The organism is Methylobrevis albus (assembly GCF_015904235.1).
Taxonomy (GTDB): Bacteria; Pseudomonadota; Alphaproteobacteria; order Rhizobiales; family Pleomorphomonadaceae; genus Methylobrevis_A; species Methylobrevis_A albus.
In genome coordinates, this window is record NZ_JADZLT010000040.1 from 114,724 (window position 1) to 172,394 (window position 57,671).

Below are 57,671 nucleotides of genomic sequence, written 5' to 3' on the forward strand. Positions count from 1 at the left end.
ATTGGTCTGGTCGGTTGATCCGCTACCGGCACCAGAACCCTTCCGACTTGTTTCAATCAGTCGGAAAGCCACCGGTTCCACTGGTTCACCGCAGTGCAGACATAGAGAGCGACGGTCGCGGGCGCCTGGGTGACCCCACCTGCACCACTCACGGTCTCGGAGCTGGTGAAACCGTACACCCGGATCGTGTTCGCCGATGCATTGTTGATCGCGATGCGCCGCCCGACGATGCACCGATCAAGGGATGTGGATGCCAGCGACGTATGGCTATAGGCGATGACGTTGTTATCGGCCGTCAGCTTCCTTGCCGTTGCTCGATTCGTTCCATCGACGACCTGAATTCCGGTTTCAACAGCTGCGTTGATGAAGCCGGAGGACGTGACCCGATATCCCGAGATCGGGGGATTTCCATAGATCGGCGCGACAACATAGGAGCCAGACGGGTTGTTGTCCTCGTTGTACTGGCCGGACGTTGTGAAGCCAGCAATCGTGATGTTTGAGCTGGGGGTCGAGCCGTATGCGATGATGTAGTCAGGGGTCAAATTGCCAGTCGGTGGCTGATTATTCTGCGGGTCATCCTTGCCGACACCGGCCAGGCCGCCCATGATTGTTACGTCTTTTGCGCCGTCCAGAAGAATATGACTTCTCAGGGTAGGGTCCGAATCCTTCGATGCTCCATTCCGATTGAAGGTATTGTTGGCGATAGCAAAGTTACCGGAGTTATAGATCCGGATGCCTGATTTGCCGTTGCGATCGAAGAAGCTGTTTACAAGGCTGTTATGCCAACTCATATTGTAGACATGAATTCCGTAGTCGTTGTTCCACTCGAAGCGTGAATTGGCGATCGTGTTCGCGTTCGAACCGCCGCCCATCCAGATACCTTCGATATTGTTCGCGAAATCGCTGTTGTCGACGAACGAATCGATCATATTCGAGATGCCGCGCCAATTGTCTCCGAACGTGCTGTTGAGGATTCGAGCGCCTCCGGTATACTTATTGCTGTCGATGTAGCCAATCCCTGCTGCGCAGTGGACAATCGTGACACGATCAACTGTCAGGAATTGACTACCTCCAGACAGTCCGCTGATCGACGAGCTTTGTAGATCTCCCCGTGGCACCTCGCAGTCGAGCATCAGGCCGCTGATCAGACCGCCCGAGACGTCCTCGACGTCGATCATCGTGGTGGCGGTCGATAGTCCGCTTTTCAGTACGGGGCGGATCGCGGTGGTCGTTGCGTCGACAACACCGTAGTCGGCGCTGCCTTCGCCGATCAGGCTGTTGCCGGAATTCATCGTGACGTTGCGAACGATATAGATGCCCGTCGGCACACGGCAGACTTTGTAGGTATTGAGGCAATTCTGGAACGCGGCCGAAGAGTCGGTCGTTCCAGTCGGATCGGCGCTGAAAGGCGTCGATGTTACAGAGGCGACCGTTCCCTCAACAACGGCGGACTGAGCTACGGCGTGGCTCGTGAGTGGTAGAGCCAGCAGAACAAGCGGTATCAAGGATCTGCGCAAGGTCATTGTGAAAGCCTTCAGTTCGATGGACTTCGAGAGCCAGATTGCTCCCCCACAGAGTATGATCGAGGATCAACTGAGGGGAATATCTCGGAGAGCACCGGTGAAGGAGTGCATCACGACCATTTATTACCAGAGATTGCGGCTATTCGGCTTTGTATCCGACTATGGTGAGGGCTGTAGGAGCCCCGGTTGAACGTACAGTTCAGCGTCTTCGATGTCCGAACGTAACCGCCCCCTCACAGCGCCGTCACGAAACTATCCACCACCCGCTTCTGCCCCGCGCGGTCAAAATCCACCGTCAGCTTGTTGCCGTCGACGGACGACACCGTGCCGTTGCCGAACTTCTGGTGGAAGACGCGGGCGCCCACTGTGAAGCGGGGGTCGCCGCCGACGACGCTGCGGGCGATCAGTTCGCCTTCGATCTGGCGGATGCGCGGGCGCTCGCCGCCGGGGGTGGCAAAGCCCGTGGTGCCGGCGGCCTTGTTGGCGCGGGCGCGCTGCCAGCCGGGGGTCTCGTAGGTCGAGTTGAAGCTGCCGCGGTTGTCGAAGCGGCTGGCGCCATAGGCGCCGACGGTGTCGAGGCCGTAGCCGCCGTAGCGGTTCTGCTGCTCGACCACCTCGACGTGGGCGTCGGGCAGTTCGTCGAGGAAGCGCGAGGGGATCGACGACTGCCAGCTGCCGTGGATGCGGCGGTTGGAGGCGAACCAGATCTTGGCACGGTGTTTCGCGCGCGTGATCCCGACATAGGCGAGGCGGCGCTCCTCCTCGAGCCCGGCGCGGCCGTTCTCGTCGAGGGCGCGCTGGTGCGGGAAGAGGCCCTCTTCCCAGCCGGGCAGGAACACGGTGTCGAACTCCAGCCCCTTCGCCGAATGCAGCGTCATGATCGAGACGGCGTCGGCGGAGGCATCCTGGTCGCGGTCCATCACCAGCGAGATGTGCTCGAGGAAGCCGGCGAGCGATTCGAAGTCCTGCATGGAGCGGATCAGCTCCTTCAGGTTTTCCAGCCGCCCCGGCGCCTCGGCCGAGCGGTCCTTCTGCCACATCTCGGTGTAGCCGCTCTCCTCGAGGATGATCTCGGCGAGCTCGGTGTGCGGCAGGTGCTCGAGTTGCTCGCGCCAGCGCGCGAAGCTCTGCATCAGGTCGCGCAGCGCGGTGCGGGCCTTGCCCTTCAGCTCCTCGGTCTCGACGAGGTGACCGGCGGCGGCGGTGAGCGGCACGCGGTTGGCGCGGCCATAGGCGTGCAGGATCTGGATCGACGCGTCGCCGAGGCCGCGGCGCGGCGTGTTGACGATGCGCTCGAAGGCGAGGTCGTCGGCCGGCTGGGCGACGATGCGGAAATAGGCGAGGGCGTCGCGGATCTCGAGCCGCTCGTAGAAGCGCGGGCCGCCGACGACGCGGTAGGGCACGCCGAGCGTGACGAAGCGGTCTTCGAACTCGCGCATCTGGAACGAGGCGCGCACCAGGATCGCGATCTGGTTGAGGCTGTGGCCGCCGCGCTGCAGCCGCTCGATCTCGTCGCCGATCGAGCGGGCTTCCTCCTCGGAATCCCAGGCGGCGGCGACGCAGACCTTCTCGGCCTCGGGGTCCTCGTTCTCGGTGAACAGCGTCTTGCCGAGCCGCGCCTCGTTGTGGGCGATGAGGTGGGAGGCGGAAGCGAGGATGTGGGCGGTGGAGCGGTAGTTGCGCTCGAGCCGGATCACCTTGGCGCCGGGAAAATCCTTCTCGAAGCGCAGGATGTTGTCGACTTCCGCGCCGCGCCAGCCGTAGATCGACTGGTCGTCGTCGCCGACGCAGCAGATGTTCTTCGAGCCCTGCGCCAGCAGCCGCAGCCAGAGGTACTGGACGACGTTGGTGTCCTGATACTCGTCGACGAGCACGAAGCGGAAGCGGCGGTGATAGTCGGCGAGCACGTCGGGGTTCTCGCAGAAGAGCCGCAGCGTTTCCATCAAAAGGTCGCCGAAGTCGGTGGCGTTCAGCACCTTCAGCCGGTCCTGATAGTCGGCGTAGAGCTTGCGGCCGAGGCCGTTGCCGAACGAGCGCGCCTCGCCCTCGCCGATGTCCTTCGGGCCGAGGCCGCGGTTCTTCCAGCTGTCGACGAGGCCGGCGAACTGGCGCGCCGGCCAGCGCTTCTCGTCGATACCCTCGGCCTGGATCAACTGCTTCATCAGGCGGATCTGGTCGTCGGTGTCGAGGATCGAGAAATCCGAGCGCAGGCCGACGAGCTCGGCATGGCGGCGCAGGATCTTGACGCCGATCGAGTGGAAGGTGCCGAGCCAAGGCATGCCCTCGACGGCGCCGCCGACGAGGTGGCCGATGCGCTCCTTCATCTCGCGCGCCGCCCGGTTGGTGAAGGTGACGGCGAGGATCTGCGAGGGGAAGGCGCGGCCGGTGGCGAGGATGTGGGCGATGCGGGTCGTCAGCACCCGCGTCTTGCCGGTGCCGGCGCCGGCGAGCACCAGGAGCGGCCCGTCGATCGTGAGGATCGCGTCGCGCTGCTCGGGATTGAGGTTGTCGAGGTAGCTCGCGGGGCGCGCGGCGCCCATGGCGCGCGCGGCGATGCCGCCGGCGCGCGGCGGCGCGGCGCCGTGGTCCTCGAACGGGGCGGCGTCGGCGGTCGCGCGGTCGTCCGCGCGCGGGATCGGATGATTCGACATGGCCGAACAATAGAGCAACATGAGGGCCGAAGGGAGGCGGTCGGCCGCGGTGTACGCTCAAGGGCCGGCGGAGGGATCCGGGGCTGCCGCCGCGGGGGCGTTCACCCGTTCGGTGGCATAGCCGGCGGCGCCGAGCATCGCCTGCACGCTGTCCGGACCGACGAGGTGAGCCGCGCCGACGGCGACGAACACGACCTCGTCCTCCTCGCCCTCGAGAATACGGACGAGGCGGTCGATCCAGACCCGGTTGCGGCGCGGCAGCAGCACCTCGTAGGCTTCCTCGCTTTCGTCTTTCAGTTCGTTGACGACCGTCTGCTCGATGCCCGCCACGTCGCCGGCGAGCCACTGGTCCAGCATCCGGCCCAGCACCGCCTCGGTGTCGCCGATCTGCTCCAGCGTGCCCATCAGCAGGCCGAGCTCGGTCTCCGCATCGAGGTTGCCGAAGATGCCGAACTGGTCCTTCGCGGTCTCGAGCCCGGAGCGCGGCATGAAGCTTTGGGCCGCTTCCCGCAGGAGCTGGATCTCGACGCCGCGGCCGGCGTCGAACCCCGCCTTGGCAAACGCCGCATTGTACAGGGTGAAGGCCGCAAGCCAGGGCCGCAGCGGCTCGAGGGTGGTGAAGTCGACGCCCCAGTCGGCGGCGGCCTTCTGCACGCGGCGCAGGTCGTCCGGGTTGAGGCGGCGGCTCAGCGGCAGGTCCGGGCTGGTGCCGTGGAAGGCCATCGCCGTGACCCCGCTGTCGCGGCCGATGTCGATCTCGAAGATGATGCTCTCGCTTTCGGCGAATGCGGCGTCGATCGCCGGACTGCGCCAGTCCGCCTCCGGCGGCAGCGCGTGCATCGTGCCGAAGAGATAGACCCGCGCATGCTCGCTCTCGACTTTCCAAAGCGCCGGCTCGGCGGCGGCGGGGGCGGCGAGCGCCGCGAAGGCGGAGGCGGCCAGCGCCACGGCCGCCGTGCGGAGCGACCGCCGGGCAGGGCGGCCCGGGGAAGACGAAGACAGGGTGGGCGAAGACTGGGAAGGGTTCGTCACGTCGGACATGCGCTCCGCCCCGCGCAACCGCGACGGCCGGCGGGCGCTGCAACGGCAACGTGCATCGCCGCGGCGATCCTGTCGAGCCCCCGGCGTCATGCCACGTCGCAGCCGGATCGGCCGGCCGCCGCCGCTTGTCACCTCGCAGCGGTTTCCGGCACGCGCTCCACCGCGAAACCGGCGGCCGCCAGCCGCGCCTTGATGCCATCCGCGCCGAAGAGGTGCCGGCTCGGCACGGCAACGAAGACCCGATCGAATGCGCCGTCACCCCGCAGGATCGCGACCAGTCGGCGGGCCCACGTCGCACTCCGCCGGGCGACCATCACGTCCCAGCCGACCGGCCCGAAGAAGCCCCGCTCCGTCGCATTGCTCCTTTCGAGGCCGATCTCGTCGCCTTCGAGCCAGGCGCCTGCAAATTCGCGATGGGACTCGACGGATTTGGTCAGGTTCCTGATCACACGGCTGAGGATCTCGATCTCTCCGGCGCGCGGCATTGCCGCGAAGGCCTCGATGACTTCAATGTAATTCTCGAACCCATCCGTCGGCATTCGGCCTTCGCGATCAGGCGATTGAGGATTCGCAGCCCACTCAAATCCGGCTTTCTCGATCGCAGCGGATTTGACGAGCTCGCCAGCGAACCACGGACGGACGCGATTAAGGGCAGGCATCCGGTATCCGAGATGTTCCGCAATGAACTGGAGTTTCACGAAATCCAACGGATGGAGCATGTCGCTGAGCATCTCGCCGGATAGGTGTGTGTACAGGTAAGACTCGTACTTCGGACTTTCCTTATTGGGATCATCCACCATCAGCAGCATCTGGCTGTCGCTCAACGCAGCGGTCAATTCTGGAAAGCCCCAGTCGGTGCCGGGCGGAAGCAGGTCGATGGTGCCGAACAGGTAGATCGTCCGCTGTCCGCTCTGGACCTTCCAGAGCGGCGGGGCCGCGGCGGCGGCAGTCGCGATCACGGCAAAGGCCATGGTGGCAACTGCGACGGCCAACGCCGCCCATGTCGCGCGCACCCCAACGCCCCCCGGTCGTCCACTTCCGGTCATGCTGCTGCCTCGCCCCTTCCGGCCGCTTGCATCGCAGGATGAAACCGGAACGCGAAGGCGTCCAGCCCCGGGATATCAGCGATCGTCCCGATCTCCTGCGGCCGCCCGGCCGACGACAGGCCGGCGTCCATTTGCTAGGTTCGCCCCGAGAGGCGTCGAGGCAGGGAGCCGGGAATGGAGTCGGGCAGCGTCAGGAGCATAGGGTCCGCCGACCGCCGCGAGGCGGCCCTCGGCGAACTCGCCGGTCGCTTCGGTGCGCGGTTCAGCCGGGCGCAGGCGCTGCGCGAGCAGCACGGGCACACGATGTCGCGGCAGGCGAACCAGCCGCCGGATGCGGTGGTGTTCGCCGAGAGCACCGAGGATGTCGTCGCCGTGGTGCGGACCTCGGCCGCTGCCGGCCTGCCGGTGATTCCCTTCGGCACGGGGACGTCGCTGGAGGGGCACGTCAACGCGCCGTTCGGCGGGGTGTCGCTCGATCTTTCGCGCATGGACCGGCTGGTCGCGGTGCACGCCGACGATCTCGACTGCGTCGTGGGACCGGGGATCACGCGCAAGGCGCTGAACCTGCAGCTGCGCGACACGGGCCTCTTTTTCCCGATCGATCCCGGCGCCGACGCCAGCCTCGGCGGCATGGCCGCGACGCGGGCGTCGGGCACCAATGCCGTGCGCTACGGCACGATGAAGGACAACGTGCTGGCGCTCGAGGTGGTGCTCGCGTCCGGCGAGGTGATCCGCACCGGCAGCCGCGCGCGAAAATCCTCCACCGGCTACGATCTCACCCGGCTCTTCGTCGGCGCGGAAGGCACGCTCGGCGTCATCACCGAGTTGACGCTCAAGCTCTACGGCATCCCGGAAGAAATCGCCGGCGGCGTCTGCCCGTTCGCGTCCGTGGAGGATGCCTGCCGGGCGGTGATCCTGACGATCCAGAGCGGCATTCCGGTGGCGCGGATCGAGCTGCTCGACGCGCTGCAGGTCAAGGCGGTCAACGCCTATTCGAAGCTCGACCTCGCCGAGACGCCGACGCTGTTTGTCGAATTCCACGGCTCCAAGGCCGGCGTCGCCGAGCAGGCGGAGAATTTCGGTGCGATCGCCGCCGAATTCGGCGGCGGACCGTTCGCCTGGGCGACGAAGCCTGAGGAGCGCAGCCGGTTGTGGCAGGCGCGGCACGACGTCTACTGGGCGACGCTGGCGCTCCGGCCCGGCGCACGGGTCTCGGCGACCGACGTCTGCGTGCCGATCTCGGCGCTTGCGGCTTGCGTCGGCGAGACGGTGCGTGACATGGTTTCCGCCAAGATCGTGGCGCCGCTCGTCGGGCACGTCGGCGACGGAAACTTCCACATGCAGGTGCTGACCGATCCGGGCGACCGGGACGAGAACGCCCGCGCCGACGCCTTCATCGAGCGGCTGGCACGACGGGCGATCGCGATGGGCGGCACGGCATCTGGGGAACACGGCGTCGGCCAGGCGAAGCTCAAGTACCTCGAGGCCGAGCATGGCGCGGCGCTCGGGGTGATGCGGCAGATCAAGCGGGCGCTCGATCCGGATGGCATCATGAACCCGGGCAAGTTGCCCGGCTGAGCGGGCCGGTGCAACGGTCGCAAGGTACGGCGGCCGCGGCAGGCCCCGGAACCGGCGACCGCGCCCGGCAACCGCGGATGGAGGCGGGATCCTGAATCAGCTTTACTTCGGTATCGGTGTCGCGATCGTGCTGGCGTTGCTGACGGCGCTGGTCGGGCCGCAGTTCGTCGACTGGAACGCCTTCCGCTCGAGCTTCGAGGAGCAGGCCGAAGCGATTCTCGGCCATCCGGTCGAGGTCGCCGGCAGCGCCGACGCGCAACTGCTGCCCGTGCCCTCGCTCACCTTCACCGACGTGCGCGTCGGCGGCGACGGCGACGAACCGCTGATGACCGTCGGCCGCTTCGCCGTGCGCGTCGAGCTGTTCCCGCTGATGAGCGGCGAGATCCGCGTGCTCGACATGACGCTCGACGAGCCGGTCGTCAACGCGCGCCTCACCGAGGACGGCGACTTCGCCTGGCTCTCCACCGACGTCGGCCGCAGCGTCGATCCGAAGAAGGTCGTGCTCGAAAAGGTCGAGATCCGCGGTGGCCGCGTCGTCGTGTCCGACGAGCGGCGCGGCGACGTCTATGTCGTCTCCGGCATCGACGCCCATGTCGACGCACGCAGCCTCGCCGGCCCCTACAAGGTCGACGGCACCGCGATGTTCGGCGACGTGCCGGCGCGGATCCAGGCGGCGACCGGCGAGCCCGACGCGGAAGGCCGCCTCAGGGTCACCGCCGAGATGCTGCCGGTGAACCGGCCGCTGTCGATCGCCGTCGACGGCATCGTGGCCGGCAAGGACGGCCGGCCGACCTATGCCGGCACGCTGGCGCTGCGCCGCGTCGTCCCGGCGCAGGGGGCGGGCGACGGCGAACCGCCGGCGCCGATGCATGTCTCGGCGAAGTTCGAGCTCGACCCGCTGCGGCTGCTGCTGAAGGAGGGCGAGTTCCGCTACGGCCCGGAGGACCGGCCGATCGTGGTGACGGGGGCGGCCAACGTCACCTTCGCCGACGAGCCGTTCTTCGACGCGGTGCTGTCGTCGCGGCAAGTCGATATCGACCGGGCGCTGGGCGGCGGGGCGCAGGCGCCCGTCGCGGCGCAAGACGCCATCGCGGCGCTGGGGGCAACGCTCGCGGCGCTGCCCAAGCCGCCGCTGCCCGGCCGGCTCGGCTTCGACAGCCCGGGCTTCGTCGTCGGCGGCAACGTGATCCAGGAGGTGCGCTTCGACGTCGAGACCGCCGAGAACGGCTGGTCGATCGAGCAGTTCGACGCGCGGCTGCCGGGCCGCAGCAGCTTCGCCGCGGCCGGCGACATCGACCTTTCCGGCGCCGCCCCCCGCTTCACCGGCACGGTGACGCTGCGCTCTGAGCAGCCCTCGACGCTGATCGGCTGGTGGCAGCCCGACGCCGGCAGCGGCCGCATCGACGCGTTCAGCGCCAGCGCCTGGCTCGACGTCGGCGCGAGCGGCGCGCTGCTCCGCGACATCGACGCGACGGCCGGCGAGACGCGGCTGCGCGGCCAGGTGCGCTGGCGCCCGCCGGCCGCCGCGGGCGAGAAGCGCGAGATCGCCGTCGATCTCGGCGCCGACGTCCTGAACTACGACGCGGTGCGCGCGATCGCAGGCATCGTCGCCGGCCGCGATCCGGCGGCGACGCTGAAGGAAAGCCGCATCGCGCTGAAGCTCGGCGCCGCAAGGCTCGACGTCGGGGCGCTCGCCGTCGGCGGCGTCGACGTCGACGCGGTGCTCGACGGCGGGTCGATGCAGATCGAGCGGCTGCGGCTCGCCGATGTCGGCGGCGCCGCGCTCTCCGCCTCCGGCCGGATCGCCGACCTTGCGACGGCGCCGGACGGCGACATCGAGGCGCGCCTCACCGGCGACCGGCTCGGCGGCGTCGCGACGCTGCTCCGCGCCGTGCTGCCGGACAGCCCGGCCGCAGACTTCTTTGCAACCGCGGCACCCGTGCTCGCCCCGGTCGACGTTTCGGGCAGCATCCGCGCCCGGGCGCGGGGCGGGGCCACCGCGCTCGACATGCGCATCGACGGCACGGCGGGCGCGACCCGCGTCACCGCCGACGTCGGCTTCGACGGCCGCGTCGACGACTGGCGCGCCGCGCGTCTCAATGTCAGCGCCGCGATCGAGGGGCCGAACGGTGCCCGGATGATGCGCCAGCTCGGCTTCGACGTCGCCGACGACGGCAGCGCGGGGGCCGGCTCGGCGCGGCTCACCTTCGAGGGCGAGCCGCAGGACGGGCTTGACCTCGACCTCTCCGCCCGCCTCGGCGCGACGGCGGCCTCGGCGACCGGCCGGCTGGCGCTGCCCGAGGCCGGGCCGTCGGGCCGTCTCGCGCTCAGCTTCGAAAGCGATGACGCCGGGCCGATCCTCGCGCTCGCCGGGCCGCGCTTTGCGAGCCTGACCCGGTCGCTGCCGGCCAATCTCACCGCCACAGTGGAACTCGACGGCAGCCGGCTGGCGGCGACCGGGATCGACGGCCGCGTCGTCGGCACCACAACGGCCGGTGCCCTGACGCTGGACCGCGCGCCGGCGCGGCCGGTGGTGACCGGCGAACTCGACCTCGGCGCGCTGTCGCTCGAGGGCCTGCTCGAACTCAGCCTCGGCAGCGGCGTGCTGGAGCCGCCGGTGGAGGCGGGAGAGAGCTGGTCGGAGATCCCGTTCGGCGCCGGCCTGCTGGAGGGCATCGACGGCGACATCGCGCTGCGCAGCGCAGCGCTGGAGATCGCCGACGGGCTCACCCTCGACGGCGCGACGCTGCGCCTGCGCAATGCGGCGAGCGGCTTTGCCCTCGACGACATCGCGGGGGGCTGGCGCGGTGGCCGGGCCGGCGGCTCGATCGGCATCGCGCGCGGCGCCGACGGCACCGTCCGGCTGAAAGGCACGGGCAGCCTCGCGGGTGCGGCGCTCGACGAGATCGTCTGGCGCCGCGGCGGGCGGGCGGTCGCGACCGGCGCGCTCGACCTGTCGTTCGAGGCGGAAGGTAGCGGCCGGACGCTGGCCGGCGTCGTTTCCGGGCTCGGCGGCGGCGGCACGTTCCGGGTCGGCGACGGCGTGCTGCGCTCGTTCAACCCGGCGGCGTTTTCCCAGGTGATCCGCGCCGCGGACGCCGGCCTCGAACTTACCGACGCGGAGATCGCCGCAGCCTTCGCCGCCCGCGTCGACGCCGGCGACCTCGCCTTCCAGAGCATCGACGGCGCCTTCACGATCGCCGGCGGCACGCTGCGGGCGCCGCGGATCTCGGTTGCGGCGCGCGGGGCGGCGACCGTCGGGGCGGCGAGCATCGACCTTGCTGCCGCGCGGCTCACCAGCGACTGGAGCTTCGCGGTCGACCCCGGCGCCGATGCGGTGTCGGGCGCGCAGGCGCAGGTCGGCATCCTGTTCGACGGGCCGCTCGCCGAGCCGGAGCGCCGGATCGACGTCACCGCCTTCACCGCCTTCCTGACGCTGCGCGCCTTCGAGCGCGAGGTGGCGCGGGTCGAGGAAATGCAGGCCGACATCCTCGAGCGCGAATGGTTCAGCCGCCAGCTGAAGCGGATCTCGCAGGACGCGGAGCTCGCCCGGCTCGACGCCGAGGCGGCGGCACGACGCGCCGAGGAGGAGGCCGCGGCGCGGGCGGCCGCGGAACAGGCGGCGCAGGAACGCGCGGCCGAAGAGGAACGGGCGCGGCGTGAGGCGGAGGCCGCGCGCCAGCGCGATTCCGCCGTGCCCGCCGACCCGGCGCTCGACCGGCAGCAGTTCGCCGACGAGATCCGCCGCCGACTGGGGGCGCCGCGCGTCGGCGATCCGAACCTGCCGGGCGTCAACGTGCCCGCCCCGCCGGCCGGCATCGGCCTCGCGCCGCTGCCGGCGCCGACCAACGTCGGCCCGCCGCCGGGGGGCTGAGGGCGAGAATCCGGTGCGTGACCGGAATCCGGACTTGCCTCATCTTGCCAGCGGCGCGATGAGTCCTCGGACACGCGTCCGCCTTTCGGAGTTCCGCCCATGCGCCAGTATCACGACCTGCTCGAGCGCGTGCTCGCCGAAGGCACCGTGAAGACCGACCGCACCGGGACGGGCACGCGCTCGGTGTTCGGCCACCAGATGCGCTTTGACCTCGCCGAGGGGTTTCCGCTCGTCACGACCAAGAAGCTGCACATCAAGTCGATCGTGCACGAGCTGCTGTGGTTCCTGCGCGGCGAGACCAACATCCGCTATCTCAACGAGAACGGCGTTTCGATCTGGGACGAGTGGGCCGACGAGAACGGCGACCTCGGCCCGGTCTACGGCCACCAGTGGCGCTCCTGGCCGATGGCCGACGGCGGCACCTTCGACCAGATCGCCTGGGTCGAGGCGGAGATCCGCCGCAATCCGGATTCGCGCCGGCTGGTGGTGAGCGCCTGGAACCCGGCCGACGTGCCGAAGATGGCGCTGCCGCCGTGCCACTGCCTGTTCCAGTTTGACGTTTCGGCCGGCCGGCTGTCGTGCCAGCTCTACCAGCGCTCGGGCGACATCTTCCTCGGCGTGCCGTTCAACATCGCCTCCTATGCGCTGCTGACGCTGATGATGGCGCAGGTGACCGGCCTCGAGCCCGGCGACTTCGTGCTCACGCTCGGCGACGCGCACCTCTATTCGAACCATGTCGAGCAGGCCGAACTGCAGCTCTCGCGGGCGCTGAAGCCGCTGCCGACGATGACGCTCGATCCGTCGGTGCGCCGGCTGGAAGATTTCCGCTTCGAGCATTTCCAGCTCACCGGCTACGCGCCGCACCCGCACATCAAGGCGGCGGTCGCCGTCTGAACCGCGGCGCCCCGGAATCCTCGCCATGACCCTCGTCATCCGCCCGGCGGTGTCCGCCGACGCCGCCCTCGTCGCCGATCTGGTGCGCGAACTCGCGGCCTATGAGAGCCTCGACCACGAGGCGGTGGCGACGCCGGCGGATTTCGCCGCGGCGCTGTTCGGCCCGGCGCCGCGGGTCTTCTGCGACATCGCCGAATGGGACGGCGCGCCGGCGGGCCTGGCGCTCTGGTTCTACAATTTCTCCACCTTCGTCGGCCGGCACGGCATCTATCTGGAAGACCTGTTCGTGCGGCCGGAGATGCGCGGCCACGGCATCGGCAAGGCGCTGCTCGCGCGGCTGGCGCGGCGCTGCGTCGAGGAAGGGCTCGGGCGGCTCGACTGGCAGGTGCTCGACTGGAACGAGCCGTCGATCCGCTTCTATGAGGCGCAGGGCGCCGAGATCAAGCGCGCCTGGCTGCCGGCCCGGGTGAGCGGCGATGCGCTCGCGGCGCTGGCGGCGTCGGCATGACAGCCGTCGCGATGATCGTCGCCGTCGCCGAGAACGGCGTCATCGGCCACGACGGCGGCATGCCGTGGCACCTTTCCTCCGACCTGAAACGCTTCCGCCAGATCACCATGGGCAAGCCGGTGCTGATGGGGCGGCGGACGTTCCAGTCGATCGGCCGGCCGCTCGACGGGCGCGCCAACATCGTCGTCACCAGCGATCCGGAGTTTGCGCCGGACGGCGTCACCGTGGTGCGGTCGGCGGAGGCGGCGCTCGCCGCCGGGATTGCGGCGGCAGGAGCTGACGGCGCGGCGGAGGTGATGGTGATCGGCGGCGGCGCGCTCTACCGCGCCCTGATCGGCCGGGCGGGCCGGCTCTATGTCACCCACGTCGCCGCGGCGCCGGACGGCGACACGACGTTTCCGGAGATCGACCCTGCCGTCTGGCATGCCGTCTCAAGCGAGCCGATCCCGCAAGGGCCGCGCGACAGCGCCGCGGCGCGCCTCGTCGTCTATGAGCGCAGCGGCGAGGGCGCCACAACAGACGCCGCAGGAGCAAGGCCATGACCCTCACCGATCTCGATGTCGCGATCGTCGGCGCCGGCGCCGCCGGCCTCTCCGCCGGGCGGCTGCTCGCGGACGCCGGGGTCCGGGTGCGGGTGTTCGAGGCGAAGGATCGGCCGGGTGGGCGGGCGTTCACCGAGAGCACCAGCTTCGGCCTGCCGTTCGACCGCGGTTGCCACTGGCTGCATTCGGCCTCGGTGAACCCCTACCGCTCGATCGCCGACGAGCTCGGCCGCGCCTATGAGCAGCGCACCTCGCGCCGCTCGCGCTGGCTGTTCCTGTCGGGCCAGCGCGCCGATCCTGCCGTGCGGGACGAGGCGATGGACGCGCTCGACGCCGCATTTGCCGCCGCGCACGACGCCGGTATGGAAGGCCGCGACGTCGCGGTGACGGAGATCGTCGACACGGCCGGGCGCTGGTATCCGCTGGTCGACCACTGGATGCGGCTGCTCTCGTCGCTCGATCCGCACGAGATCTCGGTGCTCGACCTCGCCCGCTATGCCGACACCGGCGAGAACTATCCGGTCGTCGACGGCTACGGCGCCCTCGTCGTCTCGCACGGTGCCGGCGTGCCGCTGACGCTGTCGTGTCCGGTGACGGCGATCGACACCGGCGGCATGGCGATCCGGCTCACCACGGCGGCGGGCGAGGTGACGGCGCGGGCGGTGATCGTCACGGTGTCGACCAGCGTGCTCGCCGCCGGCGCGATCCGCTTCACGCCGGCGCTGCCGGCCGCGACCGAGGCGGCGATCGCTGCCTGTCCGCTCGGCGTCGCCGAGAAGGTGGCGTTCCTGTTCGACCGGCCGGTCGCGGACGTGCCGGAGACGACCTACATCGACACCTTCGATCCCGAGACCCCTGGTCGGCGGCCGATCAACTTCACGATCAACCCGTTCGGCCGGCCGATGGCCGTCGGCCAGCTCGGCGGCGGTCATGCGCGCGAGCTGGAGCGGGCCGGGGAGGCGGCGATGGTGGATTTCGCCTTCGGCGGCCTCGTCGACGCCTTCGGCTCGTCGATCCGGGACCGCATCGTCAAGGCGACGACGACCCACTGGTTTTCCGATCCCGACATCCGCGGCGCCTATTCCTGCGCGCTGCCGGGCGCGGCCGACCGGCGGGCGGATCTCGCCACGCCGGTGCACGACCGGCTGTTCCTCGCCGGCGAGGCCGTTTCGGCGACGGCGTTCTCGACCGCGCACGGCGCGCATGAGAGCGGGCGGGCGGCGGCGCGGGCGGCCCTCGCGGTGATCGGGCAGGGGGCGGAGACGGCCGAGGCGGCGGACTGACGTCGCCCGGCAGTGCGCCGGGGTAACGCCTGCGCGTCTTGCCGGTGACGACGCACGGTCCCTGGCGACCTGCGTTAACCAAATCGGCCGAAGGGCGGCGGTGACGCTGCCGATCGGCGGCCGACCGGCACCTTTCCGCACGACCGCCAATTGACGACGGGGCCAAAGGTTCCCATTTCCCTCAGGGACGCAGATGCGCGAACGCCGGTGCGGCGACCGCGCGCCGGCTTCGGCGACCGTGATTCGTTGAACGACCGCAGCGTCTCCCCTATAAGCACGGCAGGTCGAGACCGACCCGGCCCGTTGACGCGGTCCCCGGACCCGACAGGAGAGGAACCTACAGGCATGCCTTGGAGCAACCAGAGCGGTGGCGGTGGACGTCGCGGCGGTAACGGACCGTGGGGTCAGCCGCCGCGCGGCGGTGGTGGTGGACCGACCCCGCCTGACCTCGAAGAACTGCTCCGGCGCAGCCAGGACAAGCTGCGACAGGTGCTGCCCGGTGGCGGCGGCGGTTCGGCGACCTCGTTCCTGCCGCTGGTGCTCGTCGCGATGGTCGGCTTCTGGCTGTATCAGAGCGTCTATGTCGTGCAGCCCGACGAGGTCGGCATCGAACTGCGCTTCGGCGAGGCGAAGTCCGAGATCAACCCGCCCGGCATGCACTTCATCCTGTGGCCGATCGAGTCCGTCGAGAAGCCGAAGGTGCTGCAGGAAAACCAGGAGACGATCACCGGCGCGGCCAACCGTGGCAACGACGGCGGCATCATGCTCTCGGGCGATCAGAACCTAGTCGACGTCAGGTTCACGGTGCTGTGGCGCATCGGCGATCCGGTGAAGTATCTCTTCAACGTCGCCGACCAGGAAGGCATCGTCCGCAAGGTTTCCGAGGCGGCGATGCGTGAATATGTCGGCCGCACCCGCGCCGACGAGTTCCGTACCCGCGGCCGCGAGTTGGCGCAGGGCACGGTGAGCGCGCTGATCCAGTCGACGCTCGACTCCTATGATGCCGGCATCCTGATCACCGCGGTGAACATCGAGCAGGCGGCGCCTCCGGCCGAGGTCGGCGACGCGTTCCAGGAAGTGCAGCGCGCGCAGCAGGACCAGGCGAAGTTCAAGCAGGACGCACAAGCCTACGCCAACAAGCGGCTCGGCGACGCCCGAGGCGAGGCGAGCCAGGTGCGCGAAGCGGCGCTCGGCTACCGCGACCGCGTGATCGCCGAGGCGATCGGTGAATCGCAGCGCTTCACGTCGGTCTACACCGAATACGCCAATGCCCCCGACGTCACGCGCCGGCGCATCTATCTCGAGACCATGGAGAACGTGCTCGCGCGGTCGAACAAGGTCGTGATCGACAGCAACGGCGCCAACGGCGTCGTGCCGTACCTGCCCTTGCCGGCCCTGCAACAGGGTCAGGCCCAGGCCGCCGGCCAGGAGAACCGCTGATGCGCGCGCTCGCCCTTCCCGTCGTCCTCATCGTCACCGTCGTGGCCGCGCTGCTGGTCTATTCGGCGACCTTCGTCGTCAGCGAACGTGACACCGCCATCCAGCTGCGCTTCGGCGAAATCCAGCGCGTGGTCACCGACCCGGGCCTCTACTTCAAGTATCCGACGAACATCGTCGATCAGGTGCAGTACGTCGACAAGCGGCTGCTGTCGCTCGAGATCACCAACACGGTGGTCCAGGTCAACGACAGCCGCCAGTATGTCGTCGACGCGTTCGCCACCTTCCGGATCACCGATCCGCGGGCTTTCCGCGAGTCGGTGTCGGCCAACCCGGTGCTGGCCGCCGAGCGCCTTCGCACCCGCTTCGACGCGTCGCTGCGCCAGGTCTATGGCTCGCGCTCGTTCGACGCGGCGCTGTCGGAAGCCCGCGGCGAAATGATGCGCGAAGTGCGCGACCGGGTGCGGCCCGAGGCGGCCCAGCTCGGTGTCAGCGTCGTCGAGCTGCGTATCCGTCGCACCGAACTGCCGAACGACGTCCGCCAGCAGACCTACGAGCGCATGCGCTCGGAGCGTCTCGCCCAGGCCGCGGAACTGCGCGCCCAGGGCACGCAGGAATCGCTGCGCATCCGTGCCGAAGCCGATCGCCAGGCGACCGTGCTCGTCGCGGAAGCCCAGCGCGATTCGGAGATCCTGCGCGGTGAGGGCGACGCGGAGAAGAACCGCATCTTCGGTGAGGCCTTCACCGTCGATGCCGACTTCTTCGAGTTCTACCGATCGATGCAGGCCTATGAGACCGCGCTGGAATCGGCGGGGACGACGATGGTGATCTCGCCGACGTCGGACTTCTTCCGCTTCTTCAACTCGGCCAACGGCACCGAGGCCTACACGCCGGCACCGGCGCCGGCGCAGCCGCCGGCACCCGGCCAGCCGGTGACCCCCGGTGCCCCGGCGGCGTCTGCGGCGCCGTTTGCCGCCACCCCATGAGCGACTTCATCGTCGCGCTGGGCCTTGCCATCGCGCTCGAGGGCTGCTGCTACGCGGCAGCCCCCGGCGCGATGAAGGATTTTCTGAAGACGGTCGGCGGGGTTGGCGACAACCGGCTGCGGCAGATCGGTCTCGGCGCCATGGCGATCGGGGTCGTGCTGGTCTGGTTCATCCGCGGATAAGCGGGCCGGTCGGCGCTCGCGCCGGTCACGGCAAGTTGAGCACTCCGTTGCGATCGCCACGACGTATTGGGTTTTGGCCGAAAGATGGCCAAGATCGCTTTCTAGGCTCGTCACCGCGTCCGGGTTTTCCGCTGACGCCTGTAGACGGGTCCGGCCGGACGCCCGCGTGGCGAGGGCTCCGGGTTCTGAAGAACGACGAAGGAGTGGCCGATGGCCGGGCTGGCAACTGCCGTTGAAAATTGGCGCCGGACGTGGCGCGTGCGGACGAGCGCCGGTGTCGTCGCTGCCGCGATCGCGATCGCGGTCGGGTCGCTCGCCGCACTGCCGGCGCCCGCCGCTGCGCAGGGGCCGGAATCGGTCGCCGATCTCGCCGAGACGCTGATCGACGCCGTGGTGAACATCTCGACCTCGCAGCGCGTCGCCGAGCAGCGGCAGGTGCCGCCGCCGCGCGTGCCCGAGGGCTCGCCGTTCCAGGAATTCTTCGACGAGTTCTTCGAGAACCAGAACCGCGGCAACGGCCAGCCGCGCCGCGTGCAGTCGCTCGGCTCCGGCTTCGTGCTCGACGCCTCCGGCATCATCATCACGAACAACCACGTGATTGCTGACGCCGACGAGATCATCGCGAACTTCAACGACGGCTCGAAGCTGACCGCCGAACTGATCGGCCGCGACGAGAAGACCGACATCGCCGTGCTGCGGGTGAAGCCGGATCCGAACAAGCCGCTGACCGCGGTCGAGTTCGGCGATTCCGACCGGATCCGCGTCGGTGACTGGGTGATGGCGATCGGCAATCCGTTCGGCCTCGGCGGCTCGGTGACGATCGGCATCGTCTCGGCGCGCAACCGCGACATCAACTCCGGCCCCTACGACAATTACATCCAGACCGACGCGGCCATCAATCGCGGCAATTCCGGCGGGCCGCTGTTCGACATGTTCGGCAAGGTCGTCGGCATCAACACGGCGATCATCTCGCCGTCGGGCGGCTCGATCGGCATCGGCTTCTCGATCCCGGCCGGCACCGCGAAGCTGATCGTTGACCAGTTGGTCGAGTTCGGCGAGACGCGGCGCGGTTGGCTCGGCGTCAACATCCAGCAGGTCACCGACGAACTCGCCGAGAGCCTCGGCATCGGGGCGGCGCGCGGCGCGCTGATCGCCGGCGTCACCGCCGGCGGCCCGGCCGAAACCGCGCAGATCAAGCCGGGCGATGTCGTCGTCTCGTTCGACGGCCGGCCGATCGGCGAGATGCGCGAGCTGCCGCGCATCGTCGCCAACACGCCGATCGGCAAGGAGGTCGACGTCGTCATCCTGCGCCAGGGCCAGGAAGAGACCCTGAAGGTCACGCTTGGCCGGCTCGACGAAGGCACCGCGGCGGCGACGCCCGACACCACGGTCGAAGAGCCCGAGCCGGCGCCGCCGGTGGTGGAGAAGGTGCTCGGCCTGTCGCTGGCGACGCTCGACGATGCGGCGCGCAAGCAGTACTCGATCGGCACCGATGTCGCCGGCGTGGTGATCACCGCGGTCGAGCCGAATTCGGCGGCCGCCGAAAAGCGCATCACGGCGGGTGACACCATCGTCGAGGTCGGCCAGGAGCCGGTGTCGACGCCGGCGGACGTCGCCGAAGCGGTCGAGAAGCTCAAAAGCTCCGGCCGCCGCTCGGCCCTGCTGCTGCTCGCCAACCCGGCCGGCGACCTGCGCTTCGTGCCGGTGCGGACCGACTGATCCGCGCCCGCCCCCGTCCCGACGATCCGCGGGAGCCGCAGCATGACGCTGCGGCTCCCGTTTTCGTCCGCGGCCGGCGCTCGGCCGTCGCTCAGCCGCGCCGGATCCGCCAGAGCTCGTGCCGGCGATAGGCGAACGTTTCCGGCAACGCCGGGTGGTCGAAGTCGGAGGCCGGGTCGCGGCTGAGGCCGATGCGCCGCATGACGGCGAAGGAGCGGCTGTTGCCGGTGGCGGCGATCGCGACGATCTCGGCGAGCCCCACCGTCTCGAAGCCGTAGGCGAGGCAGGCGGCGGCGCCTTCGCTCGCATAGCCCTTGCCCCAGGCGGCGCGGGCGAGGCGCCAGCCGACTTCCACCGCGGGCGTGAACGGCATCTCGTAGGGCACGTATTGCAGGCCGATGATGCCGACGCAGGCGCCGGTCGCCTTCTCCTCGGCGGCGAGCATGCCGACGCCGCCGGCGGCGCGGCGCGCCTCCAGCCGGGCGATGAAGGCTTCGGTGCCGGCGCGGTCGAGCCGCTCGGGGAAGAAGGTCATCACCTCGGGATCGCCGCACATCGCGGCGATCGGATCGAGGTCGCGCGGCTCGAAGACGCGCAGCAGCAGGCGATCGGTCTCGATACGCATCGGCCGCGTCTCCCTGGGTCGGCGTGGGCGGGCTCAGCCGGCCGGGCTGATGAAGTCGGCGGCGCGGTAGCCCTGGATGTAGAGCAGGGCGGTGAGGTCGCCGTGGTCGATGCGGGCGGCCGCGGCGGCGGCGACCGCCGGCTTGGCGCGGAAGGCGACGCCGAGCCCCGCCTCGCCGATCATGGCGAGGTCGTTGGCGCCGTCGCCGACCGCCATGGTGGCATGCGGTTCGAGGCCGAGCCGGGTGCGCAGTTCGACCAGCGCCTCGAGCTTCGCCTCGCGGCCGAGGATCGGCTCGGCGACGCGGCCTGCGAGCCTGCCGTCTTCCTCGATCAGGAAATTCGCGCGGTTCTCGTCGAATCCGATCCGGGCGGCGATCGGGCCGGTGAACACGGTGAAGCCGCCGGAGACGAGCGCGGCATAGGCACCGTTCGCCCGCATGGTGGCGACCAGCTCGCGCCCGCCGGGGGTGAGGGTGATGCGGGTTTCGATCACCTTCGCGACGACGGAGGCAGGCAGACCGGCGAGCAGGGCGACGCGCTCGCGCAGCGCCGGCTCGAAGGCGAGGTCGCCGCGCATCGCCCGTTCGGTGATCGCCGCGACGTGCTCCTTCAGCCCGGCCTCGGCGGCGAGTTCGTCGATGCACTCCTCGCCGATCATCGTCGAGTCCATGTCGGCGAGCAGCAGCCCCTTGCGCCGGGTCGCCGCCGGCTGCACCACGACGTCGACCGCCGCATCGCCGACCACCTCGCGCAGCGCCAGCGTCGCCGGGCCGGCGAGGGTGCCCTCGGGCAGCAGCAGGTCGGCGGCGATGCCGGGCGCCAGCACGGCGACGGCCTCGGCCGCGACGGCGCGGCGCGCGGCGGCGACCAGCGCGTCGCCGACTTGCGGATCGGCCGGCGATGAGACAAGCGTTGCGACCAGCGGCATGAAGTGCCCTTTCGAGGCGGGAGCGACGGTGGCATGGGGGCGAGCGGACCCGCGGTCCTGATAGCGGGGCCGACGGCGAGCGGCAAGACGGCGCTCGCCGTCGGCCTTGCCGCGGCACTCGGCGGCGAAGTGATCAACGCCGATTCGATGCAGGTCTACCGCGAGCTGTCGATCCTCACCGCTCGGCCGACCGCGGCGGAGATGGGCGGGGTGCCGCATCATCTGTTCGGCCATGTCGCCGCCGGCGAGCTCTACACGGTCGCGCGCTGGCTCGCCGACGCGGAGGCGGCGCTCGCGGACGTGCGGGCGCGCGGGCGGCGGCCGATCCTCGTCGGCGGCACGGGCCTGTATTTCTCCGCGCTGGTGCGCGGCTTCTCCACCGTGCCGGCGGTGCCCGACGCAGTCAGGGCGCGCTGGCGCGAACGCGGCGCCGAGATCGGCCCGGCCGGCCTGCACGCGATCCTCGCCGAGCGCGATCCGGCGATGGCCGCGCGGCTGCGGCCGACCGATCCGCAGCGGCTGCTCCGGGCGCTTGAGGTGCTGGAGGCGACCGGGCGCTCGCTGGCGGACTGGCAGCAGGAGACCACCCGGCCGCTGCTCGGCGCCGGCGCGTGGAGCGGCATCGTGCTGACCCCCGACCGCACGGCGCTCCGCGCGCGAATCGCCCGCCGCTTCGCCGCGATGGCCGCCGCCGGCGGGCTGGAGGAAGCCGCGCGGCTCGACGCCCTCGGCCTCGATCCGGTGCTGCCGTCGATGCGGGCGATCGGCGTGCCCGAGATGATCGCGGCCGCCCGGGGCGACCGGTCGGCGGACGATGCCGTCGCGGCGGCGATCACGGCGACCCGGCAATATGCAAAGCGGCAGGAAACCTGGTTTCGCAACCAGTTTTCCGACTGGTTCCGCGTCGATCCGCTGGCAGGGGAGGGCGCGGCGCTGGCGACGGCGCTCGGTCATTTCGGCGCCGGTGCGGGGGGTGCGGCGGGCTGAAGCCGCGGCGGTTCGGCGCCGACCGTGGACCGCCGCATCGCCTCCCGCGTTGCACAAACGTCACAGTGGCGGGTGCGCGTGCGGAGGGAGGGGCTGATCGTTGTTTTGTGACTTTTATCCGCCGCAGATTCGCGGCTTGTGGAGGGAAGGCCGACCGAGGCCGCTCCCATTCCAGGCAGATTGCACCATGCTCTCGACCACCCGTCGATCCTTCCTCCGCAATACGGTTCAACTCGGCGCTCTCGCCGCACTCGGCGGCTGCGCCACCACCGCCAGTCCGCCCGTGGCGCCGACCGCCTTCACGCCGCCGCCGCCGATGTTGCCGACCGACCCGCTGTTCCTGCAGGATCCGTCGCTCGACACCGTGCTCGAAGGCACGCCGGACTACGCGATGCTGTACGGCCCGGTGTTCACCGAGCCGTTCCCCGTCAACGGCATCGACCTCACCCGCATCGAGCCGCAGTTCCTGCGCCAGCGGGTGCGCTATTTCTCCGACATGGAGCCGGGGTCGATCGTGGTCGATCCGGCGGCGCACTTCCTCTACTTCATCCAGCCCGACAACTGGGCCGTGCGCTACGGCGTCGGCACCGGCAAGGCCGGCTTCTCGTGGAGCGGCCTCGCCACGATTAAGTTCAAGCGCGAGTGGCCGGACTGGTATCCGGTGCAGGAATACATCGACCGCAATCCTCGGGTGGTGGCGCAGCTGTCGCAGCTCCAGAGCGGCATGGGCATCCCCGGCGGCTCGCGCAATCCGATCGGCGCGCGCGGCCTCTATCTCTGGCAGGGCGACGTCGACACGCTCTACCGCATCCACGGCACGCTGGAGCCCTATTCGATCGGCCGCAACGTCTCGTCCGGCTGCATCCGCATGATCAACCAGGATGCGATGGATCTGTTCAAGCGCGTGCAGGTCGGCGCCACCGTGAAGGTCACCGGCGACGCGGTCGTCGCCTCGCTCTGATCGGTCCGCCTCGGTCCGGGGCAGCTTTGCCGCCGAACTTTATTCCGCCGGGCCATGCGCCCGGCGGAACCGTTTCAGCCCGCCGCGTGTTGCCGCATCTCATCGGACGTCCCACCGGGACGAGGCCGGACATGGCATGCGGGAGACCAAGATGTTCGACGGGTTGATCGACGGCGACGGGATCGTCCGCCTCAGCGCTGCGGCGGTCGCCGGCATGATCATCGGCGCCAGCCGCGGCTTCCTCGGCAAGCCGGCCGGCATGCGCACCATGGGCCTCGTCTCGCTCGGCGCGGCGCTGATCACCATCGTGACGATCCGCATGCCGGGCATCGCCGACAATCCCGATGCGCTGAGCCGCGTGCTGCAGGGCGTGATCCAGGGGGTGATGGCCGGGATCGGCTTCCTCGGTGCCGGCGTGGTGATCCGCGATTCCAAGGAAATGGAGGTGCGCGGGCTGACCACGGCGGCGGCCGTCTGGATCACCGCCGCGCTCGGCGTCGCCTGTGCGCTCGGCTTCTGGACCACGGTGCTCGCCGGCCTCGGCATCACCCTGATGCTGCTGGTGGTCGCCCGCCCGCTCGACCGCTGGATCGAGCGCCGGGCCGCGAGCCGGAACGACTACGGGTGAGCGGAGGAGGGACCTCGCGGGCGTTTCGCTATGGACCTCGAGCGGCCCGCCAGGTGTCGAGAGACCCCGGCTACGACCGATTACGCCGTGATCGGCCCCTTGCGCGGAATTTTCCGAAAGGCTGCACCCCGATCCACGCAATTTTCGAAATTCGTCTTGACCCCGCCCGGACCTGCGACTAGGTTCGCGCGGAATTGGTCACCGGGAACCCGCAGGTCTCCATGGCACAGCTGTCGATCGTACTTAGCAGGCGCACCGTGACGGAAGCTCGATCCTAGAGCTTCCGACCGACATGGTGCGCGAAACCGAGGCCCCTTCGAGGGCCTTTTTTATTACCCGGATTTCCTCGTTCCAGCGCCCGCAGAGGCGCGGTGAAGCACAAGGGCAAAGGTCATGACACGGCAGATGACGGGCGCGGAGATGGTCCTGCAGGCGCTGCATGATCAGGGCGTCGACACCATCTTCGGCTATCCGGGCGGCGCGGTGCTGCCGATCTACGACGAGATCTTCCAGCAGGACCGGATCCGCCACATCCTCGTTCGCCACGAGCAGGGCGCCGGCCACGCGGCCGAGGGCTATGCCCGCTCGACCGGCAAGTGCGGCGTCGCGCTGGTGACGTCCGGCCCCGGCGCCACCAACATGGTGACGGCGCTGACCGATGCGCTGATGGATTCGATCCCGATGGTCTGCATCACCGGCCAGGTGCCGACGCACCTGATCGGCACCGACGGGTTCCAGGAGTGCGACACGGTCGGCATCACCCGGCCGTGCACCAAGCACAACTGGCTGGTGAAGAACATCGAGGACCTGCCGCGCGTGCTGCACGAGGCGTTCCGCATCGCGACCAGCGGCCGTCCGGGCCCCGTCGTCGTCGACATCCCGAAGAACATCCAGTTCCAGACCGGCACTTATTACGGCCCGAAGTCGTCGACCAAGTCGCCCGGCTACCGCACCTCCGCCTACCAGCCGCAGCTGAAGGGCGACGAGGCGGCGATCCGCGACGCGGTGGCGCTGATCGCGGCGGCGAAGAAGCCGGTGCTCTACACCGGCGGCGGCGTCATCAACGCCGGCCCGGCCGGCTCGCGGCTGCTGCGCGAGCTCGTCAAGCTGACCGGCCTGCCAATCACCTCGACGCTGATGGGCCTCGGCGCCTATCCGGCGTCCGGGCCGAACTGGCTCGGCATGCTCGGCATGCACGGCACCTACGAGGCCAACCTCGCGATGCACGACTGTGACGTCATGGTCTGCATCGGCGCGCGCTTCGACGACCGCATCACCGGGCGGACCGACGCCTTCTCGCCGACGTCGAAGAAGATCCACATCGACATCGACCCCTCGTCGATCAACAAGAACATCCGCGTCGACATCCCGATCGTCGGCGACGTCGCCTATGTGCTGGAAGACATGCTGAAGGTCTGGAAGCAGACGCAGCCGACCCAGGACAAGGCGGCGCTGAACGCTTGGTGGCAGCAGATCGCCGTCTGGCGGGCGAAGAAGAGCCTCGGCTATCGCCGCTCGAAGGACGTGATCATGCCGCAGTACGCGGTCGAGCGTCTGTACCAGATGACCAAGCACCGCGAGACCTACATCACCACCGAGGTCGGCCAGCACCAGATGTGGGCGGCGCAGCACTTCGGCTTCGAGGAGCCGAATCGCTGGATGACCTCCGGCGGCCTCGGGACCATGGGCTACGGCCTGCCGGCGGCGATCGGCGTGCAGGCGGCGCATCTCGACGCGCTGGTCTGCTGCATCGCCGGCGACGCCTCCGTGCTGATGAACATGCAGGAGATGTCGACCGCCGTGCAGCACGAGCTGCCGGTGAAGATCTTCATCCTCAACAACCAGTACATGGGCATGGTGCGCCAGTGGCAGCAGCTGCTGCACGGCAACCGCCTGTCGCACAGCTACACCGAGGCGCTGCCCGACTTCGTCAAGCTCGCCGACGCCTACGGCTGCCACGGCATCCGCTGCGAGAAGCCCGACGCGCTCGACGACGCCATCGCCGAGATGATCGAGGTGAAGAAGCCGGTGCTGTTCGACTGCCGCGTCGCCAACCTCGCCAACTGCTTCCCGATGATCCCGTCGGGCAAGGCGCACAACGAGATGCTGCTCGACGAGGACGCCACCGACGACGCGATCGGCAGCGCGATCAGCGCCGAGGGGAAGATGCTGGTCTGATACGCTAGGGGACACATCCCTCCCCCTCGTGGCACGGGAGAAAATACCTCCCCCTTGTGGGGAGGGTGGCGAGCGCAGCGAGCCGGGAGGGGTAACGGCCCCTCCTCATCATGCGGCGCCGCCGCACCCCTCCCGACCCGGCCTTCCGGCCGGGCCACCCTCCCCACGAGGGGGAGGGATGTGTCCCTCCGCTCCGCCGCGTCTTGCCTTCCGAATCCGAAAGCCGAAACCATGCTGAAAAACGTCGAACGGGGAAACGGTCCGATGATCGTCGCAGGTGAAACACGCTCCGCCTACTTCCTGCAGGAAGAGGAGAAGCGGATCGAGACGCATACGTTGTCGGTGCTGGTCGACAACGAGCCCGGCGTGCTCGCCCGGGTCGTCGGCCTGTTCTCGGGCCGCGGCTACAACATCGAGAGCCTGACGGTCTCCGAGGTGGAGCACGAGAAGCATCTCTCGCGCATCACCATCGTGACGGCGGCGACGCTGCAGGTGCTGGAGCAGATCAAGAACCAGATCGCCCGGCTGGTGCCGGTGCACCGCGTCATCGACCTCACCCATATCGGCGACGCGATCGAGCGCGAGCTCGCCCTCGTCAAGGTCGCCGGCAAGGGCGACCACCGGGTCGAGGCGCTGCGCCTCGCGCAGGCCTTCGAGGCGAAGACCGTGGACGCGACGCTGGAGAGCTTCGTGTTCGAGCTCACCGGCACGCCGAGCGATATCGACCGCTTCGTCAAGCTGATGACGTCGTGCGGCCTCGTCGAGGTGGCCCGCACCGGGCTCGCCGCCCTGTCGCGCGGCAAGGACGGGCTCTGAGCATGACCGACCCGGTGGAAGCCGCCGCGCTGCCCGACAGCGCGCGGCGCGTGGCGGACGAGGCGGCGCGGCGCGGCCTTGTCGTCCGCATCGTCGAGATGCCGGCGTCGACGCGCACCGCCGACGAGGCCGCCGCCGCTTGCGGCTGCACCGCGGCGCAGATCGTGAAGTCGCTGGTGTTCACCGGGCGCGACAGCGGCGCGCCGCTGCTCCTCCTCGTCTCCGGCCCGAACCGGGTCGACCAGGAGGGCATCGCCGCGCGGATCGGCGAGGCGCTGGACCGGCCGAACGGCAAGGCGGTGCGGGACATCACCGGCTTTGCCATCGGCGGCATCCCGCCGCTCGGCCACGCCCGGCCGCTGCGCACGTTCATCGATCCCGACCTGCTTGCCTTCGACACGGTCTGGGCCGCGGCGGGCACGCCGAATTGCGTCTTCGCCGTCGACCCGAAGGCGCTCGCCGCCGCGATCGGCGCCGAAATCGTCGTGATGGGCTGAGGGTGGCGCCGGGCGGAGGGGTGGCTTGGAATGATCCTCGTGTCCGCCTTCGAGCCGTTCGGCGGCGACGACGTCAACGCCTCGGAGGAAGCGCTCGCCGCGCTGGTCCGCGGGGCCGCGGCGACGGATCGTCCGGACGTGTACCGCCTTTCGAGCCCGGGGACCGGCGACGCCGGACCGCTGTTCCGGCCGCTGCGTCTGCCGTGCGTCTACGGCGAGGCGGCGGCCGTGCTCGCCGCCGCCGTCGATGCCGACTGCCGCGGCATCCTGATGCTCGGCGAGGCGCGCTCGCGTAGCCTGATCTCGGTCGAGCGGTGCGGGCTCAACCGCATCGGCGCCGGGCTCGCGGACAACGCCGGGCGGCTGGTCGAGGGCGCGGCGATCGATCCGGACGGGCCCGACGAGCTTCTCGCCAGCCTCGACGTGGACGCCCTCTGCCGCGACCTCGTCGCCGCCGGCATTCCCGCCGCCGTGTCGGACAGCGCCGGCGGCTTCGTCTGCAACGACACGCTGTACCGGACGCTGGCCGCCTTCGCGCCGCGCCTGGCGGTCTCGTTCCTGCATGTGCCGCCGACACCGGCCCAGGCCGCGGCGGCCGGCGGGGCGAACGGCATGGCGACCGACATGGTCGCCACCGCCGCCGCCCACGCGATCCGCTTTCTTGGCGCCGGCGGGGCGCGTCACGCGTAAATCCAGGCCGGGTGGTCCGACCAATTGCCGCGTGGGGCGACATCCGCGGCGTGCCCGATTGCGGCGAACCAAGGCAGCGCCTATCGTCGCGCCGCCTGAACAGGAGAACCGGCGCTGATGGCGGCACTCGAACTCGACCACGTCTTCGTCTTCGTCGAGCCGGATCACGGCCGTCCGGGCGGGCGGATCTATGACGTGCTGGCGGAAGGCGGGCTCGTCGAGAGCTATCGCCGACGGCACGAGGGGCAGGGCACCGCCGACGTCTGTTTCTGCTTCGACAACGCCTATCTCGAACTGCTCTGGGTGGTCGACGTGCAGGAAGCGCGCGCGCCCGAGCTCGACCGCGCCGGCATCAACCGCCGCGCCGACTGGCGCTTCCACGGCGGCTCGCCCTACGGCATCGCCGTGCGCAGCGACGGCGAGCTGCCGTTCGAGACCTGGCCCTACCGCTTCTCCGGCCTGCCCGAGCACCTGCACCTGCCGGTGGCGGTCGCCTCCGACGACCTCGGCCAGCCGTTCGTGTTCCAGGCGCTGCGCAACAAGCGCCCCGACCAGTGGGACAACGGCAGCGCCGGCGCGCGGCAGGCGGCGGCCGGCTTCACCGAGATCATCGGCATCGACCTGACGCTGCCCGAGGAGGTGACGCCCGGCGACGGCGTGCTGGCGCTGCGCGACGCCGGCCTCGTCCGCCTGCACGCCGGCCCGCCCGGCCCGATGGCGCACGAGATCATCCTCACCCTCGACCGCCCCGGCCGCCAGAAGCCGCGCCGGCTGAGCATCGCGCATTTCGAGTGGCTGGACTGAGGTTTTGCCGTGGGGCGCCCCCCTCCCTGTCCCTCCCCCGCTGCGCAGGAGAGGGGACGATGGGCGAGGGGACTTTCGCCAAACGGCGGCTGAGCCGAACCGAAGCGTTGATGGGGTGAACGCCTTATCCTCCTGCGTCCCCTCTCCTGCGCAGCGGGGGAGGGACAGGGAGGGGGCGCCGCACGGCACGACCCCACCCATTCCCCCACAGCAACACACCTGCGTCGCGGCTGCGCATTGCCGGGCGGGCGGTGATCGCCTAAACCGTTGGTCCCGCTTCGTTCGCAGGCCGCAGCCATGTCGCTCACCAGGCTCTCCGTCAACGTCAACGCCATCGCGCAGCTGCGCAACCGGCGCAACCTGCCGTGGCCGAGCGTCACCGGCCTGTCGGCCATCGCGCTGGAGGCGGGTGCCTATGGCATCACCGTGCATCCGCGCCCCGACGAGCGCCACATCCGCCGCACCGACGTGTTCGAGCTTGTCGAGCTTTTGCGCGGCGACTGGCCGGACAAGGAATTCAACATCGAGGGCTATCCGACCGAGGAGTTCCTCGTGCTCTGCGAGCGCGCCCGGCCGGACCAGGTGACGCTGGTGCCGGACGATCCCGGCCAGTCGACCTCCGACCACGGCTGGGACACGGTCGCCCACGCCGCGATGCTGACCGACGTCGTCACCCGCATCCACGGCTTCGGCGCGCGCGTCTCGCTGTTCGTCGACGCCGACCCGGTCGCCGCCGAGGGCGCCGCCAAGGTCGGCGCCGAGCGGGTGGAGTTCTACACCGGCCCCTACGGCCACACCTTCGACGCCGCCGTGCAATCGGCCGAACTCGCCAAGCTCGTCACCGCCGCCAAGGCCGCCACCGCCGCCGGCCTCGCCCTCAACGCCGGCCACGACTTGACCCTCACCAACCTGCCACCGCTGGTCGCCGCGATCCCGGAGATCGCGGAGGTCTCGATCGGGCATGCGCTGACGGCGGACGCGCTGGTGTATGGGATGGCGGAGACGGTGAGAAGGTATCGGGCGGCGTGCGGGGAGGCGTAAGGGAGGATGGGAGGCCGGCCCGGCGTCGGCTTCCCTGATTTCGGGATACCGGCGAGGTGACCCGACAAGAGCGGGCGCCGGCTTGCGCGGCGCCGACCCGTGCTTCGCGTCACGGCCCGCCCCGACGCCTTTCTGGCCGGGACGGGTGAGCTGTGATCGCCGCGTTGTCGCTACCTGCTTCTCAGAGGGCGTAGCAGGTGACGGCTTCGGTCAACTGGCGGCCGGCGTCGAAGCGCTCATATGTGCCGGACCAGATGCCGTAGATCGCAGGATCGGCGACGGGCTGGTTGCCCGGGACGCGCTGGCCGGAGGCCGACAGGCGGGCGATAACGTTCCCGTCTGCGCTTCCGTCATCGAGCTCGACAGCAAGTGCCGATTTGCCAAGCGAATACTGCGATACGAGAAACGATGGCAGCGTTTCGGCATCCGTCGCAGACCGTTGCTCGTTCAGATCGGAAATCAGCCGCCGCGAAGGATTTCGCGCGATCGAGAAACTGACCAGCGCGAGCCCGGCGATCTCGCCGGTCCGATAGCAGGCCACCTCGATGTTCGCCCCGCCAGCGACCGCCTGCGGCTTCAGCAGACCAGCACCCTGCCGGAAGGCGCTGCACGTGACCTCGCGTTCGGCGCCACTGTTCACCGACACCGTGCCGCGATAGGTCGCGACCTCGTCGGTCTGCGGCGCGACGGTCGGGACAAGCTCGGTCGCAAACGTGAACAGTTCGGCGGTCGACAGCGGCCTGAACGCCCTCATGACGATGCCGGCGTCCTCGTTGGCATACGTCGTCATCAGCACGGCCGGGACCACTGTCGTCTGCCCGGCAATCCGCACGCGGACGGCGCTGGTGAGCTGCCGATCCTTCGTCGTCGAGGTCGAGAACGCCACCGTGGTGCCATCCGCGCCGGCGCAGGAGACGGTTTCGGTCGACGTGCGCGGCGGGGTCCAGGTGTTGATGCGCTTGATGATCTGGATCAGCGAGCCGCGAAGATGGTTTCGGTCGACATTGGCGGCCGCGGACGGCGCGACAGACGTCGCAACCAAGGCGGCAGCAAGCAGGCAAGCAAGACTACGCATGAACATCCCCCCGTGATGATGGCGGCAGACAACTGCATCGGCGGGGGTGGCGTCAACGACGTCCTTAACAAATGGTTACCGGCCGTGTGACTTCGCCATGACAGCAATGGCGTCTATGGGGCTGTGTGCCGAGGGGTGCGCGACGCGCTGACGGCCGATGGGCTCGAGTGTGGGATGGCGGAGACGGCCGGGCATTGTCGCACGGCGTGCGGGGAGGGGTTTCAGCCCAACCCTCCGCTGTGGCGCGAGGCGGATCCGTCGGCGTTCCGCATCGGCAGCCAGGTGTGCGACCGCGACATCTCTTGCGGACAGCTTCGGCGACGGGGGCTAGATTGCTCGAAGCCACCGCGCCTGGTCGTGCAGGCCGCGAACGCCGGGAGGAGAGCATGGCCAGGTACGACGATGCTGCCTTGGCGATTCTCGACGTCGGCAATACCGCGGAGGAGGAGGGGAGGCACGGCGAGGCCATCGAGCATTTCGACCATGCCGCCAAACTCGGGGCCGTCGAAGCGCTCGTCAATATGGCGAACATCTATGACGATGATCAGTCAGGGTTTTACGATCCCCTGAAGGCGCGAGCCCTCTACAAGGAGGCACTCAGGAAGGGTGTCCCCGAAGCGGCCTATGGTCTCGCAAATTATTATCGGCTGCGGGGAAACCGACGCTGGCAGGAATACTGGCTGCGGGTCGGGGCGGGGCTCGGTGAGGAATTCGCGATAGACGAACTGGCCGAGTTCTTGAGCAAGACCTGAGTTCCTGTTGCGGTGACGTCGGCATGGGACGTCACTGCTGCCCGGTTCGGGCTCGGCAGGGGCCGGTGCACCCGGCCTCGCCCTTCGAGACAGCCGCTGCGCGGCTTCCTCAGGGTGAGGCCTTCGCGATTTTCCTTTTACTCCAGCAGCTGCCCTTTTTCCTCATCCTGAGGAAGCCGCGCAGCGGCTGTCTCGAAGGGCGAGGGAAAAGCCGAGGCGTCGGCACGCTGGATGCCGTGTCTGTTGTCGTCTGAACTCGCCATGTCGGTGCCCCATCCCCATGGGCTCTGCGCTCGCCGGGCCCTGGTTCCCGATTGCGCTCGTCGATGATGGGCTGCGAGCGATCGGACCTCTTGACCCCGCGTGCGATCCCCGCCATAACCCCTCCGAACCGTAACGTACGGTACGCTGCATTGCAGCACCATTTCCGGACGATGTGTGGAGCGCGATGCTGGTGGCGGTCGGGGAGGTCAGCGAGCTTGGGGCGGGCGATGCTGCCGCCGAGCCGGCCTGGAGCGAGCGGCAGAGTGCCGTGCTCGAGGCGGCGCTGCGGCTGATCGTCGAGAGCGGTGATGCGCTGACCATGAGTGCGGTGGCGCGGCGGGCGAGTTGCTCGAAGGAGACGCTCTACAAGTGGTTCGGCGATCGGGACGGGCTGCTGACGGCGACGGTGCAGTGGCAGGCGTCGAAGGTGCAGGTGGCACCCGTCGACCGGGCGCGGCTCGATCTCGCCTCGCTCGGCGCCAGCCTGACACAGTTCGCGGCCGGCTGGCTGACGGTGATCTCCAGTGATACCTCGGTGGCGCTCAACCGGCTTGCGGTCAGCCACGCCGGCAGCCACAAGACCGATCTCGGCCGCATCGTGCTCGACAACGGCCGCCTCGCCATGGGGCGGCGGCTGAAGCCGGTGCTGGAGGCGGGACGGGCGGCGGGGCTGATCGCCTTCGACGACACGGAGGCGGCGTTCCGCGTCTTCTTCGGGCTGGTGGCGCGCGACATCCAGATCCGGCTGCTGCTCGGCGACCGGATCGACCTCTCCGCCGCCGAGATCGACCGCGACGCCCGCGCGGCGACGCGGCAGTTCCTGGCGCTGCACCCGGGTGCAGGGCAGGGGCGGGACTGACGGGGGCATGACGGGGCGGGGTCACGGCCGGGCCTGATGAGCGGCCGGATGACCACGGGCCGGATGACGACGGGACCCGACTTCGCCGGGACACGGGGTCCGGCGGGATACGGTCCCGGTGGTGCAGGGGCGGGCGGCGCGGGCCGTCCGGGATGCTTCGGGCAAGCAAGAACGACGATACGAACCAACGTCGATACGAACCAACGGCGACACGCCAACGACGACACGAACGAGGAAGGGACCAGAAAAATGCGCGTCTATTACGATCGGGATGCCGATCTCAATCTTATCAAGGGCAAGAAGGTCGTCATCGTCGGCTACGGCAGCCAGGGCCGCGCCCATGCGCTGAACCTGAAGGATTCGGGCATCACCGAGCTCGCCGTCGCGCTGAAGCCGGGTTCGGCCACCGCGAAGAAGGTCGAGGCCGACGGCCTCAAGGTGCTCACCGTCGCGGAAGCGGCGAAGTGGGGCGACCTTCTGATGATGGCGACGCCGGACGAGCTGCAGGCCGACATCTACCGCGACGAGATCGCGCCGAACATCCGCGACGGCGCGGCGATCGCCTTCGCGCACGGCCTCAACGTGCACTTCGGCCTGATCGAGCCGAAGAAGACCGTCGACGTCATCATGATCGCGCCGAAGGGCCCGGGACACACCGTGCGCGGCGAATACCAGAAGGGCGGCGGCGTGCCCTGCCTCGTCGCCATCCATCAGGATGCCTCGGGCAACGCGCTCGACGTCGCGCTCTCCTATGCGTCGGGCGTCGGCGGCGGCCGGTCGGGCGTCATCGAGACGACGTTCAAGGAAGAATGCGAGACGGATCTGTTCGGTGAGCAGGTCGTGCTCTGCGGCGGCCTCGTCGAGCTGATCCGCGCCGGCTTCGAGACGCTGGTCGAGGCGGGCTACGCCCCCGAGATGGCCTATTTCGAGTGCCTGCACGAAGTGAAGCTGATCGTCGACCTCATCTACGAGGGCGGCATCGCCAACATGAACTACTCGATCTCGAACACCGCCGAGTGGGGCGAGTACGTTTCGGGCCCGCGCATCATCACCGCCGAGACCAAGGCCGAGATGAAGCGCGTGCTGAAGGATATCCAGACCGGCAAGTTCACGTCGGAATGGATGCAGGAATATCGCGCCGGCGCCGCCCGCTTCAAGGGCATCCGCCGCAACAACGACGCGCACCAGATCGAGGAAGTCGGCGCCAAGCTGCGCGGCATGATGCCGTGGATCAAGGACAAGGCGCTGGTCGACAAGACCCGCAACTGATCGTCCCGAGATGACCGAACGCCGGCCGCGACCCCTCGCGGCCGGCATTTTCTTGACGATGCGGCCGCCCGGCGCGGCGATTCTCGCGCGCTGACTTGAGACGGTCATATCGCCGGGGCAAGGTCCGGCGGCTTCAACCGGGACCTGCCGCCTTGTACCTCACCGAGTGGACGTCGCCGATCGGCACGCCGGTCTCCTTCACCCCGATCCGCGACGTCGCGATGCGGCTCGTCGCGCGGGGCGGCTGGCCGGTGGACCCGGACCTCGCCGCGCGCATCGAGCGGCACTGGCAGGGGGAACTCGCCCGCAACCCCAGCCTCTGGAACGGCCGTGTGCTCGGCACCGTGGCGCCCGGCCTGCCCGGCGGCGTGCGCATCGAGGACGGCGTGTTCCGCGCCGACGCGGTGGAGTTCAGCTTCGCGACGCACCTCGCCTGGCGCGCCTGGGGCTATCCCGACATCGGCATCCGCAACGTGTTCGGCTCGGCGGTGATCGAAAGCGCCGACGGCGCGCTGCTGTTCGGGCTGATGGGCGATTGGACGTCGAACCCCGGCCGGATCTATCCGCCCGGCGGCTCGCTGGAGCCGCGCGACGTCGCCGCCGACGGCACAGTCGATCTGATCGGCTCGATCGCCCTCGAACTTGCCGAGGAAACCGGGCTTGCCGTCGGCGACGCCGAGGTGGTGGAGACCATCGCCGTCTTCGACGGGCCGCGCATCTCGGTCGCGCAGCGGCTGCGTTTTGCCGAATCGGCCGAGGCGCTCGTCGCGCGCATCCGCGCCGACCTCGTCCGCCAGGCGCACCGCGAACTCGAGGACGTGGTGGTGGTCCGCGGCGTCGCCGACCTCGACCCCGCCCGCGTGCCGGCCTATGCGCTGGCGATCGCCGGACGGGTGCTCGGCGGCTGACCTCGCGCCCGGCGCGGCCCGTATGCGGGATGCCTGCGGCTAAGCGTTTCCCGTCGCGCCGGCAATGCTCTAGGCTGCGCGCTCCCGCCAGTCCGGAGTTTTGTTCATGGATCGCCGCTACATCGTTCTCGACGTCTTCACCGACCAGCCGCTGGCGGGCAATCCGCTCGCGGTGGTGCTCGACAGCGAAGGCCTCTCCGACGAGCGGATGCAGGCGATCGCGCTGGAGTTCAACCTTTCCGAGACCGTGTTCGTGCTGCCGCCGGAGCGGCCGGGGCACTCGGCGCGGGTGCGCATCTTCACGCCGGCGACCGAACTCCCCTTCGCCGGCCACCCCACCGTCGGCGCTGCGATTGCGGTGGCCGAGGTGCAGTTCGGTGCGATCGAGGAGGAGGCCGACGCCGTCGTCGTGCTGGAAGAGAACGTCGGTCCGGTGCGCTGCGCCGTGGTGGTGCGGCCGGGCGGGCGCGGGCGGGCGGTGTTCGACCTGCCGAAGCTGCCCGAGCCGCTCGGCTTCGACGTGCACAAGGACCTCGTCGCCGCCGCCGTCGGGCTGGAGCCGTCCGAGGTCGGCTTCGAGAACCACGTGCCGTGCGCCTTCTCGGCCGGCGTGCCCTACACCTTCGTGCCCGTGCGCGACCTCGCCGCGGCAGCCCGGGTGCGGCTCGACCCGAAGGCGGCCGCCTCGGTGTTCGGCACCACCGGCACCCGCGGCTTCTACGTCTACACCCGCGAGACCGAATACATCGCCAACGACTTCCACGCCCGCATGCTGACCGCGCCCGCCCTCGGCATCCGCGAGGACCCCGCCACGGGCTCCGCCGCCGCGGCCTTCGCCGGCGTGCTGATGCGCTTCGACGGCGCCCGCGACGGCGAGCACCCGCACATCATCGAGCAGGGCTACGAAATGGGCCGCCCGAGCCACATCCTGCTCGAACTGCTCGTCGCCGGCGGCCGCCTGTCGGGTGCCCGCATTGCCGGCGAGGCGGTGGTGATCGCGCGCGGCGTGCTGATGGTGTGAGCTCGATAGTTCATTGCAATCCAACGTTTTTGTAGACCGAATCACAACCTTGTCTCACACTTTGAAGACGGGGCTGGAGGGGTCTATGAAAACCAAAGACGAATTTCGTGCGTCGCTCGTTACCTATGCCGAGCGCGCCTTGAAAATCCGCGACCATCTGAAGAACGAAGAGGCAACCAAGCTTTCCCTGATTTTGCCGTTTGTTTCGATGCTTGGCTTTGATGATCGCGACCCGACCGAGGTTGCGGCGGAACACGCGTCCGACTTTTCCGAGAAGTATAAAAATCGAGTCGACTACGCCATTTTGCTCGATATGAAGCCGATCATGGCAATTGAATGCAAGTCGGCAGGGGGTACTCGCAAAGACGATCGCGGTCAGCTCAAGTCATATTTCAACGCCGCGAAAAGTGTTAAGATTGGTATACTCACAGACGGAATCGTATACGAGTTTTTTGTGGACTCGAATGAGCCCAACATGATGGACGATGAGCCTTTTCTCGTCGCCGATTTTGAAGCAATTGCTAAAGGGCAATTGTCGGATTCTGTGACAGACGGGCTATTCGCGCTCACGAAATGGAAATTCGACCCGGAAATGGTTTCTGAGAATGCAAAGCGGAATATTTTGCTAACCGCATTCTTTCAGTATCTTTCGGAACAGTTCAGCAATCCATCGGTCGAATTCACGCGGTTTCTTCTCAAAGAAAACGACGTCAAGCATGTTCGTACGAACGCTATCGAGGTCTACAGGGGTATTGTAAAACTTGCTTTCCGCGATGTATTTAATGCAAATGTACTCCGCCGCCTGGAAATCCCCGACTCCGCTCCTGTGGTCGCTCCCGCACGAGTTGAAGCACCTCCAGTCGAGCCCGTCAAATCGGCTGAGAAAGGTATCATTACAACCGATGCCGAAATTGCGGCATTCAATGCGCTTCGCATGCGACTTGCCTTCCTTTGCGGGGGAGACAAAGAGGCATTCAAGAAGATTTCGCGGCTAGCGTACAAGGATTACCAAGGGAAAATGGTTGTATTTTATGCTATGGAGCGCCGAGGTCGTATTGCTGATATTATTGAACAACGTGACGGCACCGTGAAGTATTCAGTTGATAATGATGGTGAGACTACGCAGTCGGCAAACCTTGATGATGTCGATCAGATCATGCTGAAAAACTACCGAAACAGGATTGCCATCATTGAATAGTGCATTGGCGGATCTTGGCCAAAGTGCCAAGCGACCTTGGCTGTCGCATGATTCGGCATAAGCGACAGGCTTCGTCAGAAACGCGCTTCCGTGGGTCAAAGGTCGCCTCGATCAAGTTTTCCGCTTGCGTCCTCGCGCCGCATGCCTGTATCCACCTTGTCAGCAAAACGGCTCCAATCGAGCGATCTCGACCGATGGTTCTCGCCCCGACGACGCGGCTGGCAGACATCGACGCGCAGGGTTTTCCCGCGCGGAGCCTTTCCCTTGCCCTGACGCTTCTCCTTAGCCGCCCCTGAGCGCCGGCTGGCCCGCATTTGCGGGCAGGCACTCAGGGGAACGCACGATGCAGCCCGGACCATGACCGTCCGGCGTGTGCGGCGATGACCCGAGCGGGTCGCCCGGCGCCGGCGAGAAGCCAGAGGACCTGACCCCATGACCGCCCCCGACACCAATTCGCCGACCGCCGCCGTAGCCTCCCCCGTGCCGGCCAAGGAACGGATCGTCATCTTCGACACCACGCTGCGCGATGGCGAGCAGTCGCCCGGCGCCTCGATGACCTTCGAGGAGAAGCTCGTCGTCGCCGACCTGCTGGAATCGATGGGCGTCGACGTGATCGAGGCCGGCTTTCCGATGGCGAGCCAGGGCGATTTCGACAGCGTGCAGGAGATCGCACGGCGCTCGAAGACCGCGATCATCGCCGGTCTCGCCCGCGCGATTCCCGCCGACATCGCCCGGGCCGGCGACGCCGTGAAGCCCGCTGCGCGGCCGCGCATCCACACCTTCGTCTCGACGTCGCCGATCCATCTCGCGCACCAGATGAAGAAGACCGAGGAGCAGGTGCTGGAGATCATTTCGGCGACGGTGGCGCAGGCGCGCAACCTCGTCGACGACGTCGAATGGTCGGCGATGGACGCGACGCGAACCCCGCTCGACTATCTCTGCCGCTGCGTCGAGATGGCGATCCGCGCGGGTGCGACCACGATCAACCTGCCCGACACCGTCGGCTATGCGGTGCCCGAGGAATATGCCGCGATGTTCCGCGAGGTGCGCGCGCGGGTGCCCAACGCCGACAAGGCGATCTTCTCGACCCATTGCCACGACGACCTCGGCCTCGCGGTGGCGAACTCGCTGGCCGGGGTCGCCGGCGGCGCGCGGCAGATCGAGTGCACCATCAACGGCCTCGGCGAGCGCGCGGGCAACGCGGCGCTGGAAGAGGTGGTGATGGCGATCCGCACCCGCGGCGACGTGATGCCCTACATGACCGGCATCGACACGCGGCAGCTGGTGCGCGCCTCGAAGCTCGTCTCCAACGCCTCCGCCTTCCCGGTGCAGTACAACAAGGCGATCGTCGGCCAGAACGCGTTTGCGCACGAGAGCGGCATCCACCAGGACGGCATGCTGAAGAACGCCGAGACCTACGAGATCATGCGGCCCGAGGACGTCGGCGTGAAGTCGACCTCGCTGGTCATGGGCAAGCATTCCGGCCGGCACGCTTTCAAGGAGAAGCTGAAGGATCTCGGCATCGAGCTCGGCGACAACGCGCTGGAAGACGCCTTCAAGCGCTTCAAGGACCTCGCCGACAAGAAGAAGCACGTCTTCGACGAGGACATCGAGGCGCTGGTCTCCGACGGGCTGGAGACGGCCGGCGAGACGATCAAGGTGATCGCGCTCACCGTGATCGCCGGCACCGCCGGGCCGCAGTCGGCGACCATCACCCTCGACGTCGCCGGCACCCACATCACCAAGATGGCGAGCGGCGACGGCCCGGTGGACGCGACCTTCAACGCGATCAAGGCGATCCAGCCGCACGAGGCGGTGCTCAGGCTCTACCAAGTCAGCGCCGTCACCGAGGGCACCGACGCCCAGGCGGAAGTCTTCATCCGCCTCGAAGACGCCGGCAAGCAGGTGACCGGCCGCGCCGCCGACACCGACACCCTCGTCGCCTCGGCAAAAGCCTACATCTCGGCCCTCAACAAGCTGAAGAGCGCCCGCGGCCGGGTGAACGCGCAGGCGATGGCGGCGGTGTGAGCGACCCGACGGGGCTTGGCGGGGCCGCTCCCCCGGGAGCGGCCGCAGACCCGGAGGGCTTGGCCGACGCGGCGCTGCCGGCCGCGGCCGACGACGGCCGGCTGCGGCGCGCGCTCGAGGAGAGCGGCCGCATCTGGCTGCGCGGCGGAGCGAGCGCCGCTGAGCTCGAGCGGATCGGCGATCTCGTCCGCCTCGGCGGTCGTCCCGGTGCGCGGATCGATGCCGCCTCCGCCCTGTTCGCCGCCGTCGCCGGGGCCGCGTTTTCCGCGCGGATCGGCGCGATCTGGCCGGGCATGCGCCCGGTGCGCATCGTCGCGTTCGACAAGTCGGCGGGCGCCAACTGGGGCGTGCCCTGGCATCAGGACCGGGTGATCGCCGTCGCTGGGCGGGCCGATGCGCCGGGCTGCAGCAACTGGACGCTGAAAGCCGGGGTCTGGCACTGCGAACCGCCGGTGGACCTGCTGCAATCGATGCTGTTCGTCCGCCTGCATCTCGACAGCAATGACGCCGAGAACGGCGCAATGGAGATCGCCCCGGGCAGCCACCGCGCCGGCCTGATTCCGACCGACGCCGCCGAGCGCGTCGCCGCGGCCGGCCCGACCGAAATCACCGCCGCCGCGCCCGGCGACGTGCTGGTACTCGCCATGCTGACGCTGCACCGGTCGCTGCCGTCCCGCGATCCGGCCGCCCGCCGGGTACTCCGCATCGACTACGCGGCCGGCCCGCCGCCGGCGCCGCTGGCGTGGGCCGTGTGAGTTCTGCTGTCTTGGGTTCGGAACCGCCGATTCGCCCCCGCGATCGCCGCCGCACCGCCGGGCCTCTTGGGCTCTGGACCGGGGCAACTGCCTCATGCCGCCGCCGACTCCCCCCCTCCCTGTCCCTCCCCCTCGAGGGGGGAGGGGACGCCAGTGGCGCGGCCGAGCCCAGCGATCCTCCTGGCGTCTCGGCCTCTCGGCGTCTCGGCGTCTTGGCGGCGGGCGACGGGCGCCGGGCGCCGGGCGATCACTCCCTCCCCCCTCGAGGGGGAGGGTCGGGGAGGGGGGGACCCTCCTCGACCTCCGTCTGCGCGACGTCGAATTAGGGCTTGCAGCCCCGTCCCCCGCCGACTATAAGGCCGCATCTTCTCCGGGCGCCGCGGCGCCTGCGGGCGGGCGCGTAGCTCAGTCGGTAGAGCAGCTGACTCTTAATCAGCGGGTCACAGGTTCGATCCCTGTCGCGCCCACCAATCTTTCCAGATCATCTGGTCTGCCTGATAGATGCCTCAGCATCTTTCACGATCGATTTCTCCCGTCTTGTAATTCGTCCCGGAGCGCAATTAATTCCGCGCCCGCTGATGTACGATTGGTCGCCGACAATTTCATTATTGAATATTTCGATTTCTCTTATCTCGATCCAGTCAATATTATAAATACATCAGCTTTGAAAACTTATTTTTCGAAATCAAGTCGGCTGCTTCATCGGACTTGTAGCGTCGTTGTGTGACGTTGGGCATTGAAGCCGCAACAGTGGACCTTGAATTTTCGGTCTAGCGGTGAAGGCAGAAGTATCACTCATTTCGTCGCGTTTGATTTTCATGTATTGACTTTTCAAAATGTTTTTGTTCTACTTTGATGATCATTATCTTTGTTATCATTTTGAAATACTTTATAATGCGAGGTGTCAAAATGGCAAATGTTCGAGTCAGAACTGGTGGCGGAGCTGTAATTGTCGATCTTGACCGCGTTCCTGTAGCTGGGGATTATTTGTTGATTGGAGGGCCGCTTCGGTTTGTCAGATCTGTTGTTTTGATGTCCCCAAATCCGGCAAACATTCACGCTGAAGTATTTGCAATTGTAGATGCTGACGGAAAACCTGGAATTTAAATCTTCCGAGGGCAGGTTCTGATGCACGTCAGCTTGCGGCGCTGATGCTTTCGTATCAGGGCACGTCAAGCGAGCTGGTCTCGTTGCTCGGCTCTTGGCAACCAAGATGGGGCAGGTATCGGCATGGATACCAGCGCCAAAGTCGTAACCGTCGCCTTCGATGCCGAATCGGAAGTGTGGTTCATCAAATCGAGTGATCTTCCGGGTCTCAATGGCGAGGCCGACACGATTGCGGGTCTGACCGTCGTGTTGCCGGCTCTGGTCGCTGATCTTTTCGGCGACGGCATTAACGTTCGGGTCCACATCGAGACGTGAAAAAGCGAAGCGTGGGTGAGACGGAGATAGTTTGGCCGATCTGGCGGGGACGTTGTACCGAAGACCCCGCACATCCTCCCGATGAGATTCGGGCTATGGTTCCTTTGAGGCGTTGCCTACCCGGGCACCTGCCGCGACTGGCGCGGACCCGCTCCCGTCGCCGGGACCGTCGCCGAACAGAGGGATCAGCCGGATGCCGGATCGGGATCTGCCGCTCGAGGTCGTGGCGCGCGATGCAGGCGATCCGGCGCGGGCGGCTCCGCGAGGGTGGTTCAGGAAGCGGTTCCTGCTGATCCTACTCGTGCCGCCGCTGCTGTTCACCGGGGCGGTGCTCGGCATGTATTTCCAGCCGCCGGGCCTGCGCGTCTTCTACGCCGTCACCGGGCTGCAGCCGGGCGCCGGCACCGATACGCCGATCGCGCTGCCGCCCGACCTCGAGATCCCCGCCGAGATGGTGGAGACGATGCGGGTGACCGACGTCGTCGGCCTCGCGCGGCTGATCCCGGAGGGCGACGTCTCCGTGGTGGCGGCGCCCTATGGCTCGGGCGACGCGCGGGTCGCCGAGATCCTCGTCAAGGTCGGCGACCGGGTGGACAAGGGCGCGCCCGTCGCCCGGCTCGACAATCTCGACGTGCTGGAAAGCGCCGTGCTGCTCGCCGAGGCGAGCGTCGCGGTGACGGCGGCGGTGCTGGCGCAGACGCGGTCGGAGGTCGCCAGCGGCCGCGACGAGGCGGGGGCGCTGCTCGACCAGGCGCGCTCGGCGGCGGCCGAGGCGACCGCGAACCGGGCGCGCACCGCGGAGCTGTTCGCCCGCGGCGTCGCCAGCCGCGCGACGATGGACGCCGCGGCGGCAGCCGAACTGCAGGCGGTGGCGGCGGCGCGCAAGGCGGAGGCGACGCTCGCCCGCTACACCGCCGTCGGCCTCGACGAGCAGCCGGGCGTCATCGTCGCCGCGCGCAACCTCGACGCCGCCGAGGCGGACCTCACCCGCGCCCGGCGCGATCTCGCGAAAGCCGTGGTGGTCGCGCCGATCACCGGCACTATCCTCGACATTCACGCCACCCCCGGCGAGCGCCCGCCGGCCGGCGGCATCATGGAGATGGGCTTCACCGACCGGATGACCGCCGAGGCGGAGATCTGGCAGGACCGCATCGCCCGGGTGGCGCCGGGCCAGCCGGTGGAACTGGTGGCGACCGCCCTCGGCCAGACCTTCCAGGGGCGGGTGCAGTCGATCGGCCTCACCGTCGGCCGGCAGGGGCTGATCGCCGATGACACGGCCGCGAACACCGACGCCCGCGTGGTGCGGGTGATCGTGGCGCTCGACCCGGACACCTCCGCCGCGGCGGCGCGCTACACCAACCTCGAGGTGATCGCGCGCATCGACACCAAGGGCACCGGGGCCGGGACCGGGGCCGAGACCGGGACCGAGACCGGGGTGGGCCGCGCCGGCGGGGAGGGGCTCCCTTGAGGTGGATCATCGCGCGCCTGTTCGGGCGGCTGCCGATCGGCTGGCTGCAACTCACCCATTCGCGCACCCGCTTCGCCTCGGCGCTCGCCGGCGTCGCCTTCGCCAACGTGCTCGTCTTCGTGCAGCTCGGACTGATGAGCTCGATGGCGACGGCGACGCTGAGGCCCTACTCGTTCTTCCGCGCCGACGTGATGATCTCCGCGCCCGACGCGGATTCGCTGACCGAGGGCGGCAATGTCGCGCGGCAATGGCTGCTGCAGGCGCTCGCCGACCCCGAGGTGGAGGCGGGCATCGGGCTGTTCCTCGGCAACGTCACCTGGCACCTGCCGGGCAAGGGGCTGGTGCTGACCACCTTCGGCGTCGATCCGGCCGCCTCCGGCTTCCTCGCCCCCGACATCGCGGCTAAGGCCGGGGTGCTGTCGATGCGCAACGCCGGGCTGCTCGACCGGCTCAGCCGCGGCCTGCCGCGCGAGACGGCGGCGGCGATCCGCCCGCAGACGCCGCTCTCCTTCGAGGTCAGCGGCGATACCGTCACGCTGTACGACACCTTCGCCGGCGGTGGCGGCTTCAGCGGCGACGGCCACATGGTCGTGTCGGACCAGACCTTCCTCGGCCTGTTTCCCGCCCGCAGCTCCGCTGCGCCCGACCATCTGCTGCTGCGGGTGGTGCCGGGCGCCGATCCGGTGGTCGTCGCCGAGCGGCTGCGCGACCTCGTCTCGGACAAGTCGCTGCGCATCCGCACCTATGCGGCGGCGGGGCGCGAGGACCTCGTCTACCAGCAGACCCGGCGGCCGACCGGCATCATCTTCGGCTTCGGCGTGGTGATCGGCATCCTGGTCGGTCTGGTCATCGTCTACCAGGTGCTTTCGACCGACGTCGCCGACCATCTCGGGGAGTATGCGACCTTCAAGGCGATGGGCTATCCGCCGCGCTTCTTCCTCGGCGTCGTGCTCGAGGAGGCGCTGGTGCTCGGCATCTTCGGCTTCCTGCCGGGGCTCGGCCTCGGGACGGCGCTGCTGGCGCTGATGGCGCAGGCGACCACGTTGCCGCTGCAGATGACCGCGACGATGGCGCTGTCGGTCTTCGTCGGCACCATCGTGTTCAGCATGCTGTCCGGCGTGCTCGCCACGCGGCGGCTGGCGGCGGCCGATCCCGCCGACCTGTTCTGACGGGGGCGGCGATGGATCCCGGACCCCCCGTCGTCATTCGCGGCCTCAACCACTGGTTCGGCGCGGGCGAGGCGCGCAAGCAGGCGCTCTACGACATCGACCTCACCATCGCGCGCGGCAGCCTCACCGCCGTGGTCGGGCCGTCCGGCTCCGGCAAGACGACGGTGCTGACCCTCGTCGGCTGCCTGCGCGAGGTGCAGGAGGGGTCGGTAAGGCTGCTCGGCCACGAGCTTCGCCACGCCAAGCCGAACCTCCTGATGCTGCTGCGCCGGCGGCTCGGCTTCATCTTCCAGGCGCACAACCTGCACGACAGCCTGACGGCGATCGAGAACGTGCGCATGGGCCTGCAGGTGCACGGGGCGATGGATCCCCGCCGCGAGATCGAAGCGGCCGGCCATGCGCTGGCGCTGCTCGGCCTCGCCGACCGCATGGACTACCTGCCGGCCAATCTCTCCGGCGGCCAGAAGCAGCGCGTCGCCATCGCGCGCGCGCTGGTCGGCAACCCCGACCTGATCCTCGCCGACGAACCGACCGCCGCCCTCGACCGCGAGAGCGGATCGAACGTCGTCGACATCCTGATGCGGCTCGGCAAGGCGCGCGGCACCACCACCATCATGGTCACCCACGACGGCCGCATCCTCGACCGCGCCGACCGCATCGTCACGCTGGAGGAAGGCCGCATCGTCGCCGACACGGCGCCGTTTGCAGGCTGAGGTCGCTCAAAGCCGGAAATCGGTGGTGAACGGATGGAAGACGAGCGGCCCACCGGCCGGGATGTCGCCGATATCGGCCGGGATGACGGCGAGCCCGTCCGCGGCGACGAGCGGGGCGAGCCGGGCCGAGCCGCCCTTGCCGAGCTTCTCGACCAGCGGCAACCCCTGCGCGCTGCGCCCGACGAGGGCGGCGGGGACGAATTCGGTGCGACCGGGCCGGTGGAAGACGTCGCTGGCGGCGATCGCGGCGAGGCCTTCCGGCTGCCGGGCGTCGAGGCCGGACAGCCGGTCGAGCAGCGGGCGGGCGAACAGCAGCGTGCCGACCATCGCGGCGACGGGGTTGCCCGGCAGCGACACCACCCGGCAGGCGCCAATCGCGCCGAAGGCGAACGGCTTGCCGGGCTTCACCGCGAGGGCGACGCGCCGGCTCGTGCCGCCGGCGACGTCGATGGCGCGGACGGAGTGATCGGCGTCGCTGCCCGAGACGCCGCCCGAGGTGACGATGAGGTCGTAGTCGGCGTGCACCTCGGCGAGGAAGCCGGCCATGCGGCCGAGATCGTCGGTGACGCGGCCGAGGTCGTCGACCGTGCCGGAGCCGCCCGCGAGCAGCGCGATCAGCATCGGGCGGTTGGAATCATGCACCGCGTGCAGCGCCAGTGCCTCGCCGGGATCGGCGAGTTCGTCGCCGGTCGAGAGAATGCCGACGCGGACCTTGCGGACGACCTCGACCGCCGCGCAGCCCGAGGCCGCGAGCACCCCGAGATGGCGCGCGTCGAGCCGGGTGCCGGCCGGGACGATCTCCGAGCCCTCGACGACGTCCTCGCCGCGGCGGCGGATGTTGTCGCCGAGGGCCAGCCGCGCGCGCAGGCTGATCGCACCGCCCGACGCGGCGACGCGCTCCTCCATCACGACGGCCGCGACCCCGCCCGGAATCGCCGCGCCGGTGAGGAGCCGGACGGCGGTGCCGGGGCCAAGGCGCGGGGCCGCGGCGCCGCCGGCCCGGACGGCGCCGATCACCGGGAATGGCCCGGCCCGCCCGGCGGCGACGTCGTCGGCGTGCAGGCCGTAGCCATCCATCGCCGACTGGTCGAAGCGGGGCAGGGGAATGCGGCTACGGATGGGCGCCGCGGTGACGCGCCCGGCGGCGCGGGCGAGCGGCACGTTCTCGGTGCCGCCGACGCGGCTGCCGGCGACGATGCTGCCGAAGGCGGTCGCGATTGACCAGAGACCGGGGCCGGCGCAGGGATCGACCTTGACGTTCACCGGACTGCTCCCGTTGTCGCTAGAAAAGAGGTGCCGCCCGGCCGAGGGCGCCGGGCGCCGGGCGGCAGGGGGTCAGGGGAGGCTGGTCAGGCGGTGTATTCCTTCGACTTGAAGGTCAGGTGCCGGACGCCTTCCGGCGCGTCGGCGATCTTGCGGATGTCACCCCAGGTCTGCTTGTAGTTCGGGATGATCAGCTCGTTGGTGCCGGCGTTGACGACGTTGCCCTGCACGCCGGACGGGTAGGCGAACAGCATGAAGGTCTCGCCGCGCCGGGCCGTCGGGGTCGGGTAGGCCATCGCCTGAGTCGCGCCGGCCTCGTTGAACACCTCCACGAGGTCGCCGTCCTTCACGCCGAGCTCGGCCATGTCATCCGGGTTCATCTCGATGAACGGATAGGGCCAGCGGTCCATCACCAGCTCGTTCTGGACGTCGTAGTAGGCCGACTGCCAGACGAGGTTCGCGCGGCCGTTGTTGATGAGGAACTTGTACTTCGCCTTCTGCTCCTCCTTGCCCGGTGCCTGCAGGCCGCGCCACGGCGCGTCCATGAAGCGGGCCTTGCCGTCTTCGGTCGAGAACACGCCGTCGGTGTAGAGCCGCGTCGTGCCGACGATCTTGCCGTCCTCGAAGCCGGTCGCCGGCTCCTGGAAGCCGTTGGTGCCCATGGCGCGCAGCCGTTCGTAAGAGACGTGCTCGCCGCCGTGCGCATTGCCGACGTAGCCGTCGACGAAAGCGTCTTCCTCGGTCTGCCAGTCGAAGCCCTTGAACTGGTCGGCATAGGCGGCGTCGCCGGCCTCGCGCAGCACGCGCTCCATGTGGTTGGCGAGGCGGGCGGCGATCAGGCAGTCCGGCATCGCGTTGCCCGGCGGGTCCATGTAGCGCTCGGTGATGCGCATCCGCCGCTCGCCGTTCATCGAGGTGAGGTTCATCTCGCCCGACGTCGCCGCCGGCAGGATCACGTGCGCCGCCTGGCCGATCTTGGTCGGCACGATGTCGACGTCGACCGAGAACAGGCCGCCGGCCTTGATCGCCCCGACGATGGCGTCGACCATCGCCTGGCGGTCGCCGTAGGGCACGGTGCTCATGGCGTCCTTCACCATGTCCGTCCGCTTCTTGTAGACGGTCTTGTACTGCAGCGCGTTGAGCGTGGTCTTGTAGTGGTCGCAGGCCCAGATGTGGTGGACGCCGCCCTTGCCCTCGATCAGCAGCTTGTCGACATAGGCCGCGGGCTTGCCGACGTGGCTGTCGCCGGGCCGGACGTAGCCTTCCTGATGGCCGCCGAGGCGGACGACGCCGCCGCCGAGTTGGCCGACGTTGCCGGTGGCGAGGGCGATGTTCACCAGGGCGCCGTTGGTGCGGTAGTTGTCGTTGCCCCAGATCAGGCCCTTCTCGTAGCCGAACATGGTACGGCGCCGCTTGCCGCCCTCCTTCGGCATCGCGATCCACTCGGCGGCCTTGACGATGTCCGCGGGGTTCAGGCCCGTGATCGCCGCGGCTTCGTCGATCGACATGCGATTGCCTTCGAGGGCGCCCTCGAAGCTCGTCAGGTGGCCGGGATTGGAGTCGGCTTCGCCGCGGGCCGGATACATCGGCGGGCGGGTCTTGCCTTCGCGCAGCGTGCTGGCGTCGATGAACGCCCGGTCCGTCCAGCCCTGGTCGGCGATGTGGGTGAAGATCGCGTTGAAGAGCGCGAGGTCGGTGCCCGAGTTGATGGCGAGGTGGAGGACGTTCTCCTTGCCCGCCTCGACCTCGCAGGCGTTGACCGTCACCGTGCGGCGCGGATCGACGATGATGATGCGGGCGGCGGCGTGCGGCTCGCCCGGCAGCAGCTCCTGCTTCTTGCCGATCGACGTCCCGCGCAGGTTCGGCACCCAGTGGTTCAGGAAGTAGTTGGTCTGGGTCTCGAGGGCGTTGGTGCCGACGGCGACGATGGTGTCCGCGAGCTCGGCGTCCTCATAGGCGTTGTTGAGTTCGCCGACGCCCATGTCACGGGTGCCGTGCACCTCGGAGTTGTAGGCCGGGCGGTTGTGGATGCGGATGTTCTTCACCTTCATCGCACCGAAGTAGAGCTTGCCGGTGCCCCAGGTGTTCTCGTAGCCGCCGCCGGCGCCGCCGTGGTCGAAGGCGGAGACGATCAGGCCGTCCTCGCCCTGGTCCTTGATCACCGCCGCGGTGACGCGGGCGACGAGGTCGAGGGCGTCTTCCCACGAGGTCGGCTGCATCTGGCCGTAGCGCCAGACCAGCGGATCGGTCAGGCGCTGCAGCTGGGTGCTGCGCGACTGCGAATACATGGTCTCGGCCATGCGGGCGCCGCGCACCGAGCCGAGGCCCGAGTTCACCACGCAGTCCGCGTCGGGCTTGATGACGAGGTGGACGTCGCGGCCGTCCTGCTTGACGACGTTGTACATCGACGGCGCGTACCAGGCGGCCGTGTCGGCCGGCTGCTGCACGGCGAGGTCGACGCCGAACGCGTTGTCGCCGGCGGCGGTGCCGCCTTGCGTGTTGGCATCCCACGAATACGCCTTGTAGCCGCAGCCGACGATGCAGAAGTGGCAGACGACGGTCTTTTCCTTCGCGTTCGACGGGATGATCGGAAGGCGGTCGATCTGACGCTTGTAGGCCATGTTCGTTCCTCCTTCAGAGCACGTTGGACAGGCGGCCGTAGAGAAGCTCGTCGACGCCTTCGGCGTAGATGTCGCCCTTGTCGTCGACGCGGAGTGCGTACTGCGGCAGGTTCTGGGTGGCATGGCCCCAGACCTGCTGCCCGCCCGCCTCGCAGTCGAAGCGCGAGTAATGGCCGGGGCAGTTCAACGTCCGGTCGGCGGCGTTGAAGTTCATCGGGTAGCCCTTGTGCGGGCAGAGCGTCGTGAAGCCGACGATGTCGCCGTCGGGGCCGACGCCGCCGGGCACCGCCTTGCCGAGCTTGATCAGCACGCCGGGCGCGTCGTCGTCCGGATAGGCGACGTCGAACGCCTCGTCGGCTTTCAGGTCGGCGATGTTGGCGAGCCGGTTGGAGGGATAGGCGACGCGGGCGAGCGCGGTCGCCGCCTTGGCCTCGGGGGTCGGCAGCGCGACGATCGCCGTCGCCGCCCCGACGGTCGCGATGCCTGCGCCGCGCAGGAACTGGCGGCGGCCGACGTCGACGAGCTTGTCGCATCCGTTCATTGATCTTCCTCCCTCGGGTCTTCGTTTCCCGGGGAAGGAGGTTTCAATCGGCGTGCCAGCCGGCGGGGCCCTTGGAATCGCAGAAATGCGCGGCTGGCCCGGCGCCGGTGTTCGGAAATCCGAACCGACGGCGGTGCAGCAGGTTCGGAAAGCCGGACGAGGTGAGGAAATGTCCGTCCAGTCGCCGAGCGGTCACCATACAGCCTCAGTCGGCTTCGCCCCGGATCTCGAACTTCTTCATCTTCTCCCACAGCGTCGTGCGGGAGATGCCGAGCGCTTCGGCGGTGGCGAGGATCTCGCCGCCGGTGAATTCCAGCGCGCGGTGGATGTGGCGCTTTTCGGCGGCGTGGCGGATTTCTTCCAGCGAGGGCATTCGTCCGTCGTCGGCCGCCTCGGCCCAGCGTTCGGGGAAGAGGTCGCCCGGGCTGATCCAGGGGCCGAGCGACAGCGCGACGGCGCGCTCGACCCGGTTGCGGAGTTCGCGGACGTTGCCGGGCCAGGCATGGGCGAGAGCGGCGTCCTCGGCGAGGGCGCTGAGGCCGGCGAGGTCCGAGCCGGTTTCGGCGAGGGTGGCGGCGACGAAGCGGTCGAGCAGCCAGCGCACGTCCTCCGGCCGCTCGCGCAGCGGCGGCAGGCCGACCGTGATCACGGCGATCCGGTAGTAGAGATCCTCGCGGAAGCGCCCGTCGCGGACCAGGGCGGCGAGGTCAGCGTGGGTGGCGGCGACGACGCGGGCCTTGAACGGCAGCGCCTGCTCGCCGCCGACGCGGTGGAAGGTGCGGTCTTCGAGCAGGCGCAGCAGTTTCGCCTGCAGCGCGAGATCGAGATCGCCGATCTCGTCGAGGAAGAGGGTGCCCTCCCGCGCCCGTTCGGCATAGCCGAGGTGGCGCTGGGTCGCGCCGGTGAAGGCGCCGCGCTCGTGGCCGAAGAGCTCGGCCTCCATCAGGTTCGCGGGGATCGCCGCGCAGTTCACCGCCATGAACGGCACGTCGGCGCCGCCGAGGCCGTGCAGGAAGCGCGCCGCGACCTCCTTGCCCGAGCCGGTCTCGCCGGTCATCAGCACCGTCGTGCGGCCCTTGGCGAGCTTGCGCAGCGTGCGCTCCATCGCCTGCATCGGCCGGGAAACGCCGAGCACGCCGGTGGCGCCGTCCTGGCGCGGCGGCAGGATCGAGGTGAGGCGCTTCAGGAAGTCGCCCATCTCGAACGGCTTCAGCACATAGTCGCCCGCGCCGCCGCGCAGCAGCCGCACCGCCTGGTCGACGTCGCCGTGGCCGGTGATGAACAGGAACGGCGGCGCGTCGCGGCGTGCGACGATCTCGTGGAACACGTCCTCGCCGGAGGCATCCGGCAGGCGGATGTCGCAGACCACCGCCTCCGGCGCGTCGCGCCGGATGCCGCCGAGTGCTTCGCGGCCGTCCCGCCACCAGCGGACGGTGGCGCCTTCGATCGCGAGGCGCTGCATCAGCGACTCGCCCATGATCGGGTCGTCCTCGACGACGTCGATAGTGCGTCCCTCAAGCGACATGGCGGATCTCCGGAAGCGGCTTGCCCGCGGCGAGCGGGACGGTGACGGTGATGCGCGCGCCGCCGAGCGGCGACTGGTCGGCGAGCAGCGTGCCGCCGAGATCCGCCACCATCCGGGCGGTGATGAGGAGGCCGAGGCCGCCGCGGTCGGCGGTCGGCTGCAGGCCGCCGGTCAGGACCTGTTCGGCGCCCGCGGGCAGCCCCGGGCCGGAATCCTCGATCGTGGCAATGAACCGAGCGCCGTCGGCGGCGACGGTCATCCGGACCTTGCCGCCTTCGGGTGCGGCGCGGCAGGCGTTGAGCAGCACGTTGAGCAGCACCTGCCGCAGTTGGAAGGCATCGACGGGGAGATCGCCGTCGACCTCGCCGCAGAGGTCGAGGGCGAGGCGCTTGCGGGCGGTTTCGGGCCGCACCAGGATGCGCAGGTCGCCGATGTCGGCCTGGCGCAGCGGCCGGACTTCGCGGTCCGGACGGTAGGTCGCGAGCGTGGTGCGGACGACGTCGCGGATGCCCTTCAGGCCGCGCTCGAGCAGGTCGACCGAATTCCGCCGGATCGCCGCCTTGTCGCCGTGCACCTTCAGGGTGTCGAGGGCATTGAACAGCCCGCCGAGCGGGTTGTTGATCTCGTGCGCCATGCCGGAGGCGAGCCGGCCGAGGCTGGCGAGGCGCTCTTCCTCCGCGGCGCGGGCGAGCAGGGCGTCGCGCTCGCCGATCGCTTCGGCGAGCGCGTTGTAGCTGCGGAACAGCCGGCCGACCTCAGTCGCCGGATCGGGGATCATGACGGCGGGGATCGGGTTGACCGGGCCGTCGAGGGTCTGGGTCAGATGCGTGCCCAGCATCCGGATCGGCCGGACCATCCGGCGAACGGTGATCCAGCCGAGCGCGGCGGCGACGAGGGTGACGGCCGCGTTGGAGGCGAGCAGCGTGTAGAACACCTCGCGGCGTTCGGCGAGGATCGGCGCCGCGTCGATCGCGACGAGGATCGAGCCGATCTCGCGGCCCTCGACGGCCAGCGTCCGCCGGGCATAGGCGCGCGCCTCGTCCTCGTCGACGTGCGCCGTGTCGGCGCGCACGTCGCCGGGTTGATCGGGCGCGGACGAGCCGATCGGGAAGCGGCGCGGATCGGTTGCGGCGAGGACGGCGCCGCCGTCGTCGAGCACGATGGTTTCCAGCGGCCGGACGGCGGCATAGAGGCCGCGGGCGCGGTCGAGGATGTCGAACACCTCCCACGGGTCGCCGCGCAGCACCGGGTCGAGCAACGACGACGAGAGCCCGTCGAGATAGGCGTCGGTGAGGTCGGAGAGCTGGCGTTCCTGCACCGCCTGCAGGCGCGACAGCACCCGCTCGGAGGCGACGACGCCGACGGCGACCATCAGCACCGCGACCAGCAGCGGGATCTTGATCGCCAGCGGCAGGGCGCGCACCCGTCTCATCCGAGCCTCCGGACGCTCTCCATCGCGGCCTCGATCGGCGCGAAGAAGCCCGGAGGCTCGATGGCGAAGCCGTCGAGGCGGAGCAGGTCGAGGACGGCCTTGCCGTTGCCGTTGTCGGGCATCCGCATCAGCGCGCCGCGCAGCGCCTCGGTCTTCGCCGAGGTTTCGTAGCCGCGCGGGCAGGCGATCGGCGGGAACGGCTTCCATTCGGAGGCGCGGACGATCTCCGTCGGGGCGACGAGCTCGGGCGAGACCTCGCGCAGCACCTCGTAGACGTAGCCGTCGACCGAGCCGGACGCGGCGAGCCCGGAGGCGACCGCCCGCACGACGTTGCGGTGGGAATAGGTGAACAGGGTGCGCCCGAAGAAGGTCTCGGGGCGCTGGTCGCGGGCGGCGAGTTCGGCGGCCGTGACGAGGAAGCCGGAGTTGGAATCCGGGTCCGAGAAGGCGTGGACGTCGCCGGCGAGATCGGTGATCGAGCGTGCCCCGCGTCCGGCGGCGTCGATCAGGTAGGACTGGTAGAGCGGCCGGCCGCGCCAGACCGGCACGGCGACTAGCGACAGCCGGTCCTGGAACGCGACGAACGGAAAGCCGCAGATCCAGGCCGCGTCGAGTTCGCCGGAGACGAGCAGCGCGGTGATTTCCTGGTAGGTCCGGCGCGTGACGAGCTCAACCAGATGGCCGGTCGCCGTCTCGAGGTAGGTCTGCAGCCGGTCGAGCAGTTCGAGGTCGGACGACAGGAACACGGGCGTCAGCCCGAAGCGCAGCGTGTCCGACTGCGCGATGGCGGGCCGCGCGACGCTCGCCGCGGCGGCCATGCCGAGCAGCACCCCGCGCCGCGTCGGGCGGTGGTGGCGGTCCATCGGAGCCCCTCCCATGCGGCGGTTTCGCCGGAGCGCCCGCCGTTCGCCCGCGGACAGTAGACCCAAAACGCGCGTGCGGCCAAGGGTTCATGGGCGCGTCATCGCAGGGGCAGGCCGATGAGAATCTCGCCGAGGCGGGGAGGCTATTTCGCCGGCGCGGTGGCAGTTTGCCCTACATGTAGCGCACCGCAGCCTCGTCACTCCGCTTTCGCTCGGCCCGAATTTGGCTTCTAAGCCGTTCGGTCTGCGTCGACGCCCAAATTCGCACGAATGGATCAGGGTGGGCACTCCATGTCTGGACCAGAGGCACAATTGGTTCGAGATACCGTGCCAAATCCCCGGACCAAGACTTGGGATGCAGGCGGGAGGTCAGCGCATCAAGCACTCCGCGCGTGTTGCCGAACTCGGTTATGTAGGCTTCGAGTTCCGGGTGCCATGAAAGAACGCCTATCGTGTCACGATCTGCAATTGGTAGCCAGTCTACGGCAGTTGCTGCGCGTTCCTCGGGCATAGCCCTGACCCACGCGAGGAATTGTTGCGGTGGGATATCGATGCCGAGCCCTCGTCCTAGATGGTCTTCTTCAATCTTGTCGTGTGTTGTCAAGATTTCATTGATGCAAAAGCGAGCATGCCAAGACTTGCTCTCAAGCTTCCTCGCGATCTCGCTCCAAACGGATTGAGCATGCAGCGGGAGCAACAAGCCAAGTACTTTACGGACGTGATAGCGCAGTTCAAAGAAAACCCCATCCGCACTTTGGCGACAAATTCCTAGTAATTGTCTAGCCAGCCGACGCGCGTAGGGTGCGCGAATTGCCCCTAGACCGAGAAGCCGCCTAACGTGGCTTTCAAGATGGTGGCCGTCCATATTGCTGCGAACGGCGCCGATCAACCCTGGCGCGAGCAGCACCCGCTTCACTTCGGCAATCAACTCGTCGGTTGGCTTTCGCGTGCCCCCGTAAAGGTACCTGTCGATGATGCCGAGAATGGTCCAGAGTCCTTCCGTTTTGTGGTTTTTCAACTCGCACAGCAACGGCAGGAGAACATTCACGTCAACCCGCGAGAGGTCGAGATTCTCACACTCCGATGGCTGGATATGGCCGCTCTTGAGCAGCGAGATAATCAGATCGATGGCGTCGGAGTCCAAACTGCCGGATCCGATGATCGCCACTGCGTGAGGGCGCAACTTTGGCGAACTCAGCGCTTGTTTTACGAATTTTTTTGACAGTTCGGGATCACGCGCACGCGCGCCAGATATGAGCCCGCTGAAAAAACCGCGATTGGGTTTGTCCCGGGAATTCTCCGACGTCGAAATGGCGTGCTTGAACACTTCTATCGGATCGGCCACATGGTTCATCATTGCAATTGTGAACGCGCGTATGCCGTGCGCTTCCTTACAGGCCATTCGCTCTACTGCACGACTCGTCAGTTCCTTGTCGCGCGCAATCGTCTCGGCGATCTTGATTGCCTGCCTGGCCGAATAGTCAAACTCCTGCCTCGAAGCATGTTCCTCTGAGTAGTTTGTGTCAGGATCGTGCAAATCGATTTCCCAGCCATGAGTATAAAGCACCGCCAATTCGACCGGGTCGGATGGGAGTAGGTCGGAATAGAGTTGACGGACCTCTTTTGATAGATCTTCGGGTGCGTTCTTCCGTCGATCGAAAAAGAGCCATTGAGAAACAGCAGTGATTGCCTCCGGCCAGAATCCTGCGTGAGACGTCACGGCCTCGATCGTCGCCCTGACTTCTGCCACGGGCAGGTGGCCAAGCAGGCCCCGTATGTGTGAACTGAGATGGTTCCGGGCGAGCGGCGCGTGAACCTGATTGCTTGTCGCAATGGTGGTAAGCCGGGACATTCCCGCTCGGAAAAAATCCCTGATGTCGTCGTTCGTTTTGGGGGCCCAATCCTCTAGGGCCTCGGCGCTACCGATCTGTTCCGATCCCCCGACTCGGCTGAAATGGGCACTTCTCAACATGTGCCCAAGTGCGTCGGTGCAAACCTTGCGTTCGGCTTCATTCGTGGAACTCAGACCTTCGTCGAGAACTACTAGACGAGCCGCAGGATCAGCTTCTGTCCCGCTTAGGTAAATATGGTAGAGCTGTTGGAACACCCCGGTCGAACTGTTCAAAAAATCCTCAGTCTCCGCGGCCGCTAGTTTTCGAAGAAGTCTGGCAGCGCAGTCGAAAGTCTGTGTGCGAAAAACGAGTTTCTCAAGCGACCAAACCCAGTATCGTCGCGCCTCTTTGGCCGGCTTCAACTCGTCAATGGTGAGTGAACCAAACACTCTTTCGATCGTACGGGCTGCCGCGTCGGGAGCGACGTGAACAAGACGATCGAGCGCCTTGGAGCCAGGCTCGGTATTTAAAGCCGCGAAATTGCCAAGCATGTCCGGCTCCAGCAAGCGTTCGGCGAAGGCGATCGCCGTCGTTGAGGTATCCATCCATTTCAATCGGCGAAGGATGCTGGCCCTTAGTTCCTCGGGCGCTCGGATGAAGACATCGAGCAGCTTGGCTGCCGTCATCGTCGCCAGCCGGGTGGAGCCTAGACGATTGGCAACCGGAATCGGGCCAACTTGAATGAAATTACCGCGGCGGGTTACTATGCCACGCGATTGAAACGACAGAATATATTCCACAAATCTTGCGGTCGTCTGCTCGGCGAGCTGAGACGCGAGAAATGCTGACTGACTCTCGACGCGTCCTTCGATACCTAGCCATTCGAACAATGCAGCGACTTCAAGCGCACGTTGCGCCTCTGCGTTTGGGACCTTGCCAGCCCAAACAATACGCTCAAGGACCTGTTCAACTGAAGCTAGTGTCTCTCGGCCGGCCCCATCCAACTGTGCAGCTAGTACCGCCACACGGGGAAAGCCATCCGCAAGTTCTGTGATGAAATAGGTTGCGGTATCGTCGAGTTTGGGAGCAACCCCTCTCGCGATCTCACTGATCAGCTTATCATCTGCCTTTTCGACCCGCAGTGACAGAGTGTCCGGCGCTTGAACAATCTTGGTTTCGATGTCGATTGTGATCAGGCGAAGCCGTGAGCATGTGCGACTGGTGATGTTCGCAAGCTTCTGGTGCAGCTCGTCATTGCACTCATCGACGACCAGAATCATCGCGACGTCGGCATCAGCGCATTCAAGCGCCAGCTTGATGACCTCTTTCCTCGAGATGCTGCCGTCGCAGTGAAGAACGGATGCCGTGTCGATTTCGTCGGAAACGTCGCCTGAATTGCTCAGAACCTCGTAGGCGAAACGTGTCTTGCCGAAACCTGAGGGGCCAAAGATGCGAACGATCTTCTTTGGGTCGCGGAGGAAGCTCCGGACCTCGGCGGCTGCTTGTTCGAACGTCCAAGAGCCCCGTTCCTTATCACGCCTGTCTCCCTCGGAGACGGCGCGACTGACGGGTGCAAATCGTGGTTCGTCATTTGATTTCCACGGCACTGACATGTCGGGGTATCTGCCCCAGCCCTCATGTGTCTGGAATCCTGCGAGATTCCGACTTGCCCGCAATGACGCAAGCCAGAGTGCAACTGCGGGATGACGATTCACCCAGTCAGCGATGAGGTTCGCGTCGTAAATTTCGATTGCAGTCGCAGCCTTTGGATCGGCGCCGACCGATTTGATCGAGTCGCGTATGGCTCTCTGCAGTGTCTTGCGCTTCGCCCCCGTCATCGGCTGTCGACAGAAGATGATGTAGGCACCAGCGTTGGCCAGCACTTCTGCAAGAGCCTCATTCAGCGCCGGAGGCTTTCCCTTGCCCGATTTTGCCAGGATCTCATTCTTTACTCTGGATTCGGTCAGATCCTGAGCTTTTGCCTGGAGGATCGTGAACCGCGCGGGGATGTAGGGAGTCGAGTTACCACCGCCAGTCCAACTGATCCTCCCGTCCTCGCCGCCATCAGGTACAGTGATCTGCAGCGGTACGCTCGCGGACCTCAACGGGATCCCTGTCAGACGCGCTTCCGCAAGGAGCAGTCGCTTCATCAACTGCACAAGCTGCGCGCTGTCGAGTGTAGTGATGTAGTCAGGCTCGGCGTTGAAAATCATCTGAAGTGTCTCCTGCGCAAATATGGCAGGAATTTCGATAAATATCCCGGCGATGCAACGTTCTGGCGTCTGCGGTCGCAATCTGCGGCACGGAACTCGCGCGTCCCTCACGGCTTGCTGGCCAACTGAACTCGGGGTGTCGCCCTAACACAATACATCTCGCGGCGTCGTACCGTTGCCTCCTCATCGTATCAATTTGCGGCCCGTGCGCTCACTGCCGCGCCATCCCCAGCGTCGCGTGCGCCGGCAGGTCGCTGTCGTCGAAGAGGTCGGGGTTGGCGCGGGCGAGGCGGGGGAGGGCGATGAGGATCTCGCTGAGGTGAGTGCGCATCGCGGCCGCGGCGGCGTCCGGGTCGCGGCGGGCGATGGCGGCGAGGATCGCGCCGTGCTGCTCGATCAGCCGTGACATCGGCGAGGCCTCTGGCAGGCTGAGGTAGCGCACGCGGTCCATCTGCGCCTTGACGTCCTCGACGATCGGCCAGGCGGTCGGACAGTCGACCGCCTCGGCGAGGGTGCGGTGGAACTCCTCGTCGAGGGCGAGGAAGCCGCGGTGGTCGCCGGCGGACGCGGCGGCGGCTTGCGCGGTGACGAGGTCGGCGAGGCGGGCCTGCGCATCGTTCGAGGCGATCGAGCAGGCCGCGCGGGCGACGGCGACCTCGACGGCTTCGCGCACGAAGCGGGCGTTGGCGACGTCGCTGAGCGAGATCCGCACCACGAAGGTGCCGCGCTGCGGCAGGATGCGCACCAGCCGCGCCTCGCCGAGCTTGATGAACGCCTCGCGCACCGGTTGCCGACTGACGCCGAAGGCGGCGGCGATCTCCTTTTCCGACAGCGCCTGGCCGGGCAGCAGCTCCATGGTGACGATCGCCTGGCGCAGCGCGCGGAAGATCTGCGGTGCGATCGCGTAGCGCGGGTCGACGGTCTCTTTCACGCGGCTTCCCCCTTGCCCGATCGCTGCGCCACCCGCTTGCGTATTTCTAAAACCATACTACCATACCAGTTATCGGGCCGTCGGGGAGGGCGTTCCGTCAAGACCGTTCCTGGGGAGGAATCCGAAAT

Annotated in this window: 47 protein-coding genes and 1 tRNA gene (1 of these 48 running past the window's edge); 33 read left to right on the forward strand and 15 right to left on the reverse strand. The window is 68.3% G+C overall.

Annotation, left to right across the window (positions count from 1 at the left end; translation table 11 throughout):
- Positions 1–56: 56 nt before the first annotated feature.
- The 4 genes from I5731_RS02630 to I5731_RS02645 form a co-directional block, all read right to left on the reverse strand.
- A complete protein-coding gene (locus I5731_RS02630; protein ID WP_197309809.1) occupies positions 57–1,523 on the reverse strand; it encodes a NosD domain-containing protein in 1,467 nt (488 codons plus the stop codon).
- Positions 1,524–1,756: 233 nt separating this feature from the next.
- Complete coding sequence (locus I5731_RS02635) at positions 1,757–4,174, reverse strand: UvrD-helicase domain-containing protein (protein WP_197309810.1); 2,418 nt, start codon at positions 4,172–4,174, stop codon at positions 1,757–1,759.
- Between the two features lie 57 nt (positions 4,175–4,231).
- Entirely contained in the window at positions 4,232–5,122 is an 891-nt protein-coding gene (locus tag I5731_RS02640) for a TraB/GumN family protein (protein WP_197309811.1), read from the reverse strand.
- Positions 5,123–5,343: 221 nt separating this feature from the next.
- On the reverse strand, positions 5,344–6,186 hold the full coding sequence (locus I5731_RS02645) for a TraB/GumN family protein (protein ID WP_197309812.1): 843 nt from the start codon (positions 6,184–6,186) through the stop codon (positions 5,344–5,346).
- Between the two features lie 249 nt (positions 6,187–6,435).
- Here I5731_RS02645 and I5731_RS02650 point away from each other — a divergent pair, with 249 nt between their 5' ends.
- The 10 genes from I5731_RS02650 to I5731_RS02695 all read left to right on the forward strand — a co-directional run bounded on the left by I5731_RS02650 (position 6,436) and on the right by I5731_RS02695 (position 19,264).
- Positions 6,436–7,839 carry an FAD-binding oxidoreductase gene (locus tag I5731_RS02650; protein ID WP_197309813.1) on the forward strand — a complete coding sequence of 468 codons (1,404 nt, stop codon included), beginning with the start codon at positions 6,436–6,438 and terminating at the stop codon, positions 7,837–7,839.
- A gap of 127 nt (positions 7,840–7,966) precedes the next feature.
- Entirely contained in the window at positions 7,967–11,713 is a 3,747-nt protein-coding gene (locus tag I5731_RS02655; RefSeq protein WP_197309814.1) for an AsmA family protein, read from the forward strand.
- Positions 11,714–11,812: 99 nt separating this feature from the next.
- Entirely contained in the window at positions 11,813–12,607 is a 795-nt protein-coding gene (locus tag I5731_RS02660) for a thymidylate synthase (protein ID WP_197309815.1), read from the forward strand.
- A 25-nt stretch (positions 12,608–12,632) separates the two neighbouring features.
- Complete coding sequence (locus tag I5731_RS02665) at positions 12,633–13,115, forward strand: GNAT family N-acetyltransferase (RefSeq protein WP_197309816.1); 483 nt, start codon at positions 12,633–12,635, stop codon at positions 13,113–13,115.
- A complete protein-coding gene (locus I5731_RS02670) occupies positions 13,112–13,657 on the forward strand; it encodes a dihydrofolate reductase (RefSeq protein WP_197309817.1) in 546 nt (181 codons plus the stop codon). Before I5731_RS02665 ends, I5731_RS02670 begins: the two co-directional genes overlap by 4 nt.
- Positions 13,654–14,940: a flavin monoamine oxidase family protein gene (locus I5731_RS02675; protein WP_197309818.1), complete on the forward strand. Its 1,287-nt coding sequence runs from the start codon at positions 13,654–13,656 to the stop codon at positions 14,938–14,940. The genes I5731_RS02670 and I5731_RS02675 overlap by 4 nt, the downstream gene beginning before the upstream one ends.
- A gap of 345 nt (positions 14,941–15,285) precedes the next feature.
- Positions 15,286–16,380, forward strand: coding sequence for an FtsH protease activity modulator HflK (hflK, locus tag I5731_RS02680; protein WP_197309819.1), 1,095 nt, complete (start codon positions 15,286–15,288; stop codon positions 16,378–16,380).
- On the forward strand, positions 16,380–17,363 hold the full coding sequence (gene hflC / locus I5731_RS02685) for a protease modulator HflC (RefSeq protein ID WP_197309820.1): 984 nt from the start codon (positions 16,380–16,382) through the stop codon (positions 17,361–17,363). The genes hflK and hflC overlap by 1 nt, the downstream gene beginning before the upstream one ends.
- Positions 17,360–17,545: a DUF2065 domain-containing protein gene (locus I5731_RS02690; protein WP_197309821.1), complete on the forward strand. Its 186-nt coding sequence runs from the start codon at positions 17,360–17,362 to the stop codon at positions 17,543–17,545. The genes hflC and I5731_RS02690 overlap by 4 nt, the downstream gene beginning before the upstream one ends.
- 210 nt (positions 17,546–17,755) lie before the next feature.
- Positions 17,756–19,264: a Do family serine endopeptidase gene (locus tag I5731_RS02695; protein WP_197309822.1), complete on the forward strand. Its 1,509-nt coding sequence runs from the start codon at positions 17,756–17,758 to the stop codon at positions 19,262–19,264.
- A gap of 91 nt (positions 19,265–19,355) precedes the next feature.
- On the opposite strand, the gene I5731_RS02700 is transcribed toward I5731_RS02695, so the two are convergent.
- Together I5731_RS02700 and serB are read right to left on the reverse strand one after the other, a co-directional pair.
- Complete coding sequence (locus tag I5731_RS02700; RefSeq protein WP_197309823.1) at positions 19,356–19,889, reverse strand: GNAT family N-acetyltransferase; 534 nt, start codon at positions 19,887–19,889, stop codon at positions 19,356–19,358.
- A 33-nt stretch (positions 19,890–19,922) separates the two neighbouring features.
- Complete coding sequence (gene serB / locus I5731_RS02705) at positions 19,923–20,819, reverse strand: phosphoserine phosphatase SerB (RefSeq protein WP_197309824.1); 897 nt, start codon at positions 20,817–20,819, stop codon at positions 19,923–19,925.
- A gap of 33 nt (positions 20,820–20,852) precedes the next feature.
- Here serB and miaA point away from each other — a divergent pair, with 33 nt between their 5' ends.
- From miaA to I5731_RS02750, 9 genes are all read left to right on the forward strand, one after another.
- A complete protein-coding gene (miaA, locus tag I5731_RS02710) occupies positions 20,853–21,806 on the forward strand; it encodes a tRNA (adenosine(37)-N6)-dimethylallyltransferase MiaA (protein WP_197309825.1) in 954 nt (317 codons plus the stop codon).
- A gap of 187 nt (positions 21,807–21,993) precedes the next feature.
- Positions 21,994–22,767 carry a L,D-transpeptidase gene (locus I5731_RS02715; RefSeq protein WP_197309826.1) on the forward strand — a complete coding sequence of 258 codons (774 nt, stop codon included), beginning with the start codon at positions 21,994–21,996 and terminating at the stop codon, positions 22,765–22,767.
- Positions 22,768–22,903: 136 nt separating this feature from the next.
- Positions 22,904–23,395 (forward strand): MgtC/SapB family protein, encoded by a 492-nt coding sequence (locus I5731_RS02720; RefSeq protein WP_235981490.1) that lies wholly within the window; start codon positions 22,904–22,906, stop codon positions 23,393–23,395.
- Positions 23,396–23,788: 393 nt separating this feature from the next.
- Positions 23,789–25,573: an acetolactate synthase 3 large subunit gene (locus I5731_RS02725; RefSeq protein ID WP_197309827.1), complete on the forward strand. Its 1,785-nt coding sequence runs from the start codon at positions 23,789–23,791 to the stop codon at positions 25,571–25,573.
- A gap of 264 nt (positions 25,574–25,837) precedes the next feature.
- Entirely contained in the window at positions 25,838–26,389 is a 552-nt protein-coding gene (gene ilvN, locus I5731_RS02730; protein ID WP_197309828.1) for an acetolactate synthase small subunit, read from the forward strand.
- A gap of 2 nt (positions 26,390–26,391) precedes the next feature.
- On the forward strand, positions 26,392–26,886 hold the full coding sequence (locus I5731_RS02735; RefSeq protein WP_197309829.1) for a YbaK/EbsC family protein: 495 nt from the start codon (positions 26,392–26,394) through the stop codon (positions 26,884–26,886).
- A gap of 30 nt (positions 26,887–26,916) precedes the next feature.
- Complete coding sequence (locus I5731_RS02740) at positions 26,917–27,576, forward strand: pyroglutamyl-peptidase I family protein (RefSeq protein ID WP_197309830.1); 660 nt, start codon at positions 26,917–26,919, stop codon at positions 27,574–27,576.
- A gap of 117 nt (positions 27,577–27,693) precedes the next feature.
- Positions 27,694–28,380: a VOC family protein gene (locus tag I5731_RS02745; protein ID WP_197309831.1), complete on the forward strand. Its 687-nt coding sequence runs from the start codon at positions 27,694–27,696 to the stop codon at positions 28,378–28,380.
- Positions 28,381–28,677: 297 nt separating this feature from the next.
- Positions 28,678–29,421, forward strand: coding sequence for a pyridoxine 5'-phosphate synthase (locus I5731_RS02750; protein WP_197309832.1), 744 nt, complete (start codon positions 28,678–28,680; stop codon positions 29,419–29,421).
- Positions 29,422–29,602: 181 nt separating this feature from the next.
- Here I5731_RS02750 and I5731_RS02755 read toward each other — a convergent pair whose 3' ends face one another.
- Positions 29,603–30,496, reverse strand: a complete 894-nt coding sequence (locus I5731_RS02755; RefSeq protein ID WP_197309833.1) for a hypothetical protein — start codon at positions 30,494–30,496, stop codon at positions 29,603–29,605.
- A gap of 386 nt (positions 30,497–30,882) precedes the next feature.
- On the opposite strand from I5731_RS02755, the gene I5731_RS02760 reads away from it, so the two are divergent.
- The 13 genes from I5731_RS02760 (at position 30,883) to I5731_RS02820 (ending at position 44,322) form a co-directional block, all read left to right on the forward strand.
- Positions 30,883–31,248 carry a hypothetical protein gene (locus tag I5731_RS02760; protein ID WP_197309834.1) on the forward strand — a complete coding sequence of 122 codons (366 nt, stop codon included), beginning with the start codon at positions 30,883–30,885 and terminating at the stop codon, positions 31,246–31,248.
- Positions 31,249–31,696: 448 nt separating this feature from the next.
- Complete coding sequence (locus tag I5731_RS02765; protein WP_197309835.1) at positions 31,697–32,371, forward strand: TetR/AcrR family transcriptional regulator; 675 nt, start codon at positions 31,697–31,699, stop codon at positions 32,369–32,371.
- Positions 32,372–32,620: 249 nt separating this feature from the next.
- Positions 32,621–33,640 (forward strand): ketol-acid reductoisomerase, encoded by a 1,020-nt coding sequence (gene ilvC, locus I5731_RS02770; RefSeq protein WP_197309836.1) that lies wholly within the window; start codon positions 32,621–32,623, stop codon positions 33,638–33,640.
- Between the two features lie 152 nt (positions 33,641–33,792).
- Entirely contained in the window at positions 33,793–34,548 is a 756-nt protein-coding gene (locus I5731_RS02775; RefSeq protein ID WP_197309837.1) for a hypothetical protein, read from the forward strand.
- Positions 34,549–34,654: 106 nt separating this feature from the next.
- Positions 34,655–35,569, forward strand: a complete 915-nt coding sequence (locus I5731_RS02780; RefSeq protein WP_197309838.1) for a PhzF family phenazine biosynthesis protein — start codon at positions 34,655–34,657, stop codon at positions 35,567–35,569.
- A gap of 85 nt (positions 35,570–35,654) precedes the next feature.
- Positions 35,655–36,767, forward strand: coding sequence for a type I restriction endonuclease (locus tag I5731_RS02785; RefSeq protein WP_197309839.1), 1,113 nt, complete (start codon positions 35,655–35,657; stop codon positions 36,765–36,767).
- Positions 36,768–37,199: 432 nt separating this feature from the next.
- On the forward strand, positions 37,200–38,795 hold the full coding sequence (locus tag I5731_RS02790) for a 2-isopropylmalate synthase (RefSeq protein ID WP_197309840.1): 1,596 nt from the start codon (positions 37,200–37,202) through the stop codon (positions 38,793–38,795).
- Positions 38,796–38,854: 59 nt separating this feature from the next.
- On the forward strand, positions 38,855–39,550 hold the full coding sequence (locus I5731_RS02795) for a phytanoyl-CoA dioxygenase family protein (RefSeq protein ID WP_197309841.1): 696 nt from the start codon (positions 38,855–38,857) through the stop codon (positions 39,548–39,550).
- Between the two features lie 394 nt (positions 39,551–39,944).
- A tRNA-Lys gene (locus I5731_RS02800) sits at positions 39,945–40,020 on the forward strand.
- Positions 40,021–40,780: 760 nt separating this feature from the next.
- Positions 40,781–40,972, forward strand: a complete 192-nt coding sequence (locus I5731_RS02805; protein WP_197309842.1) for a DUF1902 domain-containing protein — start codon at positions 40,781–40,783, stop codon at positions 40,970–40,972.
- 193 nt (positions 40,973–41,165) lie between these two features.
- On the forward strand, positions 41,166–42,440 hold the full coding sequence (locus I5731_RS02810) for an HlyD family efflux transporter periplasmic adaptor subunit (RefSeq protein WP_197309843.1): 1,275 nt from the start codon (positions 41,166–41,168) through the stop codon (positions 42,438–42,440).
- Complete coding sequence (locus I5731_RS02815) at positions 42,437–43,609, forward strand: FtsX-like permease family protein (protein WP_197309844.1); 1,173 nt, start codon at positions 42,437–42,439, stop codon at positions 43,607–43,609. The genes I5731_RS02810 and I5731_RS02815 overlap by 4 nt, the downstream gene beginning before the upstream one ends.
- An 11-nt stretch (positions 43,610–43,620) precedes the next feature.
- The gene (locus I5731_RS02820; protein ID WP_197309845.1) at positions 43,621–44,322 is read left to right on the forward strand and encodes an ATP-binding cassette domain-containing protein; all 702 of its coding nucleotides are present in this window, start codon (positions 43,621–43,623) and stop codon (positions 44,320–44,322) included.
- Positions 44,323–44,328: 6 nt separating this feature from the next.
- Here I5731_RS02820 and I5731_RS19670 read toward each other — a convergent pair whose 3' ends face one another.
- From I5731_RS19670 to I5731_RS02860, 8 genes are all read right to left on the reverse strand, one after another.
- Positions 44,329–45,585, reverse strand: a complete 1,257-nt coding sequence (locus tag I5731_RS19670; RefSeq protein WP_197309846.1) for a molybdopterin molybdotransferase MoeA — start codon at positions 45,583–45,585, stop codon at positions 44,329–44,331.
- An 86-nt stretch (positions 45,586–45,671) separates the two neighbouring features.
- Entirely contained in the window at positions 45,672–48,206 is a 2,535-nt protein-coding gene (locus I5731_RS02830) for an arsenate reductase (azurin) large subunit (protein ID WP_197309847.1), read from the reverse strand.
- 13 nt (positions 48,207–48,219) lie between these two features.
- On the reverse strand, positions 48,220–48,747 hold the full coding sequence (locus I5731_RS02835) for an arsenate reductase (azurin) small subunit (protein WP_197309848.1): 528 nt from the start codon (positions 48,745–48,747) through the stop codon (positions 48,220–48,222).
- Between the two features lie 205 nt (positions 48,748–48,952).
- A complete protein-coding gene (locus I5731_RS02840; RefSeq protein ID WP_197309849.1) occupies positions 48,953–50,272 on the reverse strand; it encodes a sigma-54-dependent transcriptional regulator in 1,320 nt (439 codons plus the stop codon).
- Positions 50,262–51,704 (reverse strand): sensor histidine kinase, encoded by a 1,443-nt coding sequence (locus tag I5731_RS02845; RefSeq protein ID WP_197309850.1) that lies wholly within the window; start codon positions 51,702–51,704, stop codon positions 50,262–50,264. Before I5731_RS02845 ends, I5731_RS02840 begins: the two co-directional genes overlap by 11 nt.
- Positions 51,701–52,567 carry a substrate-binding domain-containing protein gene (locus tag I5731_RS02850; protein WP_235981492.1) on the reverse strand — a complete coding sequence of 289 codons (867 nt, stop codon included), beginning with the start codon at positions 52,565–52,567 and terminating at the stop codon, positions 51,701–51,703. Before I5731_RS02850 ends, I5731_RS02845 begins: the two co-directional genes overlap by 4 nt.
- 172 nt (positions 52,568–52,739) lie before the next feature.
- Positions 52,740–56,612, reverse strand: a complete 3,873-nt coding sequence (locus tag I5731_RS02855; protein ID WP_197309851.1) for a hypothetical protein — start codon at positions 56,610–56,612, stop codon at positions 52,740–52,742.
- 211 nt (positions 56,613–56,823) lie between these two features.
- Entirely contained in the window at positions 56,824–57,543 is a 720-nt protein-coding gene (locus tag I5731_RS02860; RefSeq protein WP_197309852.1) for a GntR family transcriptional regulator, read from the reverse strand.
- A 126-nt stretch (positions 57,544–57,669) separates the two neighbouring features.
- Here I5731_RS02860 and I5731_RS02865 point away from each other — a divergent pair, with 126 nt between their 5' ends.
- Positions 57,670–57,671 carry a 2-nt sliver of a C4-dicarboxylate TRAP transporter substrate-binding protein gene (locus I5731_RS02865; protein WP_197309853.1) on the forward strand. It continues 997 nt past the right edge of the window, so a 2-nt sliver of its 999-nt coding sequence is all that appears in the window; only part of the start codon is in view: it crosses the right edge, with 2 bases visible at positions 57,670–57,671; its stop codon lies off the right edge, out of view.

What these genes read in the sequence shown, in the direction of transcription:
- I5731_RS02830 (WP_197309847.1), bottom strand. Translation starts at nt 48,206, where the DNA reads ATGGCCTACAAGCGTCAGATCGACCGCCTTCCGATCATCCCGTCGAAC.
- I5731_RS02855 (WP_197309851.1), bottom strand. Translation starts at nt 56,612, where the DNA reads ATGATTTTCAACGCCGAGCCTGACTACATCACTACACTCGACAGCGCG.
- I5731_RS02835 (WP_197309848.1), bottom strand. Translation starts at nt 48,747, where the DNA reads ATGAACGGATGCGACAAGCTCGTCGACGTCGGCCGCCGCCAGTTCCTG.
- I5731_RS02750 (WP_197309832.1), top strand. Translation starts at nt 28,678, where the DNA reads ATGTCGCTCACCAGGCTCTCCGTCAACGTCAACGCCATCGCGCAGCTG.
- ilvC (WP_197309836.1), top strand. Translation starts at nt 32,621, where the DNA reads ATGCGCGTCTATTACGATCGGGATGCCGATCTCAATCTTATCAAGGGC.
- I5731_RS02720 (WP_235981490.1), top strand. Translation starts at nt 22,904, where the DNA reads ATGCGGGAGACCAAGATGTTCGACGGGTTGATCGACGGCGACGGGATC.
- serB (WP_197309824.1), bottom strand. Translation starts at nt 20,819, where the DNA reads ATGCCGCTGGTCGCAACGCTTGTCTCATCGCCGGCCGATCCGCAAGTC.
- I5731_RS02735 (WP_197309829.1), top strand. Translation starts at nt 26,392, where the DNA reads ATGACCGACCCGGTGGAAGCCGCCGCGCTGCCCGACAGCGCGCGGCGC.
- I5731_RS02790 (WP_197309840.1), top strand. Translation starts at nt 37,200, where the DNA reads ATGACCGCCCCCGACACCAATTCGCCGACCGCCGCCGTAGCCTCCCCC.
- I5731_RS02660 (WP_197309815.1), top strand. Translation starts at nt 11,813, where the DNA reads ATGCGCCAGTATCACGACCTGCTCGAGCGCGTGCTCGCCGAAGGCACC.
- I5731_RS02810 (WP_197309843.1), top strand. Translation starts at nt 41,166, where the DNA reads ATGCCGGATCGGGATCTGCCGCTCGAGGTCGTGGCGCGCGATGCAGGC.
- I5731_RS02760 (WP_197309834.1), top strand. Translation starts at nt 30,883, where the DNA reads ATGGCCAGGTACGACGATGCTGCCTTGGCGATTCTCGACGTCGGCAAT.
- I5731_RS02740 (WP_197309830.1), top strand. Translation starts at nt 26,917, where the DNA reads ATGATCCTCGTGTCCGCCTTCGAGCCGTTCGGCGGCGACGACGTCAAC.
- miaA (WP_197309825.1), top strand. Translation starts at nt 20,853, where the DNA reads ATGGGGGCGAGCGGACCCGCGGTCCTGATAGCGGGGCCGACGGCGAGC.
- I5731_RS02845 (WP_197309850.1), bottom strand. Translation starts at nt 51,704, where the DNA reads ATGAGACGGGTGCGCGCCCTGCCGCTGGCGATCAAGATCCCGCTGCTG.
- I5731_RS02700 (WP_197309823.1), bottom strand. Translation starts at nt 19,889, where the DNA reads ATGCGTATCGAGACCGATCGCCTGCTGCTGCGCGTCTTCGAGCCGCGC.
- I5731_RS02715 (WP_197309826.1), top strand. Translation starts at nt 21,994, where the DNA reads ATGCTCTCGACCACCCGTCGATCCTTCCTCCGCAATACGGTTCAACTC.
- I5731_RS02725 (WP_197309827.1), top strand. Translation starts at nt 23,789, where the DNA reads ATGACACGGCAGATGACGGGCGCGGAGATGGTCCTGCAGGCGCTGCAT.
- I5731_RS02690 (WP_197309821.1), top strand. Translation starts at nt 17,360, where the DNA reads ATGAGCGACTTCATCGTCGCGCTGGGCCTTGCCATCGCGCTCGAGGGC.
- I5731_RS02840 (WP_197309849.1), bottom strand. Translation starts at nt 50,272, where the DNA reads ATGTCGCTTGAGGGACGCACTATCGACGTCGTCGAGGACGACCCGATC.
- I5731_RS02755 (WP_197309833.1), bottom strand. Translation starts at nt 30,496, where the DNA reads ATGCGTAGTCTTGCTTGCCTGCTTGCTGCCGCCTTGGTTGCGACGTCT.
- I5731_RS02695 (WP_197309822.1), top strand. Translation starts at nt 17,756, where the DNA reads ATGGCCGGGCTGGCAACTGCCGTTGAAAATTGGCGCCGGACGTGGCGC.
- I5731_RS02850 (WP_235981492.1), bottom strand. Translation starts at nt 52,567, where the DNA reads ATGGACCGCCACCACCGCCCGACGCGGCGCGGGGTGCTGCTCGGCATG.
- I5731_RS02630 (WP_197309809.1), bottom strand. Translation starts at nt 1,523, where the DNA reads ATGACCTTGCGCAGATCCTTGATACCGCTTGTTCTGCTGGCTCTACCA.
- I5731_RS02665 (WP_197309816.1), top strand. Translation starts at nt 12,633, where the DNA reads ATGACCCTCGTCATCCGCCCGGCGGTGTCCGCCGACGCCGCCCTCGTC.
- hflK (WP_197309819.1), top strand. Translation starts at nt 15,286, where the DNA reads ATGCCTTGGAGCAACCAGAGCGGTGGCGGTGGACGTCGCGGCGGTAAC.
- I5731_RS02765 (WP_197309835.1), top strand. Translation starts at nt 31,697, where the DNA reads ATGCTGGTGGCGGTCGGGGAGGTCAGCGAGCTTGGGGCGGGCGATGCT.
- ilvN (WP_197309828.1), top strand. Translation starts at nt 25,838, where the DNA reads ATGATCGTCGCAGGTGAAACACGCTCCGCCTACTTCCTGCAGGAAGAG.
- I5731_RS02645 (WP_197309812.1), bottom strand. Translation starts at nt 6,186, where the DNA reads ATGGCCTTTGCCGTGATCGCGACTGCCGCCGCCGCGGCCCCGCCGCTC.
- I5731_RS02675 (WP_197309818.1), top strand. Translation starts at nt 13,654, where the DNA reads ATGACCCTCACCGATCTCGATGTCGCGATCGTCGGCGCCGGCGCCGCC.
- I5731_RS02635 (WP_197309810.1), bottom strand. Translation starts at nt 4,174, where the DNA reads ATGTCGAATCATCCGATCCCGCGCGCGGACGACCGCGCGACCGCCGAC.
- I5731_RS02785 (WP_197309839.1), top strand. Translation starts at nt 35,655, where the DNA reads ATGAAAACCAAAGACGAATTTCGTGCGTCGCTCGTTACCTATGCCGAG.
- I5731_RS02820 (WP_197309845.1), top strand. Translation starts at nt 43,621, where the DNA reads ATGGATCCCGGACCCCCCGTCGTCATTCGCGGCCTCAACCACTGGTTC.
- I5731_RS02780 (WP_197309838.1), top strand. Translation starts at nt 34,655, where the DNA reads ATGGATCGCCGCTACATCGTTCTCGACGTCTTCACCGACCAGCCGCTG.
- I5731_RS02670 (WP_197309817.1), top strand. Translation starts at nt 13,112, where the DNA reads ATGACAGCCGTCGCGATGATCGTCGCCGTCGCCGAGAACGGCGTCATC.
- I5731_RS02805 (WP_197309842.1), top strand. Translation starts at nt 40,781, where the DNA reads ATGGATACCAGCGCCAAAGTCGTAACCGTCGCCTTCGATGCCGAATCG.
- I5731_RS02650 (WP_197309813.1), top strand. Translation starts at nt 6,436, where the DNA reads ATGGAGTCGGGCAGCGTCAGGAGCATAGGGTCCGCCGACCGCCGCGAG.
- I5731_RS02745 (WP_197309831.1), top strand. Translation starts at nt 27,694, where the DNA reads ATGGCGGCACTCGAACTCGACCACGTCTTCGTCTTCGTCGAGCCGGAT.
- hflC (WP_197309820.1), top strand. Translation starts at nt 16,380, where the DNA reads ATGCGCGCGCTCGCCCTTCCCGTCGTCCTCATCGTCACCGTCGTGGCC.